Source organism: Empedobacter brevis NBRC 14943 = ATCC 43319 (genome assembly GCF_000382425.1).
GTDB classification, from domain to species: Bacteria; Bacteroidota; Bacteroidia; order Flavobacteriales; family Weeksellaceae; genus Empedobacter; species Empedobacter brevis.
Genome location: NZ_KB908307.1, coordinates 1 through 57,671, shown reverse-complemented (window position 1 = coordinate 57,671; position 57,671 = coordinate 1). Strand labels below are relative to the sequence as shown.

The window sequence follows — 57,671 nt, the reverse complement described above, 5'->3', positions numbered from 1 at the left end:
ATACTCCTCCTCTTATTATTCGTCATTCTTTCAATGAATTTTTTTCCTATAAAAGGGTTGGAAATAGTATACAAATATAGAATTGTATTGATTGTACTTTATATTGTATTAAGAATTACAAAACATTTTGTATTTAATAAAAAACAATCGGCAGATGAATGATTTAATGAATGGAATTATCAAACAGTTTCAATATTATAAACAATTAGGTGAAAAAACATTTTCGCAATTATCTGAACAAGATTTATTTTGGCAGTACAATGAAAATTCAAATAGTATTGCAATTATTGTGAATCACCTTTCAGGTAATATGTTGTCTCGTTGGACAGATTTTTTGACAACAGACGGTGAAAAAGAATGGCGGAATCGTGACGAAGAATTTGAAGCTCAGATTCAATCAAAAGATGAGCTTCTTGAGAAATGGCAAAGAGGCTGGAATTGTATGTTTGATGCTTTAAAGCGTATCAAAAAAGAGGAAGATTTAGAGCAGGTTATTTACATTAGAAATGAAGGTCACACGGTAATAGAAGCAATAAACAGACAATTGGCTCATTATCCTTATCATGTAGGACAAATCGTTTTTATTGGAAAATTGTTAAAAGATGCTGAATGGAATTCCCTTTCGATTCCGAAAAATAAATCGTCAGATTATAACCAGAACAAATTTTCTTCAGATAGAAAAAAACAATATTTTACAGATGAATTTTTAGATAAAGAGAAATGAACAAATCGTTGAAATTAAATAATTTATTTTTCAATAGCACCGGTTGAAGACCTGTAGGCTAAATTTGAATCCAAGACAATCGTTTTATTTTCGATTGTCGGATTTTCTATTTTTTCCAGTGTCAGTAGAGCAGCTTTTTCTCCCATTTCTTCTAGAGGAGATTCTACAGTCGTCAACTGAGGATGAAGCATAGATGATAAAATTGTACCCGAAAAACTGGCAATAGCAATATCTTCAGGAATTTTATAACCTTTTTCTAATAAAAAATTCATCGCTCCAATGGCCAAAATATCTGAAAAAGCAAAAATGGCATCAAATGGTATCTTTTTATGAATAAGTTCTTCTATGGCCTTTTTTCCATCGAATGTACTTAGTTGTTTAACTCTCACTTTTAATTGTTCATCGTGTAGCTGATGTTTTTTCAGTATTCTATCGTAGCCCATTTCTCTTTCTTTGGCATTCCGAATTGTATTTGGTCCTAAAATGTGTACAATTCTTTTTTTTCCGGTACTTATTAAATGTTCAACCATTAATGAGGAATAAATAGCATCTTTAACAATTACTTTTGGTGCTTTTAATTCGATATTAGGAATGCGGTCGTAGAAAATAACCGGAGTGCCGTTCATTATTAACTTTTGGTACAGATCAATATTTTCAGCTTCATTACATGTACAAACAATTAAAGCATCTACCTTTAGGTTTTCAAAGAATAGAATATTCTGCCTCTCTTTGTTCTTGTCTTCATCTGAAACTTTTATGATAAGCTGATAATCTTTCGGATATACGATATTTTCTATTCCCCGAATAACAGATATGGCATAAGGTGTTACCATTTCCGGAACAATTACCCCAATATTCTTAGTTTGTCCTGATTTCAAATTTAAAGCCAACCGATTAGGTTTATAATCAAACTTTTTAGCAGCTTCTAATATCCTTTTTTTAGTATCAGGATTAATATTTTGATTTTCTAAAAATGCGCGTGATATGGTAGATGTAGATAACGAGAGGTATTTTGATAAATCTTTTATCGTAATCTTTTTATTCTCTTTCATTCGGTTAGGTTTAATTGGGTATAGCAGAAATAAAGGAGAGAATAGAAATCAAACTAATAAGGTGTTAAAATTGATGATTAGCATTCTGTCTTTATATTTAAAATTTTTCCAACAAGGTTACGAGTAATTTTACAGTTAAAAGTTCACATTTGGTAATTTCGTTGTCCTTTCGGTTTTTTAACAAATTCTGTTTCATAACCTTGAGGCAAAAAAATGAAGAATCCTTTGAATGAGGATTAACATAAGACAAATGAACTTTTCTGAAAAATTGGTTTTATTGTTCATCAACCCATAAACCTCTTTGTTGAATAAATTTTATAAATCTTGATGATTACATTTGCCTGTATGGCAGTTTTTTAATTCGATTGTGAGCTGAGTTATTTTACTTTTTTGCCTTTTGATCATCTTTTCCTGATAATCAACTTTAGCATTCAATTCATCAAGTTTTTTATTTTGGCAACTGAGAAAAAATAAAAACAAAAAAAGTAAACCAAAATAGAGAGATTGTTTCATTTAATTTACTTTTTTATTTAGGGTTACTTAATTATTTTAGAAGTCACATTTTGATTCGAGATGATAAATGATTTACCACACGTTTTATCATTTATGACCTGAACTTGAATTAACGCAGGAAAGGAACGATAATCCTCTTGATTGAACGGCGCTTCATCACCATCTCTTCCTCCTCCTTTTATATCATATCTTAAATAGGCAATTCCTTCAAATTTTGCAACAGGCGTAAATTTTAATTCTCCTGTATTCCTATCATAGATCCAAGTTCCTTCGTCTGAAGTATACGTATAATTTGGATTATTTGGAATAACTTCACCTTCTTTTGTTAAAAACCGAAACGATTTATAATCGATATACTCATTCCCTTTTACGATTTCTCCATCAATTACTATTCTTCCATAAGGGAGAACAGAATATGCAATATCATTGTTTAGTGGAGTAGTCGTAATAGATTTATTTCTACAAGTAGAATACAGATCATCCGTTGCTTCTGCAGCATATGCTTTCGATACACCTAAATTTTTAAGTAAATGGATATTTGTTGCCTGACCAGTAGAAGCAGCAAAACCTATTCTTAAGGTTTTAGGAGGAGAAGTATCTAATTTTCGGAAAACGGAAGGTTTTACACCGTTGTCCTCATAAGTTAGTTGAATCGGATAATGATAATTATCAATTACGGTATGTAACTTATTTCCTGCTTTTATTTTTACAGTAATATTGTAGCCCCCTAGCTTTGAGGGTTCTAGTATTAAAAAAGCTTTTCTAAAATTAGAATCTTCTTCATTTTGAGGTATTTTGCTTCCATCAATATCAACCGAAAAACTATCAAAAGTGTCATTTTTTTCATATTTAAATTTACCTGTATTAACATCTAAAGAAGCAGCTCTGTTTGATGAGTTTTTAAGTGCTTTTGTTGAAACTGTGTATAAAACAGGATAACCTCTGTATTTTGTATCCCGCTTACCTCTTAATGTGATATGATTGTTATATTCTCCTTTTGGATAGTTTAAAATTCCATTTCGATGTTCCTCACCTTGATAAAATTGTTTTTTAAAATTACCGAATTCATCAAACCCAATTCCCAAAAAGGCACCCCTTAAACCTTCTGTGTTGTATCTTTTGTCATTTGTGTCATTGTAACTGTAACCAAGTCCGGCACCATTTGCTCCAATATTTAATTGTTCTTTCGGAATGTCTCCATCTATTAAAAAGATAGAAAAACCATCGCCACGAGAACCATCAAATTTAGTCCCGCCGTAAGATATATATTCAAATTCGAATTTTATCCCTTCATCATTTTTGAAAATTTGATCAGAAAGCAAAATGGCTCCGAATGAATTTTTTACGGCATCGGTTAGCCTTAAACCATCTTTAGTAAATGTCGCACTATTAACTGCGCCGGGAACAACAGGTTTATAAGCTTCTTTGGGTTGTGTTCCTTTTGTGAAATCTACAAAATAAGGGAATCCTGTTCCGTTTTCATTTTGAGCAGACAAGAAAGAAGAGCTTCCAAATAAGAAAGCTAAAACGGAATACATGTAAAATTTTCTCATACACCTGTTACTTTACAACAAATAAAATATTGATAAAGGTATAATCTGTTGCGTTTGCAACTACATCATATGTCATGATACCATTGTCATCAATCTTTATATTTTTAAAGACCTTAGTATCCGCATCTAAAATATAATAAAATAAATCTTGTTTGCTCAAATAATATGGGACAGCTGATGGAGAACTTGGACTTTTTGCTAAGGGTGTTGCAAATTGTTTTACATACAAACTATACAAATCTTTCTGTTGAGCTGTTTTTGAAGAACTCGTTTCAAATGGAATACTTGGCATATAAAAGGATTTATTTGTATTTGCATTCAGGCAGAACCATTCAGGCAAATCTTTTGTACCAATATTTTGACTTAAACATTTTTTAGTTAAATCATAGACCATTAAAGCGTTTGCAGGCTGTATAATATTTTTGATTTCATTAGAAGTAAGACGGGGAATCAAAATTCCTGTAGTAGAACTTTTTATATCGAGTGATGAGCTTGGGTCTGGATTTTCTGTATTAATTCCTACCTGTGCGAATCCGATAGAGGTAATAAATAGTAAAAATAAATTTTTCATTATAATAAATTGATTTTATAGGATTGATTATTTTGGTGAAAGTTAGTTAGGTTTTTTTTGTGATATGATTACAATTAAATATTTTTATTTGGTGAAATTACTTGATTACAATTACTTGAATATAATTTATTGAGCAAAGAATAATTGGGAACGTTCCCTTTTTTAAGGGAACGTTCCCAATTGCTAAAAATAATTTTGAAAAGAAGCATGAAATAATCAACTAAATAATTAGTCTTAAAGAAAGTAGTAGTTTAAGAATGGAGAATGTAAACTTTCATTATAAGTAGAAAAAGTAAGCATAGATGCTGATAAGATTTATCAGTTGAATAGATAAGACAATAAACAATTATGAATTTTAAGATATGACTGATTAATAGCAATGATTAAAATGAAAAAATCCAGTTCAAATTGAACTGGACTTTTTCATTTGTTATGCTAAATTTTCTTCTTTCTGCAGAAGAAGTTTATAAATTAATCCACCTACAATTGCTCCTGCGATTGGTGCTGCCCAAAATAACCACAGCTGAGGAATATAGTCGCCTCCTACAAAAATAGCCTGAGATGTAGATCGGGCAGGATTTACAGATGTATTTGTGATCGGAATCGAAATTAAATGAATTAATGTTAAAGCTAATCCAATTGCGATTCCTGCAAATTTTCCGTTTGCAAATTTATCTGTAGCTCCTAAAATTACAATTAAAAAGAAAGCTGTTAAAACAAATTCAATCAAGAAAGCAGCAGTCACATTATAGCCGTGCGGGGATAAAGCACTATAACCATTTGCAGCAAAGGCGCCTGCTTTAGTATTATCTATAATCAAGCCGGCATCATTGTTAGAAGCAATCAAATACAAAACTCCCGCAGCAGCAATTGCACCTAAGACTTGCGAAACAATATAAGGGATTAATTGTTTTCCGTCAAATCGACCTCCGGCGAATAATCCAAAGGACACAGCAGGGTTAAAATGACCACCGGAAATATGACCAACTGCATAAGCCATTGTCAATACAGTAAGACCAAATGCTAATGCGACACCAGCATAACCAATTCCCAGCTCTGGAATTCCTGCTGCAAAGATTGCACTACCACAACCTCCGAAGACTAACCAAAAAGTGCCAAAAAACTCGGCAGCATAATTTTTCATAAGTATTTTTTTAATATTAAAAAGTTTAGTTGAAAAACAATTTAAGAAAAAATTAAGAAATACAAGTGATTTTTTTAATAAAATTAATTTAAACAAAAAAATCGCTCTGAGTAATCAGAGCGATTTACATATTTGAAAAAAGATTCTAATCTCTAATTTTATTAGTCCATATATGCTTCAATAGGTGCACATGTACAGATTAAGTTACGGTCTCCGTAAGCATCATCAATACGAGAAACAGATGCAAAGAATTTACGTTCACGAACCCATTCAGCAGGATAAGCAGCTTTAGAACGAGTATAAGGATAATCCCATTCGTCAGCTGTAATCAAATGAATTGGGTGTGGTGCATTATGTAATACATTGTTGTCAACTGGATAATCACCATTTACAACCTCATCAATTTCTTGACGAATAGAAATTAATGCTTCGCAGAAACGGTCCAATTCCGCTTTATTTTCAGATTCTGTAGGTTCTACCATTAATGTTCCGGCAACAGGAAATGACACTGTTGGCGCGTGGAAACCATAATCAATTAAACGTTTTGCGATATCGGTAACTTCAATACCTGCTTTTTTGAATGGGCGGCAATCTAAAATGAATTCGTGTGCAACGACATTGTTTGCATTTGTATATAAAATATCAAAATGCTTCTCTAAACGAGTTTTCATGTAATTGGCATTTAAGATTGCACCTTGTGTAGCTTTCAATAAACCTTCTGCTCCTAACATTAAAATGTAAGAATAAGAAATTGGTAAAATGAATGCAGAACCATAAGGAGCTGCAGCAAATGTATTCTTAGCTTCTTTTCCACCTGTTTCGATGATTGGAGACGATCCTAAGAAAGGAGCTAAGTGCGCTTTCACACAAATTGGTCCTACACCAGGTCCTCCGCCTCCGTGAGGAATAGCGAATGTTTTGTGTAAATTCAAGTGACAAACGTCTGCACCAATATTTCCGGGAGAAGTTAATCCAACTTGTGCATTCATGTTTGCGCCATCCATATAAACTTGCCCTCCGTAAGCGTGAATCATTTCAGTAACTTCTTCGATATTGCTATCAAATGCGCCATAAGTTGATGGATAAGTAATCATCAATGCAGCTAAGTTATCTTTATGTTTTTCACATTTATCTTTCAAATCAACTAAGTCTGTTTCCCCGGACTCTAAGTTTTTTACAACAACAACTTGCATTCCAGCCATTGCAGCAGAAGCAGGGTTAGTTCCGTGAGCAGATTGTGGAATTAAAGCAACATTTCTGTGCCCTTCTCCTCTTGCTTCAAAGTAAGAACGAATGACCATCAACCCGGCATATTCTCCTTGTGCACCAGAATTTGGTTGTAAAGAAGTCGCATCAAACCCTGTGATAACAGCTAAATACTCTTCTAAGTTTTTGATTAATGTTTGGTAACCTTCAACCTGTTCTTTTGGTGTGAAAGGGTGTACATTTCCCATTCTTTCCCAAGACATGTGCAATAATTCAGTTGCAGCATTCAATTTCATTGTACAAGAACCCAATGCGATCATCGATTGATTAAGCGCTAAGTCTTTACGCTCTAAACGTTTGATGTAACGCATTAATTCTGTTTCTGTATGATATAAATTGAAATTCTCGTGTGTTAAGAAATCAGAAGTTCTGATTAAATCTTGTGGTAAATATGAATCGTCAACTTCAAATTCGAAATCATCTTCTGTCTTTTTGATTGTCGCAAAAACACTTAAGATCTCGAAGATGTCTTCTTCTGTTGTCATTTCATCAACAGTGATTGAAATCTTCCCATTTTCGAAACCGTTCACATTCATTTCTTCTTCAGCAAAAATTTTCACGATTTCGTCTGTGTTTTCTACTTCGATTTGAACAGTATCAAAGAATTCGGTATTAACTGTTTTGAATCCTAAATGTTGAACACCGGCCTGTAATATTCCGGCTTTTGTATGAATTTGATTTGCGATAAATTGTAAACCATCTTTTCCGTGATAAACAGCATAGAAAGACGCCATAACAGCTAATAAGACTTGTGCAGTACAAATATTAGAAGTTGCTTTTTCACGTTTGATATGTTGCTCACGTGTTTGTAAAGCCATACGCAAAGCATAGTTTCCTAAACGGTCTTGAGACACTCCAATGATACGTCCCGGAATTACACGTTTATACTCTTCAGTACAAGATAAAAAAGCAGCGTGTGGACCACCGTATCCCATTGGAACACCAAAACGTTGAGATGTACCGATTGCAATATCAGCTCCCCATTCACCCGGAGGTGTTAACAGAGTTAACGCCAATAAATCTGTAGCAACTGCAACTTTTGCATTAACGGCATTTGCTTTTACGACAAATGATTTATAATTATTAATTTGTCCTCCTTTACCAATGTATTGAACAATTGCTCCGAAGAATTCTTCTGTTAATTCAGTTGTTTCAAAATTTCCGATGACTAATTCAATTCCTAATCCATGTGCTTTCGTCTCTAAAACAGCTATAGATTGAGGAAATAAATTATCAGCTACGAAAAATTTGTTTACATTATTTTTCTTTTGGTCTCTGGAACGAGATTCAAATAACATATGCATTGCTTCACCACATGCTGTACCTTCGTCTAATAAAGAAGCATTTGCAATAGGTAAACCTGTTAAATCAGAGATAACAGTTTGGAAATTTAATAAAGCCTCTAAACGTCCTTGCGCAATTTCTGCCTGATATGGTGTATAAGCTGTGTACCAACCAGCATTTTCTAATACATTACGTTGAATAGGAGCGGGTAAAATGGTACCGTAATAGCCATATCCAAGGTAATTTTTTACTTTCTTATTTTTTGAAGCAATTTCAGCTAAATGATTGATCGCTTCAAATTCTGATAACGCTTCTGGTAAATCCAAAGCATTTTTCAATCGAATGTTTTGAGGAACTGTTGCCTCAATTAAAGAATCAATAGAATCTTTCCCAATTACAGTAAGCATTTCAGCTGCTTGCTGCGCATTGTTTCCAATATGTCTAATGGAAAAATCGTTTGTGTTCATTGTGTTTGCGCTATGTTTATTTTCGCGTAAAAATACATTATTTTCTCTTAAAATAAAAGTGAATAGACATGTTAAAAATCAAATGAATGAATGAATTAGAAAATCAGTTTTTTATAAATAAATAGCCATAAAAACTTTATTTTTTTCAAAAAAATAGTCATATTGGCAGTAAAATTGGAACAAATAATTCACGAGAATTTTATAAATTTATCCTACAGTTAAAAAATCTATGCAAACAAACGATTTTATGGAACTTAACGAGAATACTTCTGAAGTCAAAAAAGAGAAAAAATTTCCTTTTCTAAAGAAATTGGAGATGATGATGGAAGAATCAAAATTAGAAGATGCGAAAAAATCTAAAATGAAACGAGTTCATAAAAAAGGTAATTCGCAAATTGCTAAAAAAATGGGAGAAGAAGCAGTGGAAATGGTAATTGCTTCTGAACAAGACAATGATGAGAACTTTTTGGAAGAATCGGCAGATGTGTTCTTTTATTACTTAATGGCTTTACATGCTCGCGGTTTTGAATTGAAAGATGTGTTGGAAATTCTGAAAAAAAGGCATAAAAAATAATTAACACCTCACATTCATATGCAAAAAGGCGGTACGTCGATAAAACTAATCATTGCTGCAGCAATTGTTATTTTTTCAGTTATTAAATATTTTTCATCCTCTGAAGTCAACGAAATTACAGGCGAAAAACAGTATATTTCTTTAACGAAAGAAGATGAGATTGCAATGGGAGTGAATTCGGCTCCGCAAATGGCAAGAGAATTTGGTGGGTTATCGCAAAATGTACAATATCAAGAACTCGTGAAACAAGTTGGGACGAAGATTGTCAACAACAGTGACGCACGCAAAACGAATTATCCTTTCCAGTTTTATGTTTTGGCTGATAATCGGACTGTAAATGCTTTTGCGCTGCCTGGAGGGCCTATCTTTATTACCGAAGCTTTATTAACACGCTTGCAAAATGAGGATCAATTGGCTGGTGTTTTAGGACATGAAGTCGGTCATGTCATTGCACGTCATAGTGCAGAACAACTATCAAAACAAGAACTTTCACAAGGAATTGCAGGAGCAGCAGGTGTTGCAGCGGGTGATGCTAATTCGGCATATTATGCACAAGTTGTAGCGAATATGGTGAATATGAAATATGGTCGTGATGATGAATTAGAATCGGATGATTTAGGGGTTCGGTTTATGATTCAGGCAGGTTATAATCCCGAAGCCTTAATTGGTGTAATGGATATTTTAGAGGAAGCCTCAGGAGGAAGTCAGGTTCCTGAATTTCAAAGCACACATCCATCACCTTCTAATCGTCGCGAAAAAATAAAAGCAGCTATAGAGAAATATAAATCGAATTAAAATTACAACTATTAATTCTATCATTAAAAGATATTATTTATCAACTATTAGAAGTCGAGTAATTGGCTGTGTTTTTATAATGATAGGCTTTTCTCTTGTTTTAATTGATTTTATTTTTGATGATCTTTCCCAATTGACCTTAAGTGATGTACTAAAAAGATTAGTCTTAAATTTTGATGATTTTGCATCAATAATTGGATCAGTTATTTTTTTGTTTCTGAAAGTTATACTCATTTCATATGGAATAAAATTGGTTAAAAACAGTCAAAGAATTATACTTATAGAGATTCATAACTCCCAAATAAAATATAGAAAATCACCGGAATCACGTTATGATGTTTTTCATTTCTATAATAGCTTAGAAAGTTTAGAGTTCAGTAAGATCAAGAACGTTTCTTTAGTGAATGATTTTTTTTACAAGAATATGATCAAAATAATGACTTCTCAAGAAACTTTATTTTTGACAGGAGTACAAGTTTTATCATTGTCAGAAAAAGAAGAAATTGTAAAAATTATTCGTTCCAAAATTATTCCAAAAACTTCGCTTTCAATTCCGGAGTAGGTAACCAACAGCTTTCTTTTTTTCCGAACCAATGGTATCTGTTTTTAGCAATAATGCTATAAACAAAGTCTCGAATAGGTTTTGGAACAATCATAAAAAAACGTAGCCAGGAAACTTTTTGGTCTAAATAGTTTGCTATTCGAAGAGGAGCTGAGGATTTGGTATAAAATTTATCATTCTCAATAAAAACCATTGAATCGAAATCGGTTGCATCCAGCTTCTTTTCTTTCAGAAAATTCTGACCGAAATCGGATTGTAAGGAAGCAAAAAGGAACTGATTTGCTTTGTCGTGCTTTATCACAAACTGAACCGATTGGTTGCATAAATTGCAAATGCCATCAAACAAAATAATTTTCTCCGTTTTCATACAATAAATATACGTCAAAAGTAGCTAAACTCTAAAGGTTATTTTTAAATTAGCCAAAATTAACAATCAATCATGTTTAGTGAATATTTATTTCGAAAAGTTGATAATTCTCCACTTGTGATTTTTCGAATTATCTTCGGACTATTAGTTGTAGCAGAATGTTGGGGTGCCATCTTTACAGGGTGGGTACAAAACAACTTTGTTGAGCCGCAACTTACCTTTTCGTTCATAGGTTTCGAATGGACAAATGTTTTCTTGGGGCAAAATATGATTTACCTCTATGTGTTGATGGGAATACTAGGATGGTTTATTGTTTTTGGTTTTGCGTATCGGTTTTCAATTATCCTTTTTTCTATTTTGTGGTCGTTGACTTATTTCATGCAAAAAACAAGTTATAACAATCATTATTATTTATTTATGCTTGTTTCGTGGATGATGACGGTAATTCCTGCCCATCATTTCTTTTCGATAGATAGTTTGATCTTTCCTAAAATAAAGCGCTTAACCATGCGAAATTGGGTACCGACATTGTTGATTATTCAATTGTTGATTGTTTATACTTTTGCAGCATTTGCTAAATTATATCCCGATTGGTTTAACGGTGTTTTTTTACAAATGAAATTTCACGAATACGGCGATTTGTTAACGACTAAATATAACTTGGTCGGATTAGGAAAAGTTGTGAGCAGTTTAGGATTTGCTCAGGTTTTTGCTTGGGGAGGTTTCTTTTTTGATTTACTTATTATTCCTGCAATGTTAATGAGTAGAACGCGTGGAATAGCTTTTAAATGTGCTGTTTTCTTTCATATCTTCAACTCAGCTATTTTTGGAATAGGAATATTTCCTTTTTTTGCATTGGCGATGATGATTTTCTTTTACGATCCTGTAAAAGTCCAGGAAGTAGTTTTTCCTAAAAAATCGTTTATGATGGATCGATCGGATGATGATAATCTGTTAACGACTCGACGTGTGATGTTTTCTTATTTGATGTGTTTCTATATACTTTGGCAAATCTATTTACCCGTTCGCCATTATTTCATCCCCGGAAATGTATTTTGGACAGAGGAAGGACACCGTTTGTCTTGGCGGATGATGCTGCGAAATAAATCGGGAGAAGTGGAAGTTTATGTTTCAAAACCGGATCCTCAAAAAAAAGGAAAATTTTTGAAAAGAGAGAAAGTAGATTTGACGAAATATTTAACATTTAAGCAAATGTCAAAAATGGCTGTCAGTCCTGACATGATGTGGCAATTTGCACGTTTTGTGAAATATGATTATGCCAAAAATGGTGTACAGGATGTGAAAATTTTTGTGGATGCAAAAGTTTCTGTAAACGGAAGTGAATATTATCAGTTTACAAATCCTAATTATAATTTGGCTTATACAACATGGAGTTATTTTGGGCATCAAAAATGGATACAACCTACACCAAAAGAATTGCATTTATCTTATTTTGAATAAAATTGTGTAACTTTATACAACAACAATCAAAGAATACAATTATGAAATATACTTTTTTAGCAATTGCATTTGCAACCTTATTATCCTCATGTGGAAAGAAAACAGAAGATGCCGGTGTAAATGCTTACAAGGGTTTGGATAAACAAAAACAAGAGCACAAAGATTTGGATAGTATCGGAAAAGAAGCACAACAAACGTTTGATGATTTTAAGTTAGCGCTATCCATGAAAGATACGACGACAACTAATTTTATGATTCAACAAAAATATCAAATCCCAAAATCTGAATTAAAAGAAGGAATTTGGGTAAGTGATATTGTGAATGATAATGATACTTTCAAAGGAATTGTCAATAGTACGCCTCAGTATATAAAAGAGTTAAAAGTTGGAGATACAATAACAATAGATCCTAATAAAATAGGAGATTGGATGTATTACAAAGGAGATAAAATGATTGGAGGATTTACGATAAAATACCTTCGAAGTAAATTAGATGATAAACAACGTGCAGAATTTGACAAACAATATAAAGTAAAGTTTGAAGATTAATCATAAATAAAAAAGCCGCTTATTGCGGCTTTTTTATTTATGATTAATCAATCAAAGATAATTGGATCTTTCGTTTTTCTGTATCAATACCAATGACAGTTACTTCAATTTGTTGGCTCAAATGAACTTTTGAATTGACATCCGAAATAAATTCATTCGAAATCTTGGAAATATGAATCAAGCCATTTTCTTTAATTCCAATATCGACAAAACAACCAAAATTGGTAATATTATTGATAATTCCAGGAACTTTCATTCCAAGTTGTAAATCTTCAAATTTTTTCAATCTTGAATCAAAGCTAAAAACTTTGGCTGTAGAACGAGGATCTAAACCGGGCTTTTCCAATTCCTTTTTGATGTCTTCTAAAGTTGGTAAACCCACTTTTTCCGAAATGTACTGATTCAAATCAAGCTGGTTGATTAATTCTTTATTTTGAATCATATCTTTCAACTCAACATTTAAATCTTTTGCCATTTTTTCAACAATTGCATACGACTCAGGGTGAACGGCAGAATTATCCAACGGATTTTTTGCATTTGGAATTCGCAAAAATGCAGAAGCTTGTAAAAATGCTTTTTCTCCCAAGCGAGGAACTTTTAACAATTCTTTTCTCGAATTAAAAGCCCCATTTTCGGTGCGATAATCGACAATATTTTCTGCTATTTTTTCACCGATTCCGGCCACATAGTTCAACAAATGTTTGCTTGCTGTGTTTAGATTGACACCTACTTTGTTTACACAGAAAGAAACCACATCGTCTAATTCGCTTTTCAACAAAGTTTGATCGACATCGTGTTGATACTGACCAACTCCGATTGATTTTGGTTCGATTTTAACCAATTCTGCTAAAGGATCCTGCAAACGACGACCTATAGAAACGGCTCCACGAACAGTAACATCTTTATCGGGAAATTCATCACGGGCAATTTTAGAGGCAGAGTATATTGAAGCTCCGGCTTCGTTGACCACAAAAACTTTTAATGGCCGATCGAACGCAATGTTTTGAACCAAGTTCTCTGTTTCGCGTGAAGCAGTTCCATTCCCTATAGAGATGGCATCTACTTGATAAGCATTCACAATCGATTTTAATTTTTTGATTGCTTGTCCTTTTTCGTTTTGGGGAGCATGTGGATAAATATTTTCATTGTGTAACAAATCTCCTTGTTCATCCAAAACAACAACTTTACATCCAGATTTGTATCCGGGATCTATTGCCAAAATTCTTTTTTCTCCTAAAGGAGGAGCTAAAAGTAATTGATTTAGATTTTTCGAGAAAACATGAATAGAGGTTTCATCTGCTTTCTGTTTTGCTTCTTTTAAAACTTCATTGGAAATAGAAGGAGCCAAAAGGCGCTTGTATGCATCTTTTATTGCTTCCTCAATCATCCATGAGACTTCAGGTTGAATAGATTTTATCAAGGTATATTCAAGAAACTTGAAAGCTTCCTTTTTGTCAATGGTTACATTTACTTTTAAAAAACCTTCGTTCTCACCACGTAAAATGGCTAAAAGTCGATGAGACGCAATCTTTTTGAGTGGTTCATTGTAGTCAAAATAGTTCGAAAATTTTTGTGCATCTTCTTCTCCGCTTTTTGTTTTTACAATTTTACTTTCAATTAATGCTGATTTTCTGAAAAGATCTCTCAATCTGTGGCGAACATATTCATTTTCATTTATCCATTCAGCAATAATATCTTGTACGCCAGCAAAAGCATCTTCGATACTTGTAACATCTTGATTTAAATATTTCTTTGCTAAATCTTCTAAATCAGTAATATTATTCTGCTTCATAATGATTTTAGCCAAAGGCTCCAGACCTTTTTCTTTAGCAATTGTAGCCCGAGTCTTTTTCTTCTTTTTGTATGGAAGGTATAAATCCTCTAATTGAACCAAATCAAAACTTTTCTGAATACGCTGCTGCAATTCATTTGTCAATTGATCTTGTTCATGCAAAGTTTTTAAAATAAATTCTTTTCGAGAGACAATTTCTTCATACTGAAATTGTAGTTTTTTGATAGCAGAAATTTGAACTTCATCTAAATTTCCAGTTAGCTCTTTTCTATATCTTGCAATAAAGGGTATAGTGTTATCTTCTTTCAGACAATTTACAGTATTGTTGATCGATTTTTCTGAAATAGAATTAAGATGTTGATGAATATATTGGATCAAATTCATGTTAAATGTTTGGAGTTGCAAATTACTATTTTTAGCAGATATAAAAAATAACAAGTTTTATTTATATAGGTCGTATTTATAGTTTGAAATAAATCATGGATTTCTTTAAATTTCTGAAAAAATAATAAGGGTCTTGTTTTAAATAAAAAAAATAAATAAAAATTTTCTAAAATATTTTGGTATTTATTAAATTATTTCTAAATTTGACCTCAGGTAGTAGAGAGTAAGATTGATTTTTTTTAATGTTAAATTTATACTTACTAGTGTAAGTTTTTTTAAAAATCAATTGGGTTTAAGCTGAGGAGCTTAAACCCGTTTTTTTTTCAACAACTTTCATATCTTTGAGTCAAAATAAATACTGCATAATGGCTCGTATAAAATTAAACTTTTGTGGTGAATTTTTATTTTCAACAATAATACCAGTACGCATAAAGGATCTTAATTATGGCAATCATTTAGCGAACGATAAAGTATTGTCTATTTTGCATGAAGCACGTATACAATTTTTCCAGTATTATGGTTATTCTGAACTAGACTTTGCAGGCGTAAGTGTGATAATGGGTGATGTAGCGATAGAGTATAAAAATCAGGCATTTTATGGCGATCATTTATTAATAGAAATTGGAATTCAAGATTTTTCACGTGTCAGTTTTGATATTTTTTATAAAATCTCGACAGAGGATAAATTAATAGCCAAAGCTAAAACAGGTATTGTGACTTTCAATTATCAAAAAAATAAAGTAGTTGAAGTTCCGGAAAAGATCAAAGAAATCTTTCAGTAGATGTAAACTTCAAAAAAAATTATTACGCTAATCATTTAAGTCTTTGTAAATTTGCATCGAGTTATGAAGATTTTACCATATAAAAATTTATTTGTCGGCATTACCGACACATTGCAACAAATTTTCTTCGAAGGAAAATATGCAGATAAAGAAGTTGAGCGAACATTGAAATCGAATAAGCAATGGGGCGCACGTGATCGTGCATTTATTGCCGAAACGGTTTACGATTTGGTTCGTTGGAAACGTTTGGTTGAAGGGGCTATGAGCCGTCCGCTTTCTCCTGAGTCTATTTGGGAATTTGTAGGGACTTGGTTTGCTTTAGATCCTGAACAAACGTTGCCTAAATGGGAAGAATTTCAAAAAATCTATCCGAAGGAAGTTTTAAAAAGACATCACCAATCTTCGAAAAAAGTAGCTGTAGCAGAATCTTATCCGGATTGGATGTTCGAGTTAGGGGAGAAGTCTTTAGGAAACCGTTGGTTAGATGAAGTGCATGCGATGAATTCGCAAGCGCCTACAGTTTTACGTGTAAATACATTAAAAACAGATCGTAAGACATTACAAAAAGCGTTAAAAGAAAGAAGAATAAAAACGAAAGTTTTATCTAAATACCAAGATGCTTTAGAACTTGAAGAGAAAACGAACATTTTTAGAACAGATGAGTTTCAGAATGGTTGGTTCGAAGTTCAGGATGCAGGTTCTCAGTTGATTGCTCCATACTTACGTGTTCAGCCGGGAATGCGTGTAGTTGATGCATGTGCCGGAGCCGGAGGGAAAACGTTGCATTTGGCTTCTTTGATGGAAAACAAAGGCCAAATTATTGCGATGGATTTGTTCGAATGGAAATTGAAAGAATTGAAACGCCGTGCTAAACGTAACAATGTTCAGAATGTACAAACCAAAATAATTGAAGCAAAGACAATCAAACGTATGGAGAACTCTGCAGATCGTTTGTTAATCGATGCACCATGTTCTGGAATGGGCGTTTTAAAACGTAATCCTGATGCGAAATGGAAGCTGCAACCTCAGTTTATAGACGAAATTTTAGCGACCCAAGAGAAAATATTAGCCGATTATTCTAAAATTATAAAAGTTGGCGGATTGATGGTGTATGCGACTTGTTCTATTTTACCGCAAGAAAATGAACAACAAGTAGAAAAATTCTTGGCAAATCATCCCAACTATAAAATGATCTCTGATAAAATGCATTATCCGTCTCAAACAAATTATGACGGGTTTTATATGGCTTTGATTGAAAGAATTGCTTAAAAAATAATTTATATAAAAAAGACCAGGTAAAAACCTGGTCTTTTTTGTGAAATAATTTATCTTATTTTAAATCTCACGCGTCTATTTTCAAAATTTTTCCAATCAATACAATTGGTTGCAGGATTACACTCTTGGTGTTTCAAATCAGAAAAACCCTTCCCAAGAATGATAAATCGATTTTTATCCAATCCTTTTTTAACTAAATAATTTAAAACAGCATTTGCTCGTCGTTCTGATAAATCTAAATTATAATAATCAGTTCCAACGGCATCAGTATGCCCTTCGATTATAAAGTTTAATGTTGGGTTTCGTTCCATAATTGCAATGATTTGATTTAATTTTTGAAAATCAACTGCACGAATTTCATCTTTGTCAAAATCAAATTCGACGGTTTCCATCAAATAATTGGAATAGTCCTGAACATAATTTCCAATCTTTTGGGGTATTAAATTTTCTTCCGGGCAGCCATTTCCAAAACGATTTCCTTTCACATATGGACAGTCATCTTCCAAATCCATTACACCGTCGCCATCGGTATCATAATCATTGTTGAAATTTTCTGAATTTCCTTTCTGAATGAATAAATTATAAGGTGTTGAGAGATTAAATGCTGTTCCTATTTTTTCAATTTCTTTTCTATATCGTCCATCTTTCTTACACATTTCGCCACACCGTTGTTCATCTTTCAGTAGGTAATCTATCTTTTGTTTCGCCCAATAAAATTTGATTGCCTCTAAAAATTCATTATTTTGTTGAGGTTGTTTAATGTCGAAGTGTTGAATGAAATTTTGAGTTGATTGATTTCCTATTATTTCTATTTTTTTTGGATAACGGCGATTACAATCACGTGAAACAAAGCTGACAGAACTTTGTGCTAAATAGGTGTTGAAATTTTTTGGAAACGTTTCGTGGAGATTAATTTGAGAGGATTGAACTTTCAAATGATAAATGGAAGTATTCAATACAGCGTGTTGAAATTGTTTGATTTTTTGATTAAATTCTTTCGAATCATTTACAGTAATGGGAAGTGTTCCGGTTGCTAAGCTGATAAAATTCATTGCCTGATAATCCAGTTCTCGCCCAATTCCTAGTGTTATAAATTGAGCATCTTTCGAATAATTTCGAAAAGCATTGTAGACGGTTTCATTTAAATTCATTTTTCCATCAGAAATAATAGCAATCACTCGTTTATAGTTTTTATCGAAAGGATTTTTCTGAATTTGTTCAATGGCTTCATCCAATAGTTTTTCACCATTCCCAAAATGAGAATTGATTTTTTCTAAAGCAAATGCTATATTTTCTTTGGTTGGAAACTGCGATTCTTTAAACAATAATTCATTTTTTGTGGAATAAATCAAGAGATTAAATTTATCTGTCGAATGCAAATTCGGAAGAAGTTGATTTATTAGCTGCTTAATTGTTTCAATGGGTTGATTCATCATCGAGCCGGAAGCATCTAATACAAACAAGAATTCTCGCGGAGCATTATATGCTGTTGCATTTTTTGATGGTTCTATTGTCCCTAAAATGTAATCACAACCATTTTCTGTAAATGTTTCAATTCCTGTTTGAAGCACATTTTTACTATATGAATAGCGAATCGCAGGGAGTTGATGATCTGAATTTTTTGCTGAATAGTTGGTATTACTCTCCTTTGAAAATTTCAAATCTGATCCAATTTCAGAAATCGGGAAGTTTCCTGAAAGATGAATTTCCGAACTTATTTTTTTAGGAAAACCATTTAATTTCATATTCCAACGATGAATTTGACTGAAAGATTCAGTTCGTTTAATAATGAATTCAGGAAAATAAAGTTGGTAATAGAGGTCATTTTCTTCGATGATTTTCGAAACGCTCAATTGAATTCTAATTATTGCATTTGCGGGTATTTTTCCTAAATCTAATTGTAAAACCTGATTGTTTTTTTGGTTTTTAAAAATCGTAGAAGCATCAATATTTTTTAAATCTTTTCGAATTTCTGCGATTGATTTAGAGTTGATTTCAAAAACCTTCTCATTTACAAAAGCTTTTAATTCGTAGACATTTTGTGAAGCGTGGTAAGGATAAATAAATTTAGCAGACACTTCATCATTTGAACGATTTGTAAAATGAAAAGAACTGTTTAAGTTTCCTAACAGATGATGAAAACGATAGGTATTCTCAAGATAAACGGCTTCTATTTTTTCGAAATCTTCATCATTCTTTAATTCCAGATATGGAAAGATCTGCTGTCCAAAACAAAATACATTGAGTACAATGAAAATGATTGAAAAATATAGACGTTTTGTTTTCAAATTTTTGTTTTCAAATTTATCAATGTAAAGATAATGAAAGAATTATCGAATAGAGTTTAATCATAAAATTTTTATAAAGTCAAAAGAGAAACTTAAAAAAGCGTAGAACATTTAAAATCAAATCAACTAATTGCTGTAAATTAAAAAAGATTGGTTTGATAATTGCTAAATTCAGATTTAACAAAAAAGTTAAGTAAATTTGCACTTTATTTTACATAAAAGATGAATTTTAATTTCACAGAAGTTGAAAGAGTAGAAAGTATTTCTGCAAAAGATTTTCAGAAATATTACGTTAAACCTCAAAAACCAGTTGTAGTAGAGCGGATTACAGAAGATTGGCCTGCTTATGAGAAATGGAATTTTGAGTATATAAAACAAGTAGCAGGAGACAAGGTTGTCCCTTTATATAATAACGATCCCGTAGATTATACCAAAAAGGTAAATGAACCGGTTGCTAAAATGAAAATGTCCGAATATGTAGATTTGCTACAGAGCCAACCAACAGATTTGCGTATATTTTTATACAATTTGATGAGCCAGGTTCCACAGTTGCAGCAAGATTATAAAATGCCTGATTTGGGATTGAATCTTTTCAAATCGATGCCGATGTTATTTTTTGGAGGAGAGGGATCAAATGTTTTTATGCATTATGATATTGATTTAGCCAATATTTTGCATTTTCATTTTGCAGGAGAAAAACGATGCATTATAGTGCCGCCTGAGGATACAAAATACATGTATAAAATACCTCATTCTGTGATTTGTAGAGAAGATATTGATTTTGATCACCCTGATTTTGACAAATGGCCGGCATTGAAAAATATCAATCCAATGGTTGCAGATTTAAAACACGGAGAAATGTTGTATATGCCCGAAGGTTGGTGGCATTATATGAAATATCTGACACCGGGTTTTTCAATGAGTTTACGTTCGTTGGCACATAAACCAAAAAATCTATCCGAAGCAATTTATAATATCTTTTTGATGCGTACGTATGATAATGTGATGCGTAAACTGAAAGGTCAGGATTGGATTGATGAAAAAAATAAGCGAGCAATTACAAAAACGAATAAATTAATTGCACAATAAAAAGAACATTTTTAGAATAATTTTCTAAATCAAGGAATGTCTTATGAAAGATGTTCCTTTTTTTATTCTCTCAACTTAAAAACTTATAAATCAATAAATATTTCATTTTCATGTTATAAAATTTCAAAAGATATTTGCAGAATATTTTTCTGAATTTTTGATAATATGATTGTAAAAAAAGGAAATTTTTGGGCTTTATTGCCCTTGATTATTTTCATTCTTGTCTATTTTTCTGCCTCTACTTATTTGAACGATTTTTATTCCGTTCCGGCATTAGTTGTATTCATGTTGGCATTGGTAATTGCTTTTGTTCAATTCCCTAAAATTTCGTTTAATACGAAAGCAGAAGCATTTTGTAAGAATGCAGGAGAAGAAACAATTGTGTTGATGATTTTAATTTTTCTTCTCGCAGGAGCTTTCGGAAGCTTAGGTTCTACAATTGGAGCTGTAGAATCAACCGTTAATTTATTTTTGAATTATCTTCCAGCTTCCTTCATTGTATCAGGATTCTTTTTGTTGTCATGTTTTATTTCGACAGCTTTAGGAACTTCAGTTGGTACAATTGTCACGGTAGCTCCGATTGCCGTACAAATGGATAAAATGATTCCCGGATCGATGCCCATTTTATTAGGGGCTGTAGTAGGAGGAGCAATGTTTGGGGATAATTTATCGTTTATTTCAGATACGACAATTGCTGCAACCCGCACGCAAGAAGTAAGCATGAAATCTAAATTTAAAACGAATTTTCGAATAGTAGTTCCGGCAGCTATTGTTTCGGCAATTATATATTTTTCACTTTCTCAACATTTTGACACAACCAATTTCCAAGGAAAACAGCTAGACTTTGATTTGATTTTAGTTTTACCTTATTTGTTAGTTTTCGGAATAGCAATGTCTGGTATCAATGTTATTTGGGCTTTAATTGTAGGAATTCTATCGTTTCTTGGAATTGGTTTGTTTTATTCCGGTGCTTCAATGTTAGAGTTGGTTTCTTCCATTAATGAAGGGTTCAAAGGAATGTTTGAGTTAAGTATTATTTGTTTGGTGATAGGAGGAATTGTCGGAATTATCCGCTTGAATGGAGGACTGGATTTTATTATTTATCATCTGACTAAAAATATCAAAACAAAACGTCAGGCTGAAATAAGTATTGCTTCGCTTACGGCCCTAGCAAATGCTTGTTTGGCAAATAATACCATCACAATTTTAATTTGCGGAAAGATAGCAAAAGACATTTCGGATCATCATGATTTGGAAGGAAAACGTGTAGCGAGTATTTTGGATACGGTTTCATGTTTTGTACAAGGTATTTTACCTTATGGTGCACAGGTTTTGGCTGCTGTAGCTGCTGCGAATGCTGTGTCAAGTGTTACAAAAGTGTCTTCCATAGATGTTCTTTCTAATTTATACTACCCGTTTTTGACAGGGATTTGTACCTTAATTTTTATTTTATTTTTTCAACCGAAATCATCTAAAAAAATAGATTGATCTATGGTATTCATTCGTCAAATATTATTTTATAACTTTGTAGACTGAAATTTTTTAAGATGAAAAGAGTTGTCGTAGGACTTTCTGGAGGAGTAGATTCAAGTGTTACAGCCTATTTGCTAAAAGAGCAAGGGTATGATGTGATCGGATTATTTATGCGTAATTGGAACGATGCATCGGTAACTTTGGAGGATGAATGTCCATGGATAGAAGATAGTGCAGACGCTTTGTTGGTTGCTAAAAAATTAGATATTCCTTTTCAGGTAATAGACATGTCTGATTCGTATAAAGAACGTATTGTAGATTATATGTTCAATGAATATGAACAAGGAAGAACACCAAATCCTGATGTATTGTGTAACAGAGAAATCAAGTTCGATTTGTTTTTAAAAACAGCTTTAGAACTTGGGGCAGATTATGTTGCAACGGGACACTATGCACGAAAAACTTCTACAATAGATGAGAATGGAAATGAAATTTTTCAATTGTTAAAAGGAAATGATAACAATAAAGATCAATCTTATTTCTTGTGTCAATTATCACAAGACCAATTAAGCAAAGCATTGTTTCCTATTGGAGATATAGAAAAACCTGAAGTACGCAGAATTGCACAAGAACAAGGGTTGGTTACAGCAAATAAAAAGGACTCGCAAGGGTTATGTTTTATTGGAAAAGTTAGTTTACCTGAATTTTTGCAGCAACAATTAAAGCCTAAAGAAGGTGTGATTGTAGAAATTGAAAAGGAATGGAAAGGTTATAAACGTCAATTACCTACATTTTCAAATAAATATGAAGCATTAGATTTTGAAGCGAAAGGATTTTCTTATAAGCAAGAAGATGGAAATATTGTAGGAAAACACCAGGGAGCTCATTATTTTACACGAGGACAACGTAAAGGTTTAGGTGTCGGAGGAAAAGTAGAGCCGTTGTTTATTATCGATACGGATGTTGAGACAAATGTTATTTATACAGGTCAGGGAACAGAACACCAGGGATTATTGAAGAAAGCGTTGTTTATAAAAGAAGAAGAAGTACATTGGATTCGTGAAGATCTAGCTTTAAAAACAGATGAAACAATGGAGATTATGGCGCGTATTCGTTACCGTCAACCATTACAAAAAGCAACTTTGCATAAAGCAGAAAGCGGAATGTATGTCGAATTTGAAAAACCTCAATCTGCAATTACAGAAGGTCAATTCTGTGCTTGGTATGTGAATGAGGAACTTTTAGGTTCTGGAGTGATCAATAACTAAAATTATAGTTGTCATTATATTTTAAACGCTCAAGGTTTTCTTGAGCGTTTTTTTGTACATTTAAGTTTGATTACAAGCTATGAATAAAATTCAACTAAAACATACAGAGCCAACACATCATCAAGCGTTGATCAACTATACATTACCTGAAGATCAAATGCATTTTACAGCCTTACCTGTTCAGACTTTTGAGCGATTAAAAGAAAGGATAGATGGAGGAGCAAAGCCTGTTACAATCTTATTAAATGAAAAACCAATAGGTTTTTTTGTTTTAGATTATGGAGATGATAGATTAGAGTTAACAAAAAATGAAAACTCATTATTGGTACGTTCATTATCGATTAATCCGGTTTATCAAGGAAATGGCTATGGAAAAGAGGCGATGAGTTTGGTTGATGGTTTTGTAAAAGAAAATTTTCCCACAATCAATGAGCTTGTCTTAGCGGTTAATTTTAAAAATAAATCAGCTTATGACTTGTATTTAAAAGTGGGATATGTAGATGATGGTTCACAACGTGAATGGCATAACGGCATGCAGCACTTGTTGAAGAAAAAATTGTAGGCTTTACAGTTTTTCTTTGTTCCAGGCAAGAACCTGAACACCTTCAGAGTAGTGAATTAAATCAGGATTTGAAGCGATTTGTAGGTCATTAATTTGATAATTAATTTTCAAAAAATCTAATTCAAGTTGATTAATTTTCCATGGTAAATGTTGAATTTCATAACGAAACAACTGATTGTTTTTACCAAAATACAAACAATAACGTTCGGTTAAAAATAAATCCAAATCCGTTTTATGTGTAACTTCCGTCCCAATCTCAAAGTCAGCCAAAAGTGAAAAATTTCGTTTGGGATAAGTTGCCTGATAAGAATTCTCTGTACGTTTGATACGGGATTTTTCGTAAGGTAATCCCGAAAGTGATTTAGCAATTAGAACAGAAAGTAATTTTTCGGCTTCAATCGATAAAAAATATACTCCGGGTTTTTGATCTTTTATCACATACGTTCTCAAATTTATTTCATCAAAATCAGAGATAGGAGGAAATGCTGGTAGAAAATGAGGACGAATTTTTTCCATTGTAAAAGCAACAAGAGAAATCCAGGCAGAACCATTTATTTCATCAATTTCTAAATCTTTTGGGACAAATTTTCGTAAAAGGAAGGAATCAATTTTATAATGAAAAAATAACGCTTTATTCCATTCTTGGTAGTAACGCCATTGTTTAGCCGGATATTCCCAATCCCGATGATTTGTTTCTGCTAAAATTTGTTTGATGCTATATTTCACTTAAAACCTTGTTAAACTTATGGTTGAAGGTACAAAATCTATTGTAAAATAAAGAAAATTGTAGTTAATTCGCATACCAATTTTTATCAGATGAAGAACTTGTTTTATATTGTTTTGATTAGTTTGCTTACATCATGTGCGGCAATTCATAATGTACCAACTTCTCAGAATCCCAATAATTTTATCCAACCGAATACGACAAGTTCATTCGTAGATCAAAACGGAAATTTTTATCCGGACAATTGGTTAAAGTCTTACGGAAAACCTCCTAAAAATGCAAGTCGTAGAGATTATTCTTTAATGAAAATTGCAACAGAAAATAATTTCCAGAATCAATTAATCACTTACGAAGACCTTCGTTTAAAGAATATTGAAAAAAGAGTTAAAAATAAGAAACGTATTATCATTTTTGTGCACGGTATTGACAATGATTACCTGTTTAGCTTGAAAAATTACAACAAAGCACGTAGCTATATAAATATTAATACGTCGAAAGATGAGGTATTGAATTTCTATTGGGATGGTTTAGTAAATGAGAGTCTTTTTGGAGCTGCAAAAGTCTGGGTAAGTGCGACAACGAATAGCCAAATGGCCGGGGTTTTTGGGCTCCGTAGAATTCTGAATGTTATTCATAATAAAGAAATTTATTTGATTTCACATAGTCGTGGTGCTTCAGTGGTATTGAGTGCTTTAGTGAATCCATCGTTTAGAGAAAGTGAGATTAAACGAGCACAAAATGCGCATCATGTCGATTTTACAAATGCTGAAGCTTTGTTAGAAAATAACAACAAAATATACAGTATTATGCTAGCGCCTGCAATAGGAAAATTAGATTTTACAACAGACACGGATCAATTAAAAATATTTACCCCACAATTGCAACGCATGCATATTACCATTAATACGACAGACTATGTGCTAGGTAAAGGAAAGACAGGTTTTTTATCAGGAAGTTTAATCGCAACAGATTTCGGTTACAAAAAAGAATTGTTTGATGAACTTTCAAAAAATTATACATTTCTGGAAGAAACCGATTTTTCGGGACAACCTACACACGAGTTTAGAGATTATATTACAAATCCTAAGTTTATTACAATTCTGAAAAAATTTAAGTTAGCAAAATAACATTTATTTTTTGTTTAAATAATGCTTACCTCCGAGGTATTCCAAATGCATGTAAGTGACAGTTTCTTCAAAGGGTAAGAAGAAATTCTCGCCCAAATGATTTCCAATAGAAGAAGTGATGACGCGTACTTTTTTACCCATTAGTTTTCTGCCAATTGGTTCTTGAGAACCAATTAAATCTGTTAAGCGGTCAAAAAATATCTTCATCAAACTACTCATCGAATACCAGTAAACAGGAGTAGCAAAAATTATTTCGTCATATGCTAAAATCTGATTGATAATTTCTAAAAACTGATCTTTATCTGAATATACTTCATCATAATTATAGATTTCGATAGTGAAATCAATTAATTTTAAAGAAGTAATTTCCGGATAAATTTCTTTGATTAATTCAGTTGTTTTTCCGGTTCTATGGTGCGAACCATTTATAATGATTTGTTTGTTCATTTGTTATTTTAAGGTCGTTATTGATTTATTTCTTAAACTCAATGACTTCTAAATTTTCAATTTTTCCGTCATTCAATTCAAAGCGTAACATGGTGCGGACTTTCTGAAAGCCATGTTTTCCAACAGCACCGGGATTCATATGAATTAATCCCAGTTGTTTATCAGGCATTACTTTTAGGATGTGTGAATGCCCGCAAATAAATAGTTTTGGCGGATTTTCTGTCATTTCTTTTCGAATTGCAGGATTGTATTTTCCGGGATAACCACCAATATGAGTCATCCAAACATCAATATCTTCTAAAGTAAAACGGTTGTGAAGGGGAAACTCTGCACGAACTTTATTGTCATCAATATTTCCGTAAACGGCACGAAGAGGTCTTATTTCAGCCAATCTATCAGTTACAGAAATATCACCAATGTCTCCTGCATGCCAAATTTCGTCTGCTTTTTGTGCGTACTCCAAAATTCTGTCATCGATATAAGAATGCGTGTCCGAAAGTAAAAGAATTTTCTTCAAAAGGTTGTATTTTTGTTTTTCAAATTTACAACAATTGCGTTATTTTTTAGAATTAGCATACAACGGAAAAAATTATTTTGGTTATCAGATTCAACCCAATCAAATTTCGGTTCAAGAAGTGATTGAAGACAGATTGTCTAAACTATTAAGAAAAAAAATTTCGATTGTAGGAGCCGGAAGAACAGATGCTGGTGTTCATGCAAAAAAAATGTTTGTCCATTTTGATTATGATGAAAAACTGAACAACGATTTAATTAAAAAATTGAATTCTTTTTTACCAAAAGATGTTGCAGTTTATCGTTTATTTTTAATGGATAATGAGGCTCATGCTCGATTTGACGCTACTTCAAGATCATACAATTATTTTATTTCACCTTTCAAAGATCCATTTGCTTTTGACAGTGCTTGGATTTTTAACCGTGAATTGAATGTTGAAAAAATGAATGAAGCAGCAAAATTGTTAATTAAGCAAGGAGATTTCGGAAGTTTTGCTAAATTACACACTGATGTAAAAACAAATATTTGTGATGTAAGAGAAGCGTTTTGGCGAAAAAATGAAAATGGTCAATTGATTTTTCAGATCACAGCCGATCGTTTTTTACGAAATATGGTGCGTGCAATTGTTGGAACATTGGTTGAAGTTGGATTAGGAAAAATTTCTATCCAGGATTTTGAAGAAATTATTGAGCAGAAACAACGTTCTTCTGCAGGAGCTTCGGCGCCAGCGCAAGGATTGTATTTGGTGGATGTTCAGTATCCAAAAGAATTATTTAAAAATGAGTTCAAATAAAGAAAATTCATCGTTTGATTTTACAGGTTTAAAACGTGTTTTACAAATTGGTGCACAGAGCAAATTTTTGTTTTGGTCTGTTGTTTTTGTGGCAGTTTTTAGTGCTTGTTTTTCTGTTTATCGTCCGTATTTGACAGGAAATATCATCGACGATTATATTCAAACGAAAGATCTGCCCGGATTGAAATACCAAATTCTAAAGCTGGCTTTGGTGTTGGTTTTTGAAGGTATTTTATCTTTTTTTATGGTGTATTTAGCGAATGTTGTCGCGCAGCGAGTTATTCGTTTGTTGCGCGTTCGTTTGTATAATCACTTAATCAAATTTAAACTTGGTTACTTCGATAAAACTCCAAATGGGGTTTTGGTGACACGTTCAGTTTCTGATATTGAAACAATTGCGGAGGTTTTTAATGATGGAATCTTAGTGATGTTGGGTGATGTGCTAAAAATTGTTTTTATTGTTTTTGTCATGTATTGGATGAACTGGGTTTTGGCAACTGTTGTCATTATCATTCTTCCGTTAATGATGATTATTACCCGGTTGTTCCAAAAAGCATTGAAAAATGTCTACCAGGAGGAGCGGACAATCGTAGCAAAACTGAATACATTTGTACAGGAACGGTTGACAGGAATGAATATTATTCAGGTTTTTAATCGTCAGAATGCAGAATACAATAAATTCGTTTCGATTAATAATGATTTAAAGAAAAATTATTTAAAAACCGTATTTTATTTTTCACTTTTATTTCCGGTTGTTGATATCATTTCGGCTTTAGCAACAGGAAGCTTAATTTGGTTTGGAGGATTGAGAACTGCTGTTTATGGAGATGTTTCAGTAGGTGATTTAATTGCATTTACACAATATGTTACGTTGTTAACGGCACCGATGCGCGCAATTGCAGAACGATTCAATACGATTCAACGAGGTTTGGTCGGAGCAGACCGTGTATTCAAGATTTTAGATGATGATCAAACATTACCGGATAAAGGAAAAATTAAACTGGACCATGTAAAAGGAAAAATTGATTTTGAAGAGGTTAAATTTTCGTATGTTCCGAATAATTTGGTGTTGAAAGGAATTTCTTTTTCAACAAACCCCGGAGAAAAAGTAGCAATTGTTGGAGCGACAGGAGCAGGAAAATCAACCATTATTAATTTATTAAGCCGTTTTTATGACATTGATTCCGGTGTAATAAAAATTGATGATGTTGATATTCATGAAATGGATTTAACGAATCTTCGTAATCATGTAGCTGTTGTTTTGCAAGATGTTTTCTTATTTAATACAACAATTTATGACAACATTGTTTTGGGAAATAAAGATATTTCTCTGGAAGAAGTTCAGAATGCGGCTAGAATAATAGGAATCGATCATTTTATTATGTCGTTACCAAAAGGGTATTATAGTGAAGTAAGCGAGCGGGGAGCTACCCTTTCTGTTGGGCAACGACAATTGATATCCTTTCTGAGAGCGTATATTTATAATCCACAAATTTTGGTATTAGACGAAGCAACATCATCGATTGATACCGAGTCGGAAGAATTGATTCAGAAAGCAACAGATAAGTTGACACAAGGGCGAACATCTATAATCATTGCGCATCGTTTAGCAACAATTCAGAACGCAGATAAAATTATTGTAATGGATAATGGAATGATTGTTGAGCAAGGAACACACAGTGAATTGTTAGCAAAACATGGTTATTATGCCAATTTGTATGAAGTTCAATTTTCGAAAGAAAATTGAAAAATTAACAAAAATAAATCGTTAGATTTGTTTATATTCAACAATCAATAATATTAACTTTAAAACTCTAATTAAAATGAAAAAATTATTTTTAGCCGCTGCAGTATTAGGTGTGGTTTCTTTATCTTCTTGTAAATCTGAAAAAGAAAAAGTAGATGCAAAAGTAGAAAATACACAAGAAAATGTAGCTGAAACTGTAACTGACCAAGTAGAAGCCGGAAAAGAAACAATGGACAAAGTAGCTGATATCGCAAAAGATTTTCCAACTTTTTCTAGTCCGGAAGCAAATGATTGGGCAAAAAGATATGGAGAATTAGCAGGAGAAATGAAAGTTGCTGCTACAGCCGGTGATCAAGCTAAATTAGCTGACTTAACTAAAAAAGCGGTTGACTTATCTACAGAGTTACAAAAAATAACTCAAAAATTGTCTCCTGAAGATGCAAAGAAATTGCAAGAGTGGTCAGCAGAAATCCAAAAACAATTAACAAAATAAGTAAACTTATTTTTACATGATAAGCTCGAATTTATTCGAGCTTTTTTTATGGGGTTAAATTATGATGAATGATATAGATTGATAGTATATTAATGTATATCTTTATCACAAAAATTTATAGATATCAATTTTATATGACATTAGTACAATTACAATATGTGTTGGCTGTTGCTGAACATAAAAACTTTACAGTTGCTGCTGATAAATCCTTTGTAACTCAGCCGACATTGAGTATGCAAATTCAGAAATTGGAAAAAGAATTAAATATTGATATTTTCGATAGAACATCACATCCAATTAAAATCACACAAATAGGAGAGAAGATTGTTGCTCAGGCGAAAACAATTTTAATGGAAGCCAATCGGATGAAACACTTGGTAAATGAAGAAAAAGGTTTGCTGGAAGGAGATTTTGTGATTGGAGTTATTCCAACAGTTTTGCCGTCGTTGGTGCCGTTGTTTTATAAAACTTTTCAAAAAAATAATCCAAAATCAAATCTTATCATTAAAGAGTTGCAAACGGATAAAATAATAAAAGGAATAAAAGATGGTTCTTTAGATTTTGGTATTGTTGTTTCTCCCCTTTTTGAAGATCAAATTATTGAAAAACCTTTATACTATGAGCCTTTAGTAGGTTATGTTCCAAACGGACATCGTTTAGTAGATAAAGTAAAAATTAATGAAGATGATTTAGACACGTCTGATTTATTGATTTTACAAGAAGGGCATTGTTTCAGAAACAATGTTCTGGCATTGTGTGACACCTCTAATTTAAAGAATCGCCCAATCAAATTAGACTCAGGTAGTTTTGAAGCTTTAGTTAAATTAGCGAATGATGGGTATGGAATGACGTTATTACCGGCTTTAGTTGCGGATGATTTGCCAGAAGAATTGAAACGATTTGTAAAGAATTTTGAATCACCGGTTCCGACAAGAGAAGTATCGTTGATTTTCCATCAATCTCAATTGAGAGATTCTTTTGAGAAGGAATTAATCAATACAATTCAAAGTATTTTGAGAGGGAAAATTTTCCTGGAAAAAGATCAAAAAATAGATGCAAACATGGTTTCTTTACCAAGGAAATAAATTGATAACATAAAAAAACGACTCGAAATTTCGAGTCGTTTTTTTTATACTTTTTAAACTATTTTAAGGAACAATAGTGGTGAATAAATAAGTGGCGAAAAGCGTTAACAATACAATTCCTTGTTGAATATTGGTGCGCCCCGAACTAAGGGATAAATAAACTGTAAATAGCGAAAGGACTAACAGGACAGACGACTTCATGTCGAGACCTAAAGTAACTTCTAATCCTGTAAAATAACATACAATTGCTACAGCAGGAATTGTTAATCCGATTGAAGCCAAAGCAGACCCTAAAGCTAAGTTAAGACTTGTTTGTAAACGGTCTTTTTTAGCTGCTTTGTATGCAGCTAAGCCTTCTGGCAATAAAATGACAGTTGCAATTATAATTCCCACAAATGATTTTGGAGCCCCCAAGTCCATTACAATGGATTCTATTGTAGGAGATAATTTTTTAGACAATAAAACAACAGCAACTAAAGCGATGATTAATAAAACTAAACTCGAAATAGTTGTAAGTAGATTGGGTTTCTCAACATGTAGTTCAGATGCCATGTTATCCGAATTATTTTGCGGAAGAAAGTAATCTCTGTGTCGGATTGTTTGGACAGAAATAAATCCTCCATATAAAATTAATGAAATGATTGCAACAAAAATTAGTTGGCTTGTTGAAAATTCTCCACCCTTTTCTGAGGTTAAAAGATTAGGCAAGACCAGTGTTAAGATACAGATCGCAACTAATGTAATAAGTGCGGTAGAAACCCCTTGTTTGATAAAATTTTGTTCTCTATAACGTACACCTCCGGCTAATAAACACATTCCTATGATCCCGGTCAAAATAATCATGACAGCAGCAAAAACAGTATCTCTAGCGAGCATAGATGGTGTTCCTGTAGGTTCTGACATCATTAATGAGACAATAAGTGAAACTTCAATGACGGTAATGGCCAATGCTAAAATAATTGTTCCAAAAGGCTCTCCAACTTTGTGTGCAACAACTTCTGCGTGATGTACAGCAGCTAATACAGCAAAAATTAATATGGCTCCTAAAACACTTGAAAGCCATATTTGTTCTTTAAAATTATCGGCAAGTCCTAATGAAATTATGGCAAGAATTGGGCAAATAATTGTCCAATATGGTAATGCTAAATTGAATTTTTTTGAAATAAAATTGTCTACGTGCATTCAATATATGGTTTTAGATTAAGTACAAAAATAATAAGTATTATTGATAATTAATATGTTTAATTATCATAATTATTAATAATCACGGTGTTTTTTATGTTAAAATAAAACATTTAGCTAATGGTTGTCATAAGTTCACTGTCAATAAAAAATTAAATTTGCAGTATGTTAAATATATCTGACGAAAAGTTTAAAAAATGGTTTAGCATAGCTTGTATATGGGAAACTGTAAGTTGTGTACTCTTGTTTTTAGTAGCAATGCCTATGAAATATCAGTTTGGCTATGTGCTACCCATGCCATTTGCCGGTTGTTTTCATGGTTTTTGGTTCACGGTTTATTTATTATTGCTTTTCAAGGTTAGAAAGATATACAAATGGGATGATGAAGATTTTATTTTCTATATTATGTATGCATTTATTCCATTCGCCACTTTAGCACTGCATAAAAAGATAAAAGAGGAAAAAAACGAATAAATAAAAAAGGCTTCATTTTGAAGCCTTTTTTATTTAAAAACCATGAATTTTTCTCCATCTGGAAACAGTGTTTCGACTAATTTTGAATTTTTCTGCAATAAGTGTGTTCGTATAATTATTGTTTTTTTGAATAGTCAGAATTTTCAAGATGGAATCTACATCATACGATTTGTGTTTTTGATTTTCAGAAGTTTCTTTTCCATTCAATATTTCAGATATCTTAATGACATCCAAAGTATCCATTTCCTTTTTTAATAGTTTTTTAGTTTGTTTTGCTTTTTCTGAAAACTTTCGTTGAATAATTTCTTGGTAAATTTTTTGGTAGTTTGGTTTTTCCATGAGTAGTAAGATTTAATTTTGAGGGAGGTATTTTTTTACCCAATTATGAATTGTATTTTTAGGGATATTGTATTCGTCCGAAATCTCTTGAATTTTCTTTTTTTCATTTGTATATAGATCCAAAACAAAATCAATAATTTCTTTTGTATATACATTTTTACGATAATTGGGTAAAACAAGGCTCTTATTCGAATCTGATTTTGAAGGGTTTTTTCCTACAGGAGAATACAAAATAATATGCTGTGTGTAGATTCTAAAAAAATCATATTCTAATAATTTTGACCATTTCAATAAATCATCAACTTGTATCGATTTACTCTTGTATTGTTTTTTTATTTCACTTTCAGAGTAAGACTTAAAGAAAGCTATAATTCTAGCTATATCAATATTTAGTTCGTTAACTCTTTTTTGTATTAAAGAGCCTATATGGATATTTTTCATTTAGGTAGTAGGTTTTTTAGTAGATAATGTAAATATAATGAAATGAATCTAATATTCCTAAAAGATTGCTCTAAATTCAGTTTGTCAAGGTTCAAAAAGAGAACGTTTCGTTATATTGAATTTATTTTATAATTTTATGCAACTAAATTAAGTATAATGATTATTCAACCAAGAACAAGAGGTTTTATTTGCATTACCACTCATCCTGAGGGAACTGCTAAAAATGTTCACAATCAAATTGAGTACATAAAATCAAAAAATATTTCCGCTGAAGGACCAAAAAAAGTATTGGTAATTGGAGCTTCGACAGGTTTTGGACTGTCTTCTCGTATTACAGCTGCTTTTGGTTACAATGCTGCAACAATAGGAGTTTTCTTTGAAAAACCTGCTGCACCAAGAAAACCTGGAACTGCAGGTTGGTATAACACTGCTGCTTTTGAAAAAGAGGCAAGTGAAGCTGGTTTGTATGCAAAAAGTATTAATGGAGATGCTTTTTCTGATGAGATTAAACAACAGACAATCGATTTAATTAAAAAAGATTTAGGTCAAGTCGATTTAGTGGTATACAGTTTAGCTTCTCCGCGTCGTACACATCCTAAAACAGGAATTGCATATTCTTCAGTTTTAAAACCAATTGGTGAACCATTTACAAATAAAACTGTAGATTTTCATACTGCTAGTGTAACGGATATTACAATCGAACCAATCGAATCTCAGGAAGATATTGATAATACAATTGCTGTAATGGGAGGAGAGGATTGGAAATTTTGGATGGAAGATTTGAAAGCAGCAGGAGTTTTAGCTGAGGGTGTAAAAACAGTTGCTTATTCATATATAGGACCAGAGTTAACACATAGAATCTACAAGGATGGAACAATTGGTATGGCGAAAAACGATTTAGAAAAAACGGTACCTGCTATCAATGAGCTGTTGGCTGATTTGAATGGAGTTTCTTATGTTTCGGTTAACAAAGCTTTGGTAACGCAGTCTAGTTCTGCTATTCCTGTTGTACCGTTGTATGTTTCGTTATTGTATAAAGTAATGAAAGACAAAGGTATTCACGAAGGGACAATTGAACAAATGCAGCGTCTTTTCGAAGAGCGTTTATATACTGCTGACGGGCAAGTTCCGTTAGATGAAAACGGACGTATTCGTATTGACGATTTAGAAATGCGTGAAGATGTACAGAAAGAAGTAGATGATTTATGGAAAGTTGTAACTTCTGAGAACATCAACGAAATTTCAGATATAGAAGGGTACCGCAATGAATTCTTCCAATTATTTGGATTTAATTATGATGAAATCGATTATGAAGCAGAAGCTGATGAATTGGTTTCTGTACCAAGTATTTCTAACTAAGGAATAGAATCCTAAAAAATATTAAAAACCACCTAAATTAATTTAGGTGGTTTTTTTTTGTCTTAATAAAATAAGTATAACTATAGTTTATTTATAATTATTTCGTTTTTATTGTTTTACTCTTTTAATAAAACAATATTATTTATATGAATAATTTAAAAATTGTCTTTGAAAAGCCATGTAATTTATATTATTGTTAAAATAAAACGTCTATTTTAATAATATGTCTAAAAATGATGGATTTTTGTTTTTGAATAGTTAAAAAAACATGTGAAATGCTTTAGATTTCGCCAAGTTTTAACACATGTATTTTTATGTCAATATGGAAAATTAAGCCGTTAGCGAAATTAATAGAAGATTCACAGGAGACGGAAGGAGGTTTAAAAAGATCTCTATCTTCAGGAGCTTTAGTCGCTTTGGGTATTGGCGCCATTATAGGTGCAGGATTATTTAGCTTAACAGGAATCGCAGCAGCAGATCATGCCGGGCCAGCCGTTACTTTATCATTTGTACTGGCTGCTGTAGGTTGTGCTTTTGCAGGGTTGTGTTATGCAGAATTTGCATCAATGATTCCTGTAGCAGGAAGTGCGTATACGTATTCTTATGCTACAATGGGCGAATTTATTGCATGGATCATCGGTTGGGATTTAGTGTTGGAATATGCATTGGCAGCAGCCACTGTAAGTGTGAGTTGGTCTGCGTATGTAGATAAATTTTTACAACAATTGAATATACATTTACCTCATGAATTGCTGCACGCTCCAGCAGACGGAGGAATGATAAATTTACCGGCAATCTTTATTGTTTGTGTACTATCATTGGTTCTGATCCGAGGAACGAAGGAATCTGCAATTATTAATAATATTCTTGTCATCTTAAAAGTAAGTGTAGTAATCGTATTTATTGTTTTAGGATGGAGTCATATTAATCCGGAAAATCATATTCCATTTATCCCTAAAAATATTCCAGGAACTCAATTTGGAGGAATGCCTGGTATTGCAGCGGGAGCAGCAGTCGTTTTCTTTGCTTTTGTTGGTTTTGATGCAGTTTCTACTGCTGCACAGGAAGCAAGAAATCCGCAAAAAGGAATGCCTATCGGAATTTTAGGATCACTAGTGATTTGTACTATTTTGTATGTGTTATTTTCATGGGTAATGACAGGATTAGTTCCTTATACAATTTTTAAAGGAGATGCTTCTCCTGCAGCGACAGCTTTTGCAGCCACTGGGTATACATTTTTACAAAGTGTATTAATATTAGCAATTATAGCGGGATATACATCTGTAATTTTAGTGATGTTATTAGGGCAAAGCCGCGTATTTTATAGTATGAGTAATGATGGTCTATTGCCTTCTTTCTTTTCTGATGTTCATAAAAAGTTTCATACTCCTTGGAAAACAAACTTATTCTTCTTGGTATTCGTAAGCATTTTTGCAGGGTTTGTACCGATCAAAGACTTAGGACATATGGTAAGTATAGGAACTTTGTTTGCGTTTACGTTGGTTTGTATAGGAATTATTGTGATGCGCAAGAAAATGCCTGATGCTGAACGTAAGTTTAAAGTTCCATTGGTTCCATTGGTTCCGATTTTAGGAGTAATCGTATGTGTTTATTTGATGACGTCGCTAACAATGGAGAGCTGGTGGAGACTTTTAATTTGGCTGATAATAGGAATTTGTATTTATTTTTTCTACGGAAAACAACATAGTAAAGTTGATGATTAGAAAATTATCATTTTGAGTTTTTTGAAACCCTTTGTCTTTTCTAGATGAAGGGTTTTTAATTGAAATATGACTTAAAAAGTATCGAAAAAACAAAACCCCAATAGATTTCTCTATTGAGGTTTCTTAGCGGGCTGAAAGGTACTTCTGTCGAACATTTGATGTTATTTTTGACGTTTTTAAATAAACTTTGATTTCAACTTTTTTTTTAAAAAGTAATTTACATTCTTTTATTTTAAAAATTTAGAAATTGACACTTTCTAACTTCTTAAGTCAATAAGAAGATGTTTTAGAAAGAGCTTGATCTATTCCTAGAGAACCAAGATTATAGTATTTATTATTAATAATACCATCAACCAAACTACTTCTAGTTAATTTGCCATTTATAGTATCTTTAAATACAATCTCAAAAGCATCAGTAGTTGTTTCTTTTTTAGCATGTATAGTAAATCCTTCTAAGAAAACAGTTCCATTTTCTGAATAAGAGCCATTACCATCATGTACCATCCAACTTACATAGCCTGTATTTGAATTATATCCTATACCAATTATAGCGCCTCGGCTGTTAAAACTTCCCCAAAAATTACTAATAGGTCCGCTACCAAAATCACCAACACATCTGATACACTACCCTACCTGATAAAACAACACATTTGAAACATTACCCACTACTATATCGTTTAATTATAATTCACTAACCAATTCATATTATCTAATTCTTTTTCCGTGAATTTTAATATTTTATTATTTTCAATTTGTTTTTTCATTATAGAATCTGTATTGTTCCAAAATTCTTCTCTTTTATTACAAGGAAGAAAATAAATATACAGAATTCCATTATATTTTTTATTATGAATTTTACTTCGGATAGAAGTCTTAACAATAGGAGATTTTATCTGTTTTGGAGCTAGTTTATCACTAGCTGGACCTAAATAATACATACTGTCTTTTATATTAAAGATTACGGTCTCATAACATAAAGAAGAATTCGAATTGTTAAGAATCTTTAACTCATCATTTTGATAATGACATGAAGTTAAAACGATTATTGATAAATAAATTATTTTTATTAATAAACTATTTTTTGTCATAAGTCTGGATCTTTTTCTCCTGTTAGTATATACCAGAAAATTGAAGCTGATTTTTCCCAAGGCATATCCATAGCATTATCTAGATGAGCCGTTAATAAACTAGGAATTGCTATTTCTGTATAGTATCTAGAAGGTCCCATTAATAGAAACTGAATAGCATGTCCTGGTTCATGATTAGCATAACGTGGATCTTTTGAAGATCCTGTCCCATAAATAATAAAAAAAGCAGGAGTAATTGCCCCTTTTCCTTCCATTAATCTACTTTCAAATTCAGGAATTATTCCTTTTCGCATTCCTACAAATTTAAGAAGAGGGCTTTTTTCTTCTTCCTCAAACGTAATCTTAAAAGCATCAGTAGTTGTTTCTTTTTTAGCATGTATAGTAAATCCTTCTAAGAAAACAGTTCCATTTTCCGAATAAGATCCATTACCATCATGTACCATCCAACTTACGTAACCTGTATTTGAATTATATCCTATACCCATTATAGCGCCTCCACTATCAAAACCACCCCAAAAATTACTAAGAGGACCACTACCAAAATCACCACCATTAGACTCGTATGATGATAATTGTTGAGAAAGATTTCTCACATTTCCTCCTCCAGTTATAAAAGCGATTAATACATCTAAATCGGCTCCTGAAAAACTGTATCCGTCTCCTGTTGGGGTAATCTTTCTACCATCAGGATCTGTAAAAGAAATAGGATTATTGGCTACATAAGCATAAGGATTGATATTGTGGTAAGATTCAGCCAATTGATCTATTCCATTCCAACGTCCGATATCAGGCATATATTGCCTCCATCCGTAATCATAAAAACCACTTTCTATTTGTAGTTCTTTACTATTGTATTTGTAATGATAGTTGTCTTTTCCTGAATATTTTGAACTAACATCTCCAAAATCCCCTCCTGGATTTATGGTTACTCCTCCAATTTCTCCTATAGGTGATGGTGTATAATTAAGTCCTGAATATCCTCTGTGTTTTCCTCCAAATGGATAAAAATGATTGTCTTCTAAGATTTTTAGTTTGCTCTCTTTGTCATCCCATGCATAACTAACCCGTACATTCCCTAAATGATCTTTATAGTTATAAACATAATTATAGATTCTTTGTTGGTTTACTATATTTCCCATTACATTTACATATCCCTCTGCTGTAGGTATAAACTGTAATTTAGTATTTTGATATTGGAAACCATCCAAATATTCTACTGTCGTTGTTTTACTGCCATCTACGCTAACCTTTTTTAGTTTTACACCTGCTGCATTGTAACTGTAGGTAATCTTTTTTGTACTATTCCAAATAACTTCTGTAGGCAAATTTAGATAATTGTATTTAATCTCTGTTATACCTTGATTCAAATCTTGGGTCATGTTTCCATTTTCATCATAGAAATAATCGTTTTCTTTTCCCGAAGAAATTCCTGTCGTTGTATTGAGATTAGTGAAGCCTATCTGTGGTCGGCTATCATCTACGTTATTCAGTTTATTACTATTCTGTTGGTAATAGTATGTAAGCTCATCAAGTAATAAACCATTGTTACGTTCGGACTGACCATTTCGTGTAAGCGTCGTAATATTTCCTCTATTGTCGTAACTAATACGTTCGTCATAAGCAAACTTTATAGCAGTACCACGAGAATAGTTGGCAGCTGTAAGTCGATTCAGTTCATCGTATATGTAGTCATATGATCTTACTTCTTTAGAATTTGCTGTTTTCCAAAATACTTGACTAATATTTCCGTTATATCTTGCTTTTGCAGTATTAGCTGCTGTAGGTGTAGTTTGATTATAGTTAATTTTCAAAGCAAATAAATCATCACCTAAATTATCTGGATTATTAATGGAAGTTAGCCACCCTTTTACATTGTAGGTATAATCTACAGATTGCAAATTATTCCCCACTTTTTTATTAACAATTCGTCCTAAATCATCATAACTTGTTTCATTAAGCAGAACTTCTGCCTGATTGTCTACTTTATGGTAATGTTTTACTAATAAATTTTGAGTAGAATATACATAACGTTGCTTTATAACCAATTCATTATCATTTTGCAAACGCTTGTGATAGACTTTAGATTCTGTGATATTACCAGGGAAATCGAGTTTCATCTCAGTTTTACTGTATCCCGCTTGATGAGTGGTTTTATGATTTCCAATTAGTCGTTCTTTGGTATCATACCAAAAATAATTTTTTTCCCATTCAGCTGCCTCTACATTTTTCACATATGTAGCAGTAAGTAGTGATTTTGTACTATGATTTTGAATTACATCCGAAGATAATGTGGGTTGACTATAAATATTCGCAGGTTTTGCAATAGGCATTCCTTGTGGGTAGGCATCATAATAATTAATGGAAAAAATATCGGTAATAGCAATAGGATAGGCATTTTTTGTATAATACACATCCATTGAAGAATTTTGAAATCCTATAGCAGATGTTTTTAACTCATATAGTACAGAAGAATTATCTGCATTTTGTTGTTCTGTTTTTCTATTTGCTCCTGTACACATACCTGTATAGGCAATACGTCCAAAACGATCATATTTTATAAATGTCCATTTTCCTTGAGCTAATAAACGAGAATCAGTTGACATAACAACTCTATTTTCTCGATCATAAACATAATATTCAGTTCCTCTTCCTGGAACTTTCTTTTCTGTAAGTCGTCCTATTGCATCATAATTATAATGATACAAAATTTCATTTTTTGCACTCTCAGATAATGGATTTTCTCCTGCATTTAAAGGAGGTATGATGTGTGTTAATTGTTCTACTTGATTGTACACATAATATGTATCAATATTTTCTGCTCCTTTTTTTATGCGAGAAAGAATAGTTTTTCCAGAACCATTTTTATATAATTCGGCTATATTACCATCTTCATCTTTCGTTGTTACTTTATATAAAGTATTCGCATCATAAAAACCATAATCGTACAAAGTATTTACAAGGGTTCTACCATTTAGTAATGCAACATATTTTTTGACACTCCCCGCTTGATTAAAGCTATATTTAATACTACTAGTATGATTTCCATTCATTCCCCAACCATCCCCTACTGAGGCTTGTTCTGTAATACGGTTAAAAGGAGAGCCGTCATATTTCACTTCTGAAAAAGCATTACTAGTATTATAGTAGGCATTTATTTCTCCTTCTGATATATTATGTAATAAACCATCTTGGCTTCCTTTAGCAATGGGTAAATATTGCTTAGCAACTTCACCATTTATTCCATAGAAATAACTCGTGACAATATCTTGTCCTGGTTTTATTGCATTGATAGCAATATCTTGTTTTATTCTCCCTAATCCATCTTTGTATTGAACAGTTTGTATTGATTGGGCATTCTGATTAGGTATTGTAGATTTAACTGAATCTAGATAAACTTTTGTATACGTATAACTTTCTCCAGAAGTAAAATTTTGAGAAAAAGCCTGTTCATTTATACATAAAATGCACAGCAAATAAAAAAGTACTTTTTTCATAAAATGTAGATTAAGGTTGGAGATTGTACTTGTATTTAAATTCTTTAATAATATTATGATTAATATCTTCTATCCTTATTAACTGATGTGCATTGTCATAAAAATAATATTCTTTATTTCCACTAGGCGTTGTCATACTTCTCATTCCTATAAACGGATCATAAGTATAAGTTGTAATGAGATATTCTTTGAGTTGAGAATTTAAACGGAATTGATCTAAACTTTGTTGTAATGCTACTTCTTTCGATTCATCTATGTCTTGGTTAGATTTTATATAGATATCAAGATTTTTATATGCATTTTTATCTGTTCCTAGACCCAATGCTTGCATAACTTGCGTGTAATTAGCGCCTTCTATTGTTGCAATTAATAAAGAACTGTTATACCCATAGATGTATGTAGTTGGAATACCTGTTTTAGATGTCTTTTGTAAAATATTTCCAAAATCATCATATAAATCATTTTTTTCTTCCGTATTGATTACATTATTTAATCCATATTTTCGAATAGAGGAAGGATAAAAATTATCTTGATGATCAAATTTCATTTCTATTTTTCCTATCTCTACATTGTTAGTCTTGTGTAAAACTTCTAATGGTATAGAGTGCATATTAGCATTCAATAATTTTGTATGATTCTTGTCTTTAGCATATTGATAGATAGCTTCTGTAACTGTTCCATCTGCTGTTATTCTCTTCTCTGTTTTTAGGTTATTCGTTTCTGGATCAAATGTTTTTTCTGAAATGATCTCTAATCCGTTCATTGCATCATCGTATGAAGTTTCCTTTGTTACAATTTTTTCTGGATATTGTTCAGTAGTAAAAAAATAATCTTTATAATCTTCATAAACATAAGAACCTAAATGAGGGGGTTCTATACCATTGTATATACCAAAATAGTAGCTTTGGTAAACTTTTGATGGACTATACTCAGGAAAAATGTAATCTGTTTCTATTACTTGTTTTTTATTATTACTATCGTCATACACTTCTTGTTTTTTTAGTAATCCTGATTTTATAGAATTATAATATGGTTTTACTATTTCATTAGGAATAGTTGGATGATCAAAAGTTGGATAATCAAAAGGTGTCTTATAGTAATATTTAGTATATCCCTTTTTATCACTTTCTGTTACTTTTACATTTTGATAAATAATAGATTGCTGTTCAGAATTTGGAATACCTAAACCACTTGATACATTTGGTTTATTAAAATAATCATAATTATACTCAATGAATTTACTAGGATTGGAAGCTCCTAAATCTTTATTATTTTTATAATAATTGATTTTCTTTATTCTTGCACCTGCAAAAGGAGATGATACTTCATTAGCATAAGGAGGTTGCTTATATAGTTTTTCTAATATATATATATAGCCATTACCACCTCCTGTTATTTCTATATATGCACTACCATCATTTGGTACCACATAATATTTCCCTGATAAATACTCATCAGTGGGTTCGTTATACCAATTAGTCCAATTATTAGGTATTGCATTTCTAACAACATATTTTACATAAGGCTCAGGACCAGGAACACCTTTCATTTCAATAGGTCCATTTCCATTATCAGATGGATAAATTTCACTTTTTTGAAATTGAATATATACTCTTACATATGGATCTGTACTTTTGAGATTATTGATATAATATTTTCTAGAAACTTTTGTATCGAAAGTGATATATTCTTCACCTTCACCTTCATAAAATTTACTATCTATGTACTCTATTTCTGGATCAGTAAATTGAAATGGATCTTTTATTTTATTAATGTATTCTTGTGAATTTTTATCAATGTATGATTCTAATTTATTTGGCTCAAATTCATAGTTTATAACACTTCCAGAAGGTAAAGTAATACGCTCTAATATACCACTAATTGTTTTTTTAGGATTATCATATTTTAAAATTTTATATAACCTATCCGTAGGTTCTCCCCAGTATGGAGAGGTTTCATGGTTTATATTTAAAGGTTTTATTAGATAATTAAAAGAAGTTTTTTCGAGGATATTAGAAAATTTATCAACTTTAATAAGACTACTAAACATTCTCATAAATATTTTTTTAATTTGATAATCACCGTATATACTATATAAATCATAAAATTCATCTGCCATTATATGAGAGGATAAGTTATATTTAGAAATGAAATTTCCTTTTTTATCTGTTAAAGTGATTGATTTTAAACTTGTTTTGTCTAATTCTTCTAAATCTAATTCTTCACTATATTCGAGTTGAATTTTACCATGATTTGTTTCAATAGTACTAAGTTTGTTATCAATGTAATCAATAATTGCAGCATTAAAATATTTAGTTGTAGTTTTATAGGTATAATCAACAATTTTATTACCTAAAGAATTTTGTATTTGACTTATAAAAAAAGTTGATCGGTAATTTCCTCCAGCGTTATAATCTCTTTTTCTATAATCAAAATTAGAAAATGTATATTTATATCCTTTAGAGTCGGTGATTTTAAATATTTTCACAAAAGGTTCAGAGTATAAATATTCTATTTCAAATTCAATATTACTACTTCCAGGATTTAACTTCATAATTTCAAAAGAAGCAGACGAAGTTGTAGAACTCGGGATTTTTATTAATTTGAAATATCCACTCTCTCCATTAATACTATAACTATATAAATTATAATCAGTTGTAGGGCTGTATTCTTCAGTATTTATCATAGAAATAGAAAAATTTCCTCCTATTAAATTCCAATTTCTTCCTATTACTCCATTATATCTTCCCATACGATAAGAATTAGGATGGTAAGAAAGTCCCAGATTAATATTAAAATCTTTTGCAGCTTGTAATTCAAACAAAGAAAAAGAAATATCTGGTACCCCTGTTTGATAAGAAGAGGGATTACTAATCAAAGTTGTATTATTCTGGGCTTTTAGTAAATAGCAATTAAAAAATGTAAATAATATAAAATAGTATAAAAATTTCATGTCTATTTTTTTATAATTTTAATATCTTGTTGTTGTTGATCGATGTGCAATTTTATAATGTATACTCCACTTGGATAGTTATTTATATTTAGAGGAGTCGTTCTATATTTTATATCAAATTCTTGTAATAGTTGTCCTGTTAGATTATAAATAGCACCATTTGCTTGTTTAAACTCTTGATTAATTAAAATGTTTACGTAATCTGAAGTAGGATTAGGATAAGCTTCGATATATTTTCTATCCTGGTTATTTAAAGTTTCTTTATTACCTAATTTAACAATCCAAAAATCTTGTTGTCCTTGACCTTCTGATTTTTTATTATGCGATGTTTTGGAATCTGAGTTTCCAATCAACATAATAGAGCCATCTCTTGTTTGAAGAGCAATTTGTAAATAATCAAATCCACTATTTTTTAACTCTTTACTCCATATATTTTCTCCCGATAGACTTAAAGTCATTGTTTGATATGAACTAATTTGTTGTTGAATATTATTATTTATAGAATACTCTAATTTGCTCCCTGCTAATAAATATTCTTTTTCTTTAGTTAAAATCAAGCTATTGATTGTTTGGTTTTGATTTAATTCTCTACTAATCTCTGATTGGAAGTTTAAATTATCATCCAAACGAATAATAGTTAACTCTGTTTTATCTCCTTTATTAAAAATTCCTGATAAATGGAATTCTTGTTTCTCTGTATCAAAATAAACTGAGCTAAATAAATCTTCATTATTTTCACCAAAACGTAGTTTTTTAGCTACTTCCCCATTCTTATTTAGTTGAATAGCTTCAATATCAAAATCTTTAAATTGATTATTTTCATTAATTGAGTTTGTTTGTCCTAAAAGGATGTAACTTTCTTTTGTTTCGATAATAGATTTTAATTCATCGGTATTTTCACCTCCTAAAGTTCTATCCCATTCAATATTTCCTTTTGAATTTAATTTTACGATCCAATAATCTTTACCCCCGATATTTTTTTCTGTCTTTATATTTGATTTTGGGGAATCAGAATTTCCTCCTAATAGATATCCTCCATCTTGAGTTTGTATGATAGTAACTAATTCATCATAACCTAGCCCGCCAATAGTTTTCTGCCATTGAATAGAACCAATAGCATCTAGTTTTAAAATCCAATAATCGGTAAGACCAATATTATCATCAGTTTTGTCTCCTGATTTTGAAGAATCCGTATACCCTCCTAGAATATAACCACCATCTTTGGTTAAATCACCCGAAGTAAGAAAATCATTTCCGTTACCTCCGAACGATTGTTGCCATTCTTGTTTACCGTCTTCGTTGATTTTCCAAATAAAAAAATCTAATCCACCTCTATTTTGTAACTGTTTATCTCCTGTAGCATCGGAAAGAGAACTGCCTAATAGTAAAAAACCATAATCAGGTGTAGAAATTGTATTATATAGATACTCTGAATGTTTTCCTCCTATTGACTTTTCCCACAAAACATCTTGTTGAGCATAGATTGTAAGCGCATAAAATAAGGAGAAAGCAGAAAGTAAAGTTTTTCTCATATATGTTAGTGTTAATTAGTTGTAAATATAAATAAAATGTTAACATAAACTAAAAGAAAACATAAATTTAATATCCCTCGTAGTGCATTATCAAACAAGATTAATTTTTATCTTATTAATATTTTCTATTAAACAGAAATTTATTTAGATATTAATAGTAGTTAAAGTTGTAATTTTCGCTAAAATCCTGGTTTTAAAACCTTCGAAAGTTTTGGCATAATTTACTCATTAGTTTATCTTTTTTATTTGGAATTCTTGATGTGCTTTGCAATTCGTCTAATCATAAACTGATCACAGAACTGAGAAAATAAGGTTTCGATTCGTTTTCTATATTTTTTGAAGGCATAAAATTATGGTTTATATTCTTTTTCATTAGCTCTTTTAGTGTTTCTAATTTTAAATTAACTTCTGTAAATAAGTCAATTTAATGGTTTGAAACAAAAAACTTTTATCAACAAGTAACACACAATCAGAAATTTGAAAATTCAAATCTTGTAAATAATGGATATCATGAACGGATGCAGAGATAAATTGAAACTTTGAAAACATCATTTCTAGAGCAAACTGCATGTAATTTATAGCCGTAAAAGTGAAGATTTTGAGAAGTGTAAAAAACCCTTATTTGGCATGGCATAATCGACCTATTTACATATTTTACTTCGATTGAACGTGAGATTTTACAGACTTCCAAAGGCATACTATCGACTACAAAAAAGTTCTCAAACTCGGTCAATTTATTCACCATTTTTAATCTTATTTCTTCCAAGAATGGAAATAATTTCCTTTTTCTTCGATTATAAACACTACGTTCAATTTTAGATTCAATCGCAAAACCTTTAATATCTCTAAAAAGCTGATGTTCAGAATCTATTAACTTAAATTTAGCTAAAATAATCAAGCTAATCAACTCTAAATCTGATAGTTTTGGCTTAATCGGTTTAAAATATTAATTATCATTCTTTGATAATTTACATAATTCGTTGAAAATTAAATTGTAACTTGCTTCTAAGTTGCTCATATTTATATCTGACCGGTAAATAATATAAATTAATCATTTTCAGTTAGTTGAAAAACTTTTTTTTTTAATAATACAATACGGATTGATATAATATTCAATCATCCTATTCCTTCATTTAAGTTTCCTTTTCTTTTTTATAAAGAGAGGAATTTGATGATCTACATTTTCTTGAATTGATGGATCAGATTGCGAGAAAATATTAAAAATATTGGTTGTAAAATTATTGTTTATATCTACAAATTCTTCATATTTTATATCTCGATTTTTGTAAAGTTCGTTTACTGTATTAAGGATTATTTCTTGATTTGTATTATTAGATTTAGCTTCAAAATCTTCTAAAAAATTAAGTACTTTTTTCTGTTCAGTATTTCCATTTTTCATAATCAATTTATAATGAATCGAATCTTCTAATGATCGATTAAATTCAAACATATTATCAAAAATTTGTTCACCAGATTCTTTAAAAGCTACTCGATCAAACTGTCCCAATTTTGCAGAATGACTTTGATTTTTACCTCGTGAGGTATTCATTGGACTAAGCTTGATTTTATTTGTACGATCCTTTCGACTAACAATAATCTGAATATGCATTTGTTCACCAGTTTTAGTTTCTCCTACTTTTAAAAGTCCTTGTTTTACTTCTTCATCCGTATGGTGGTAATAGCGATGATGTTCTAATTTTCCATACCACAGTAAATCTTTACCATTTTCAATTCCATTGCGTTTGAAGTTTTGAGCGTAAGCATCCATCACATTACTAGCATATTCTTTTAATTTTTCTTCTGTACCTTTATTTCCAAAACGCTCTTTTAAATGCATAATTTCTTGCTCACTTGGGCTAATATTAATTAGAAAAAACTTTGCGTCATTACGACTTAATTTGGCAATATTATGGTCAATATTTACACGAACTTCTTGAGGTGAAATGGTTTTATTTTGATGATTAAACCAATATTCAAGTTCTTTCTTTTGTTCTGACGATTTATTTTCTTTTTCTAAATATTTAACCAATTGACCGCAACTTCCTTTATTATTACCCGTTTCAGAATGTGTAATACGAATAAACATCATTATAGGTTTTTAAGAGATTGTTTAATACGATTGACAAGTTCTTCTTTTTTTAATCCTGAAGTTGTCCAACCCATTTCTTCACGCTTGTAGATATAATCATCCAATAATTGAGCAAATTGCTTCTTCAAAACTTCTTTTTCTTTCTGTTTGGATAGTAAATATTTTAATGCATTTGTGATCTGTAGATTTTGTTTCGTAAGTATTGAAGTTTGCTTATTTTCTTCTATTAAATACTGTTCTATTTTTTCTAACAACTCTTTTTGATTATGTGAAGTATTTTTTAGAATAGCAATATCAGAAAACAAAGGCAATAAGAAATCTTTTTCTTGCTGTCGAATAAAAGCTATAATACGACTGATTCCTGAAGAAAGTTCTTTCTTCAAGATTTCATCTCCAGCATCTGAAGGATCTTTTTTACATCGGTAAAAATAATCCACCATCTGACAAAACAATTCTTTTTTGCTTCGTCTTAAATTTTCAGCTAGCTTCTCAAATTTTTCATCTGTTTCTTTTGGATAACGAATGCTGTTGGTATTATTCTGCTTCATCTTCTTAATTTTCTAAATCCAATTCATCTTTTCTTTATGTATACCTGGTGATATACCATTTTTATGATTATATAGAGCTTATATGGTCAAATGTATACCTCTGGTATACGAAAATCCTCTATAACGCAGTAAAGAGGCAAGCAAGTAGGGCTCTGCCCAACTCCCGCTTGCTTTTTCCAAAACATTTATATGTTTCCAAATAATTGCATTTTATTATGACCATTCGTTCTAAAATAAATTTTTAGATACTGCATTAAGCTTTTTATGATTATTTTACAAAGTAAGGTATCTATAAGCAATTGGTTATAAGACAAATTATGTCACTAAATTCCAAATGCTACCATTTAGAAATGAAGATTGCAAATCTGTTAGAAAATCAGAATATATAGTATAAAAGAAATACAACACTATTGAATTATGTTTATAGATAGCTAAATACGCTTTTAAAAGTAGCAAGTGGATATATGTTTACTTAAATATGTAAGTAAATATTTACATCAATACATAATTACAATTGTACGCTTTTATGTAAAAGCATTTTACTATATGTATATACAAGAAATTGAAAATAACTAAATCTTTATTTAGATTTAGTTTTCAAAAGAAAAAGGAGAAAAAGAAAGCAGTAAATCGGAAAGGACAGTGCAGAGACAAAAGGAAACGGATTAAGTCCCAAAGGGTGAAACAGAAAAAATAACTTTATTTTTGTTTTTCTGTTTCATTATGCCGTAAGCTTTTGGCTGGCTATAGCGCAGGAGTCCTTTCAAACTTAGCTGCCTTTTTATTTCTTTTGATTGAGCATCTATCCTTTTTAATCAAATTACTTATAAAAGTGAATAATCAATAATATTTAGTAAAGTTGGCTGTCACAGCCATTGAAAGGATAACAGATGTTATGCTTTCACCTATTCGATAAAACTCTTTAATAAGCTGAGATATAGCGGATGAAAATTAAAGTGTTTTGAGGATTGAATTTCTATTAATTTTTTTATTTTAAGTTGAATATAGATAGATGAAAAATGTTTTCCCACAAATTCACTTTGTTGTAAACGAACTCCAATTCCGAAATACGAATTTCAGACAAATATACGTTCTCATTATCTTGCTTTTAACATCAAAGAGTATCCGCTATTAATTATTGATGAAAGTAAGTGAACCCACGCGTTGTATATGTAATTTACATTTAGTGAGTGTTTATTATCAACCTCACCTTATGGGTGTACAATCACCCTCAAAATTATAGTATTTTAAGATTTGAATTTCTATTATTTACCCAATCAAGGTTAAACATAGACAAACAAAATTTTTATAATGTTCAAAATTCATTTATTTAAATTCATTTCCAAAGCTGACTTAAGAGTTGTATCTGAGTTTGTTTTTTTAATCTTCAAATTGTTTTTTGTATAAAACATTTGAAATACATACTTTCTAATCCATTGCGATTTCTTGCCATTATTTGTTAATGAAAGAACGATAAGTGAGCTGTTGTATATGTTTTTTTTACATTTAGTGAGTGTTCGTAATCAACCTCACCTTACGGGTGTACAATCGCCCTCAAAAATTATAATTTATGCTATAATAAGCTCAATTCCTGCTTTGTCAGCTTTATATTTTATTTTAGTCATCAGTTCGTAATAACTCCAATTCCTCAGTACAAATTCTTCTTCTTTGGCTAGCTTCATCTTTTCTTCTTGATCCAATAATATAAGTGTTCCTGCTTTATTATCGATACAAAAATCGATTAACCTTCTACTGTAAACATGTAATCGATTATGTACGTAATTACGTTCTAATTCACTCATTTTTTCTAGCGCTTTTAGTTTTCTCGTTCTTCCTTTGCCCGATTTCGCATAGGTTACTCCTGCTTGTGTTCGTTTACGGGAAGCTTGTATCGCTAATCTTCTATACAAAAATTCTTCTTTGGTTCCGATAGAAAGTCGAGATTTACCTACTTTTACAACCAATGGATATTCCAATGATAAGGAAGCTTCTGCTATCATTTCGGGTTGTAATTGATGGTTTTCTTTTTCAATTTCAACAACAGCTAACCAAAATATTTTACCTTTTTCTATTTTTATTTGCGACGTACAAAGTTTAACTTCACCACTTACTACTTGTTCCAATAATTTTTTGTTACCTGTAAAATCTTTTCCTAAATAGGTTTTGAATGGAAGTTGAAATAATCGAAAACAAAAACTTTTTTTCTCGGGATGATAAGATAATTTACTAATACCTTCCAATCCAAAAGGAAATGCCATATCTCTTTTAAAGTTTTTTAAAGAAGCTTCTCCTCTCCAATATTCTTGGTAATCTTTGTTAAACGTACTTTGGAGTCTACTATTTAAACACGATAAGATATTCATCGGAATTTCACCCTTAAAACGATCTGATATCACACGATAAGTGGTATTTATTCGCGAACGTTGTAAGATTCCTGCTTCATCTTTCTTTTCATCAACCAACTTGTGTATAACCCCTTCTGAAAGATACAAGAACTCTTTCACCATCGCTTGTATATACAAATGTGAAACGATCAAATTAGCGGCTCTATAACACCTATTTCTCCATTTATAAAGTATTTCCAAAACCTCTTGACGTTCTTCTTGGGTAGGTAAATCAACAATTAACTGTATTTTTCGAGTGAGTATTAAAGTAGATTTTTCCATCATCAATAGTTTAGGGATTGAACTTTATTTTGTTGGGTAAATTTATAGGCGACTATAAACTCATTGTGTACTTCTTTCTGTGACAATTGTAATTCTTCTGCGATGTTTGCAAAAGATTGTTTATGCTCGCATCGAAGTTTTAAAATCAACGATTGTGTTTTGGTCATCTTTTCTAACTTCTCTTCTGTACAGACTGTTTTGGTTTTAATAATTAACTTATCTTGATGACTTAAAATCTTCTTAAGATCTTCAATAGCACTTTTAATTTCGTTACTTGTTTCAGTTATTCCTCTTCCCATTGCATTGGCAATCGCTTTGTACTGAAATCTATGTTTTAAACAGAGTTCTATCAAATGTTTTCTTTCAGCACTTAATAAGGGCAATACTTTTATAATTTCATTAAAATAGTGCTGTTGTGTTTCTTGTTCGTTCAGGTTTTCCAATACATCAGCGGGATCATATCCAGCCAAATAACTTTGGTAATTCTCATAATCCTCTAACGAATTCACAGTTCTAAAAAACTTATTCTTCGGTTTAGCATAATGCGAATAACAACTGTATTTCATTACAAACCTCAAAAAGAAAAAGATATGATCAGGGGATTCCATCTTCTCTCGATATTCCCAAAGTTTCAGAAACACATCTTGAACCAAACATTCTACTACAAATTCATCTTTAATTATTCGTTTTCCAAACCAAAAGATTCGTTTATGATATCTGACATAAATACGTTCCAAAGCAGTAGAATCACCTTTTTTTAATAATTCAAATTCTTTTTCTAGCATAATAATGGATTTTACTATAATAGTTTTGATTTATTGCAAGTTTTTAGGTTTTCATAACTTAAAATGAATTTTAGTCATTTCAACTATACTCATTGCTTACAACTTAAAGTAGGTAGTAGCCCCAATAAATTTGGAAAATGACATGAAACGTTTTACTTTTAATGTCCGAATAAAAAAGGTAAAACAAATGTTGTCAAAGTCTCAATACTGAGGCTCTGATAGAGAGCGAGTAAAGAAAGGATAGCCCTTTGCTTTACGTTCCGTGTTTAAAAAATGTTATAAATACGGAGTATTTTTCTTTAAAAGAATGGTTAAAAACAAACAGACTTTATCTGGTGGTTTTTTTCGGATGAATGGAAATTGTTTCGTTCTCATTTTGTGTTTGGTTTTATGGAACGATGTTTCTCGTATATGAAGAAATACTTGCAAAAAAAGCAAGGCGGCTTCACACTTTAGTACCGAGGGCGACCAAACCCTACTTAAATAAATTTAAGCTTCTACCTAAAGCATATGTGAAAACCGCCCATGCCGTATGCTAAAGTACAAAACTTTTGAGACATGGAGCGATTTCACGATACTCTCGATAGAAAATTGGTCGTTTCGGTTCGAGATTACATCGTTTTAATTATGACGATTAAAAGTCTAATTATCAATTCGCTTATACAAATATAACAATATTTTTCAATTATAGGGATATATCCCTAAAGAAATTTTTAATAATAATCTCAATTTGCTTTGAAATACTTTAGAAATGGATATAACAGATGAATTTTTAATTCAAATAGGAAAGCAAATTTCATATCTTAGAGAAAAAAACAATCAAACTTTAGATGATTTAGAATTCTTAAGTGGAATTGATTCAAGCGATATTAATAAGTATGAAAAAGGAAAAACGAACTTAACTATACGTAATTTAATTCGAATAGCTAAAGCTTTAAATGTTCATCCAAAAATTCTTTTAGATTTCGATTTTGATGTTAATAAATATAATAATGAATAAAGGCTCTAATAAGGAGCTTTTTTTAATTAAAAAAACACTTGCACAACAATGGTTATGAATTAGTTTTGTTTGTATATTTGTTATTTAGGCTAATTACTGATATTTTTTTATGAAACATATATTGTATTAGCTGCGTGAAAACAATGTTATACGTCACTTTAGAATAAACTAAATGATTAGAAAGAAACAAAGAGTTCTTCAACATGTAATGGAGGATGAATCATATGAAATTATAAAATGTCAAATTCCAAAGCACTGGGTAATTAGAGAATTTAATCGTCCAGATTATGGAATTGATTTGGTTATCGAACTTTTTGAATTAATAGATGAGGATGTTGCTGAGACTTTAGGTGAATTCATTTATGTCCAAGTAAAATCGGTAAAAGAATTACAATTAAAGCAAGAAATTATTTATGAAGTTGGAAATGTTGCTAAAGGAATATGGAATGAAAATAGAAAATCTTATACTAAACTTGACGTAATAAAATATCCTTTTGACACAACTTCAATTTTCACCTTTCAATCTTTAGGTGGTAGTGTTCCTGTCTTATTATTTGTTGTAGATATAAAAAATAGAGAGACATATTTTGTTTGTGTAAACGATTACATTGATAAAATAATTTTACCACAAAACCCTAAATATACAGAACAAGGTTCAGTGACATTTAATATACCATCGTTAAATAAATTATCCAACCCTGATATAGCGAACAACGCTCTCAAATTTTATGGCAAAAGAGCTAAACTTCTTGCGGCTTTTTCTAAATTTTCGTTTCAAAAAAACGAAATCAAACATATTTTTGGCTACAAAGATTATCCAGTTTGGACATACCGAGATGAAATAGAAAAAGATAAAGTCTATCAACCATATGAAATTAAAACTCAAATATTATACTTTATTTCTCAAATAGAAGATTTGGATATATGGCAACACAATGAGTGGCAAGTATTACCACAAGCAAAATTTGACCTAATTCAAGTAAAAACTATTTTAGAAAATGATGAAATAGATTGGAGAATTGCGAAAGATAAAATTATTGTTTTATGGCATCAACTAACTAACTTGGGGACCATGTATGAAGACATTTGTCGTGAATGGTTTCTACCCAAAATGATTAGTTTAATGACATCTTATCCAACAATGCCTGAAATAATTGATGAAAAATAAAAGCGAACGCATAACATGGGTAACTGTTGCACAACTCCAATTTTAGGTACAAAAACACAAAATAGTATAAATAATAACATGTTTAGAAGCTTTTTTTAAGGAGGTTTTTGTTTTTACGTGAAAACGTATTTTTTTATTAAATGGTTGTTGTATGTTTGAGAACATACCATCTATTATACTCAATAAAACTCAAAAAATAATGGCAAAAACAAAAAAGATTGAAGAAGTTTCTTTAGTTTCAGATAACCCAGAAGTTGCAAAACCAAAACTTACAAAATTAATTATCAAAAACTACAGATGTATTGGAAGTACACCTGTCGAAATAGATTTAAATGATATAGTAGTTTTAGTTGGAGCAAACAATGTAGGAAAAAGTTCTATTCTTAAAGCTTATGAATTAGCTATGTCTCAAGGCTCAAATAAAGCAAACTTGAGTTTAGAAGATTTCCCGCATAACAAAATCGACCCAGAAAATTTACCTGAAATAGAAATACATACAAGAGTCTACGATAATGCTCCAGGAGAAAAATGGATAGAAATTCAAGAAAATGGAGATTTTATAGTTAAGGAAAAATTCATTTGGGAAAGTGAAGGAAAACCTAAAAGACAAGGATTTGACGTTGAAGTAAAAGATTGGAGCGATAATGTTCCTTGGGGAGCGCCAAATGTCGCAAATTCAAGAAGACCTGAACCTCATAAAGTAGATGCTTTTGATTCGCCAGAAAAGCAAGCAGATGAAATTAAGAAATTAATTATGCAAGCCTTGACTGAAAGAGTTAAAAATTACAAAAATCTAAACCAAGAAGGAGAAGAAGAAAACGAATATCAAAAGCTTTTAAGACAAGTTAAAGAGTTACAGAAAAAAATTCTTGATGAGGCTAAAGATCAAATTGATGAAGTAAATCAAGAATTAACAACACTTATAAGTAAAGTTTTTCCAAAATATAAAATCGATTTTGACGCCAAAGCCGAAGATAATTTAGATAATGCAATTAATCTTTTTAAAGCAGATACACAGTTATTAATGGGACCCGAAGATGGATATTTAAGTACAATCGATAGACAAGGAAGTGGTGCACGTAGAACTTTATTATGGACAGCCCTAAAATTCATATCGGAAAACAATCAAAAAGCAAAACCTGAAGGGGCTTTAAACAGACCTCATTTATTACTAATTGATGAACCTGAATTATGTTTACATCCAAATGCTATAAGAGAGGCTTGTAACTTACTTTACGAATTACCTGAAACTGGTAATTGGCAAGTTATGGTTACAACTCATTCACCAATTTTTATAGATTTTTCAAAAGACAATACAACAATTATTAAAGTTGAAAAACAAGAGAATGGTGATATTATTGGAACTACTGTTTTTAGACCTGATAAGGTTAACTTAGATGATGAAGATAAAAGAAATTTAAAATTACTTAATTTATGTGACCCTTATGTTGCTGAATTCTTTTTTGGTGGAAAAGTTATAGTTGTCGAAGGGGATACAGAATATACAGCTTTCAATTATATCAAAAGACAAAAACCTGAATTATATAATAATATAAATATTATTAGAGCTCGTGGAAAAGCTACTATAGTCTCGCTTATCAAGATTCTTAATCATTTTGGTTCAGATTATTCTGTTCTTCACGATTGTGACTTGCCGAGAATTACAACCAAAAAAGGAAAAGAAATGGCTAATCCTGCTTGGGGAAATAATCCTAATATTTTGGAGGCTATAAATTCAAAACCAGCAGGTACTTCTACTAGACTCTTAGCTTCTCTTCCAAATTTTGAAGAAGCCTATTTTGAAGAAATAGCAAATGAAGAAAAACCATATAATGCATTAAAAAAACTTGAAGAAAATCATATTTATTTTAATAAAGTTGAAACTCTTCTGAAAGCATTAATCAACTTCGAAAGCGAAACACCTATTAATTGTACAGAATGGTCTTCAATTGAGGAATTAGAAACTAAGCTTTTGGAAATTGGATCCTAACAATATTACTGCCTATAATAACTAAGATTTCGTCTTGCCCAGAGGGCATGAGATGTATTGGAAATTATTTAAGATAAAAAACAATGAATATACAACCTCACTAAATATTTTAAGCGAGGTTTTCTTTTTTACACAATAAGATATACTTGTTATCTTATCGTCTATTTTTTTTGAAGGACAAAATAGTCTATTTCTTCGAGGTTTGTTCGAGTGTCCTTCGACAATGGTTCGAGAAAAAGTACGTTTTGTTGAACATCAGTCGAACAACGGTCGAAGGATTGTCGAAGAAGATACATCAAAAAATACATTTTAGCTAGTATACTATTTTTTGCGTTAGAGATCACCAAACAACAAAACTAACCTCTTGATTAATTCCTTAATTAATCAAAACCAATACCTGACATATACTTCCAATAAATGCCTATTTATAGCTTCTTCATCATTTAGAACTACTTTTTATTAAACGATTCAAATGTTTAAAAACTTTATGAATAATAAAGAATAAGATGATGAAGAAAGGTGATGAATATTTAAAAATATCTGATAATCAAAAAGATAATGTCGATATAAATCAAAAAAGACAAGCTAAGAAGGAAGAAAAAGTTGTAAATTTGATTATAGAGATCATTTTATCTACCACTTTAAAGGAATACTATGAAAAGAGCAATAAGATACCTTAGGTTTAGTCAGCTCGGACAGAGTAATGGTTCAATAGAACGGCAAGAACTTTATACTGATCAATGGTTAGAATTTAATGAAGTTAAATTAATCGACACTTTTATTGATCGTGGTAAAAGTGCTCGCACATTTGATCGTCCTGATTTTATTAAACTCAAAGACTTTATTAAGAAACATTATAAAACTGTTGATTATCTTCTTGTCGACCAATTGGATCGTTTTAGTCGCGATGCAGGTGAAGCGATGAGTATGGTGAAATTACTTCAGAAAAAATACAACATTCAAGTTGTAAGCGTTACAGAGGGAATAATCTTCGATTACGACACGCCTGGTAGTTTTTTCAGAGCAGGTTTACAATTACTTCTAGCTGAAGAAGACAACATTAATCGAAGTATAAAGGTGAAAGGCGGTATTTATACTGCTAAAGTAAAAGAAGGACGATTTGTTTTTAAAAATGCTCCTTTTGGCTACAGGAAAATTGGAGAACGAAAAGAACGAAAACTAATTGTAGAAGAAACAGAAGCTAAAATTGTCCGCCATATTTATGACGCTTTTCTTAAAAACACGCCCCTTTATTTGATAAAAGAAGAAGCTAGAAATCTTGGATTTACTACCAAGGGAAATATGGCGATTGAACGTGTTCTAAAAAATCCTGTCTATGCAGGATTATTAAAAGTAGAAGCGTATAAAAATTATCCTGGGGGATTATTTGATGCGATCCATGAACCAATCATCGATAAGGCTTCATGGGTGATGGTTCAAGAAAAATTTAAAAATCCAACTAAACAGCGTGTAGTCATAGATGATGAACTTCCTCTACGAGGGATATTAAAATGCCATTGTGGAACACCATTATCAGGAGCCCCATCGAGAGGGAAATCAGGAAAATATTTTTACTATTATAAATGCCGACATTCACGACACAATAACATTAGTGCTATAAAAGCTCATCATCAACTTCTTCAAATTTGTGAATTAATGAGCTTATCATCTGTTCAACTCAATAAAATTAAATCTGAAACGAATAAATCACTTGAAATTGAGCTATCAAACAATAGAAAAAAGGTTGTTGAAAAACAAAATCAATTATTAGCAGTTCAAGAGAAGTTATTTTCGGTAGAAGAAAAATGGATTAAAAACGAAGTAAGTAAGGATACGTATCAACGTTGGTTTTCTAGTTACAATGATGAAATTATAACTCTTAAAGGGTCAATAGAGCGATATAGTACTGATCAACAAGTTGCTTTTAAAATCTTAGAAAAGAATCTGAATCAATTAACGGATATGAAGTTTGTTTATTCTAAAGCTAATACTTTACAGAAAAGAGAATTTGTAAACATAGTGTTCGACAGCAATTTATACTATGAAAATGGGATTTATCGAACACCTACAATGATGGATTTATTTTCGATTAATCATTTGAAAATGAAGGAAGAA

47 protein-coding genes and 1 pseudogene are annotated in these 57,671 nt (G+C 31.3%); 24 read left to right on the top strand and 24 right to left on the bottom strand.

The genetic code is table 11. The annotated features are described in order from the left end of the window. Positions 1-154: 154 nt before the first annotated feature. Positions 155-724, top strand: a complete 570-nt coding sequence (locus H277_RS0117770) for a DUF1572 family protein (RefSeq protein ID WP_019976979.1) — start codon at positions 155-157, stop codon at positions 722-724. 23 nt (positions 725-747) lie between these two features. Here the strand turns inward: H277_RS0117770 and H277_RS0117765 are convergent, their stop codons facing one another. The 5 genes from H277_RS0117765 to gcvP all read right to left on the bottom strand — a co-directional run bounded on the left by H277_RS0117765 (position 748) and on the right by gcvP (position 8,574). Next, positions 748-1,776: a LacI family DNA-binding transcriptional regulator gene (locus tag H277_RS0117765; protein ID WP_019976978.1), complete on the bottom strand. Its 1,029-nt coding sequence runs from the start codon at positions 1,774-1,776 to the stop codon at positions 748-750. 536 nt (positions 1,777-2,312) lie between these two features. Then, complete coding sequence (locus H277_RS0117755) at positions 2,313-3,842, bottom strand: L-type lectin family protein (protein WP_244874910.1); 1,530 nt, start codon at positions 3,840-3,842, stop codon at positions 2,313-2,315. A gap of 7 nt (positions 3,843-3,849) precedes the next feature. Next, entirely contained in the window at positions 3,850-4,413 is a 564-nt protein-coding gene (locus tag H277_RS0117750) for a hypothetical protein (protein WP_019976975.1), read from the bottom strand. 430 nt (positions 4,414-4,843) lie between these two features. Continuing rightward, positions 4,844-5,557 carry an aquaporin Z gene (aqpZ, locus tag H277_RS0117745; RefSeq protein ID WP_019976974.1) on the bottom strand — a complete coding sequence of 238 codons (714 nt, stop codon included), beginning with the start codon at positions 5,555-5,557 and terminating at the stop codon, positions 4,844-4,846. 161 nt (positions 5,558-5,718) lie between these two features. Further along, complete coding sequence (gene gcvP / locus H277_RS0117740; protein WP_019976973.1) at positions 5,719-8,574, bottom strand: aminomethyl-transferring glycine dehydrogenase; 2,856 nt, start codon at positions 8,572-8,574, stop codon at positions 5,719-5,721. A gap of 229 nt (positions 8,575-8,803) precedes the next feature. Between gcvP and hisE the strand changes: the two genes are divergently transcribed. After that, entirely contained in the window at positions 8,804-9,148 is a 345-nt protein-coding gene (hisE, locus tag H277_RS0117735; protein WP_019976972.1) for a phosphoribosyl-ATP diphosphatase, read from the top strand. A gap of 18 nt (positions 9,149-9,166) precedes the next feature. Further along, positions 9,167-9,943 carry a M48 family metalloprotease gene (locus tag H277_RS0117730; protein WP_019976971.1) on the top strand — a complete coding sequence of 259 codons (777 nt, stop codon included), beginning with the start codon at positions 9,167-9,169 and terminating at the stop codon, positions 9,941-9,943. Positions 9,944-10,470: 527 nt separating this feature from the next. Here the strand turns inward: H277_RS0117730 and H277_RS0117720 are convergent. Next, positions 10,471-10,872 (bottom strand): thiol-disulfide oxidoreductase DCC family protein, encoded by a 402-nt coding sequence (locus H277_RS0117720; RefSeq protein WP_019976969.1) that lies wholly within the window; start codon positions 10,870-10,872, stop codon positions 10,471-10,473. Between the two features lie 72 nt (positions 10,873-10,944). Here H277_RS0117720 and H277_RS0117715 point away from each other — a divergent pair, with 72 nt between their 5' ends. Together H277_RS0117715 and H277_RS0117710 are read left to right on the top strand one after the other, a co-directional pair. Then, positions 10,945-12,333 (top strand): HTTM domain-containing protein, encoded by a 1,389-nt coding sequence (locus H277_RS0117715; protein WP_019976968.1) that lies wholly within the window; start codon positions 10,945-10,947, stop codon positions 12,331-12,333. Positions 12,334-12,374: 41 nt separating this feature from the next. Next, on the top strand, positions 12,375-12,881 hold the full coding sequence (locus H277_RS0117710) for a DUF2314 domain-containing protein (protein WP_019976967.1): 507 nt from the start codon (positions 12,375-12,377) through the stop codon (positions 12,879-12,881). Positions 12,882-12,924: 43 nt separating this feature from the next. On the opposite strand, the gene H277_RS0117705 is transcribed toward H277_RS0117710, so the two are convergent. Further along, positions 12,925-15,057 carry a Tex family protein gene (locus H277_RS0117705; RefSeq protein WP_019976966.1) on the bottom strand — a complete coding sequence of 711 codons (2,133 nt, stop codon included), beginning with the start codon at positions 15,055-15,057 and terminating at the stop codon, positions 12,925-12,927. Positions 15,058-15,422: 365 nt separating this feature from the next. Between H277_RS0117705 and H277_RS0117700 the strand changes: the two genes are divergently transcribed. Together H277_RS0117700 and H277_RS0117695 are read left to right on the top strand one after the other, a co-directional pair. After that, positions 15,423-15,839 carry an acyl-CoA thioesterase gene (locus H277_RS0117700; RefSeq protein ID WP_019976965.1) on the top strand — a complete coding sequence of 139 codons (417 nt, stop codon included), beginning with the start codon at positions 15,423-15,425 and terminating at the stop codon, positions 15,837-15,839. A gap of 63 nt (positions 15,840-15,902) precedes the next feature. Beyond that, positions 15,903-17,108, top strand: coding sequence for an RsmB/NOP family class I SAM-dependent RNA methyltransferase (locus H277_RS0117695; RefSeq protein WP_019976964.1), 1,206 nt, complete (start codon positions 15,903-15,905; stop codon positions 17,106-17,108). Between the two features lie 56 nt (positions 17,109-17,164). Here the strand turns inward: H277_RS0117695 and H277_RS0117690 are convergent, their stop codons facing one another. After that, positions 17,165-19,402, bottom strand: coding sequence for an OmpA family protein (locus H277_RS0117690; RefSeq protein ID WP_019976963.1), 2,238 nt, complete (start codon positions 19,400-19,402; stop codon positions 17,165-17,167). A gap of 222 nt (positions 19,403-19,624) precedes the next feature. Here H277_RS0117690 and H277_RS0117685 point away from each other — a divergent pair, with 222 nt between their 5' ends. From H277_RS0117685 to H277_RS0117670, 4 genes are all read left to right on the top strand, one after another. Further along, complete coding sequence (locus H277_RS0117685; protein ID WP_019976962.1) at positions 19,625-20,491, top strand: cupin-like domain-containing protein; 867 nt, start codon at positions 19,625-19,627, stop codon at positions 20,489-20,491. A 165-nt stretch (positions 20,492-20,656) separates the two neighbouring features. Beyond that, positions 20,657-21,979 carry a Na+/H+ antiporter NhaC family protein gene (locus H277_RS0117680; protein ID WP_019976961.1) on the top strand — a complete coding sequence of 441 codons (1,323 nt, stop codon included), beginning with the start codon at positions 20,657-20,659 and terminating at the stop codon, positions 21,977-21,979. A 59-nt stretch (positions 21,980-22,038) separates the two neighbouring features. Continuing rightward, on the top strand, positions 22,039-23,232 hold the full coding sequence (gene mnmA / locus H277_RS0117675) for a tRNA 2-thiouridine(34) synthase MnmA (RefSeq protein ID WP_019976960.1): 1,194 nt from the start codon (positions 22,039-22,041) through the stop codon (positions 23,230-23,232). Between the two features lie 79 nt (positions 23,233-23,311). Further along, positions 23,312-23,794, top strand: coding sequence for a GNAT family N-acetyltransferase (locus H277_RS0117670; RefSeq protein ID WP_019976959.1), 483 nt, complete (start codon positions 23,312-23,314; stop codon positions 23,792-23,794). A 3-nt stretch (positions 23,795-23,797) separates the two neighbouring features. Here the strand turns inward: H277_RS0117670 and H277_RS0117665 are convergent, their stop codons facing one another. Further along, a complete protein-coding gene (locus H277_RS0117665; protein WP_019976958.1) occupies positions 23,798-24,520 on the bottom strand; it encodes a YqjF family protein in 723 nt (240 codons plus the stop codon). Between the two features lie 90 nt (positions 24,521-24,610). Here H277_RS0117665 and H277_RS0117660 point away from each other — a divergent pair, with 90 nt between their 5' ends. Continuing rightward, positions 24,611-25,645 carry an alpha/beta hydrolase gene (locus H277_RS0117660; RefSeq protein ID WP_019976957.1) on the top strand — a complete coding sequence of 345 codons (1,035 nt, stop codon included), beginning with the start codon at positions 24,611-24,613 and terminating at the stop codon, positions 25,643-25,645. A gap of 3 nt (positions 25,646-25,648) precedes the next feature. On the opposite strand, the gene H277_RS0117655 is transcribed toward H277_RS0117660, so the two are convergent. Both H277_RS0117655 and H277_RS0117650 read right to left on the bottom strand, forming a co-directional pair. Next, positions 25,649-26,092, bottom strand: a complete 444-nt coding sequence (locus H277_RS0117655; RefSeq protein WP_019976956.1) for a flavodoxin family protein — start codon at positions 26,090-26,092, stop codon at positions 25,649-25,651. Positions 26,093-26,117: 25 nt separating this feature from the next. Then, a complete protein-coding gene (locus H277_RS0117650; RefSeq protein WP_019976955.1) occupies positions 26,118-26,609 on the bottom strand; it encodes a metallophosphoesterase family protein in 492 nt (163 codons plus the stop codon). A 34-nt stretch (positions 26,610-26,643) separates the two neighbouring features. On the opposite strand from H277_RS0117650, the gene truA reads away from it, so the two are divergent. The 4 genes from truA (at position 26,644) to H277_RS0117630 (ending at position 30,724) form a co-directional block, all read left to right on the top strand. Then, the gene (gene truA, locus H277_RS0117645; RefSeq protein ID WP_019976954.1) at positions 26,644-27,399 is read left to right on the top strand and encodes a tRNA pseudouridine(38-40) synthase TruA; all 756 of its coding nucleotides are present in this window, start codon (positions 26,644-26,646) and stop codon (positions 27,397-27,399) included. Continuing rightward, entirely contained in the window at positions 27,386-29,146 is a 1,761-nt protein-coding gene (locus H277_RS0117640; RefSeq protein ID WP_026357714.1) for an ABC transporter ATP-binding protein, read from the top strand. Before truA ends, H277_RS0117640 begins: the two co-directional genes overlap by 14 nt. Before the next feature lie 76 nt (positions 29,147-29,222). Beyond that, the gene (locus tag H277_RS0117635) at positions 29,223-29,639 is read left to right on the top strand and encodes a hypothetical protein (RefSeq protein ID WP_019976952.1); all 417 of its coding nucleotides are present in this window, start codon (positions 29,223-29,225) and stop codon (positions 29,637-29,639) included. 134 nt (positions 29,640-29,773) lie between these two features. Further along, positions 29,774-30,724: a LysR substrate-binding domain-containing protein gene (locus tag H277_RS0117630; protein WP_019976951.1), complete on the top strand. Its 951-nt coding sequence runs from the start codon at positions 29,774-29,776 to the stop codon at positions 30,722-30,724. Between the two features lie 63 nt (positions 30,725-30,787). Here H277_RS0117630 and H277_RS0117625 read toward each other — a convergent pair whose 3' ends face one another. Further along, positions 30,788-31,906, bottom strand: a complete 1,119-nt coding sequence (locus tag H277_RS0117625; RefSeq protein ID WP_019976950.1) for a calcium:cation antiporter — start codon at positions 31,904-31,906, stop codon at positions 30,788-30,790. Between the two features lie 165 nt (positions 31,907-32,071). Between H277_RS0117625 and H277_RS0117620 the strand changes: the two genes are divergently transcribed. Continuing rightward, positions 32,072-32,380: a DUF3817 domain-containing protein gene (locus H277_RS0117620; RefSeq protein WP_019976949.1), complete on the top strand. Its 309-nt coding sequence runs from the start codon at positions 32,072-32,074 to the stop codon at positions 32,378-32,380. A 33-nt stretch (positions 32,381-32,413) separates the two neighbouring features. On the opposite strand, the gene H277_RS0117615 is transcribed toward H277_RS0117620, so the two are convergent. Continuing rightward, a complete protein-coding gene (locus tag H277_RS0117615) occupies positions 32,414-32,719 on the bottom strand; it encodes a hypothetical protein (protein ID WP_019976948.1) in 306 nt (101 codons plus the stop codon). Between the two features lie 12 nt (positions 32,720-32,731). Beyond that, positions 32,732-33,160, bottom strand: a complete 429-nt coding sequence (locus H277_RS0117610; protein WP_019976947.1) for a hypothetical protein — start codon at positions 33,158-33,160, stop codon at positions 32,732-32,734. A 156-nt stretch (positions 33,161-33,316) separates the two neighbouring features. Between H277_RS0117610 and fabV the strand changes: the two genes are divergently transcribed. Continuing rightward, positions 33,317-34,519 carry an enoyl-ACP reductase FabV gene (fabV, locus tag H277_RS0117605; RefSeq protein WP_019976946.1) on the top strand — a complete coding sequence of 401 codons (1,203 nt, stop codon included), beginning with the start codon at positions 33,317-33,319 and terminating at the stop codon, positions 34,517-34,519. A 314-nt stretch (positions 34,520-34,833) separates the two neighbouring features. Further along, on the top strand, positions 34,834-36,243 hold the full coding sequence (locus H277_RS0117600) for an amino acid permease (RefSeq protein WP_019976945.1): 1,410 nt from the start codon (positions 34,834-34,836) through the stop codon (positions 36,241-36,243). Between the two features lie 270 nt (positions 36,244-36,513). Here the strand turns inward: H277_RS0117600 and H277_RS0117595 are convergent, their stop codons facing one another. The 10 genes and pseudogenes from H277_RS0117595 to H277_RS0117550 form a co-directional block, all read right to left on the bottom strand. Next, a complete protein-coding gene (locus tag H277_RS0117595) occupies positions 36,514-36,747 on the bottom strand; it encodes a hypothetical protein (RefSeq protein WP_019976944.1) in 234 nt (77 codons plus the stop codon). 173 nt (positions 36,748-36,920) lie between these two features. Next, the gene (locus H277_RS0117590) at positions 36,921-37,331 is read right to left on the bottom strand and encodes a hypothetical protein (RefSeq protein ID WP_019976943.1); all 411 of its coding nucleotides are present in this window, start codon (positions 37,329-37,331) and stop codon (positions 36,921-36,923) included. Further along, on the bottom strand, positions 37,328-40,825 hold the full coding sequence (locus H277_RS19400; protein WP_019976942.1) for an RHS repeat domain-containing protein: 3,498 nt from the start codon (positions 40,823-40,825) through the stop codon (positions 37,328-37,330). Before H277_RS19400 ends, H277_RS0117590 begins: the two co-directional genes overlap by 4 nt. A 10-nt stretch (positions 40,826-40,835) precedes the next feature. Then, the gene (locus tag H277_RS0117580) at positions 40,836-43,778 is read right to left on the bottom strand and encodes a hypothetical protein (protein WP_033422796.1); all 2,943 of its coding nucleotides are present in this window, start codon (positions 43,776-43,778) and stop codon (positions 40,836-40,838) included. A 2-nt stretch (positions 43,779-43,780) separates the two neighbouring features. Then, positions 43,781-45,310, bottom strand: coding sequence for a T9SS type A sorting domain-containing protein (locus H277_RS0117575; protein ID WP_019976940.1), 1,530 nt, complete (start codon positions 45,308-45,310; stop codon positions 43,781-43,783). Between the two features lie 90 nt (positions 45,311-45,400). Further along, positions 45,401-46,328 (bottom strand): annotated as a pseudogene (locus H277_RS20640) (IS982 family transposase). A gap of 111 nt (positions 46,329-46,439) precedes the next feature. Beyond that, positions 46,440-47,399 (bottom strand): DUF5712 family protein, encoded by a 960-nt coding sequence (locus H277_RS0117565; protein ID WP_019976938.1) that lies wholly within the window; start codon positions 47,397-47,399, stop codon positions 46,440-46,442. After that, complete coding sequence (locus H277_RS0117560) at positions 47,399-47,947, bottom strand: BfmA/BtgA family mobilization protein (protein WP_019976937.1); 549 nt, start codon at positions 47,945-47,947, stop codon at positions 47,399-47,401. Before H277_RS0117560 ends, H277_RS0117565 begins: the two co-directional genes overlap by 1 nt. Before the next feature lie 1,568 nt (positions 47,948-49,515). Further along, the gene (locus H277_RS0117555; protein ID WP_026357712.1) at positions 49,516-50,613 is read right to left on the bottom strand and encodes a hypothetical protein; all 1,098 of its coding nucleotides are present in this window, start codon (positions 50,611-50,613) and stop codon (positions 49,516-49,518) included. Positions 50,614-50,615: 2 nt separating this feature from the next. Continuing rightward, positions 50,616-51,398 (bottom strand): RNA polymerase sigma factor, encoded by a 783-nt coding sequence (locus H277_RS0117550; RefSeq protein WP_019976935.1) that lies wholly within the window; start codon positions 51,396-51,398, stop codon positions 50,616-50,618. A gap of 751 nt (positions 51,399-52,149) precedes the next feature. Between H277_RS0117550 and H277_RS0117540 the strand changes: the two genes are divergently transcribed. The 5 genes from H277_RS0117540 to H277_RS0117515 form a co-directional block, all read left to right on the top strand. Continuing rightward, positions 52,150-52,398: a helix-turn-helix domain-containing protein gene (locus H277_RS0117540; protein ID WP_019976933.1), complete on the top strand. Its 249-nt coding sequence runs from the start codon at positions 52,150-52,152 to the stop codon at positions 52,396-52,398. 172 nt (positions 52,399-52,570) lie between these two features. Further along, positions 52,571-53,566 carry a DUF4365 domain-containing protein gene (locus tag H277_RS0117535; protein WP_019976932.1) on the top strand — a complete coding sequence of 332 codons (996 nt, stop codon included), beginning with the start codon at positions 52,571-52,573 and terminating at the stop codon, positions 53,564-53,566. A 199-nt stretch (positions 53,567-53,765) separates the two neighbouring features. Beyond that, complete coding sequence (locus H277_RS0117530) at positions 53,766-55,556, top strand: ATP-dependent nuclease (RefSeq protein ID WP_033422798.1); 1,791 nt, start codon at positions 53,766-53,768, stop codon at positions 55,554-55,556. A gap of 509 nt (positions 55,557-56,065) precedes the next feature. Next, positions 56,066-56,236 (top strand): hypothetical protein, encoded by a 171-nt coding sequence (locus H277_RS20320; protein ID WP_169337527.1) that lies wholly within the window; start codon positions 56,066-56,068, stop codon positions 56,234-56,236. Next, positions 56,211-57,671 (top strand): recombinase family protein (locus tag H277_RS0117515; protein ID WP_019976928.1); only part of this gene is annotated, 1,461 nt, incomplete at its 3' end. The genes H277_RS20320 and H277_RS0117515, both read left to right, overlap by 26 nt.

Coding starts and splice junctions, on each gene's coding strand:
- H277_RS0117770 (WP_019976979.1), top strand. CDS start 155: ATGAATGATTTAATGAATGGAATTATCAAACAGTTTCAATATTATAAA.
- H277_RS0117765 (WP_019976978.1), bottom strand. CDS start 1,776: ATGAAAGAGAATAAAAAGATTACGATAAAAGATTTATCAAAATACCTC.
- H277_RS0117755 (WP_244874910.1), bottom strand. CDS start 3,842: ATGAGAAAATTTTACATGTATTCCGTTTTAGCTTTCTTATTTGGAAGC.
- H277_RS0117750 (WP_019976975.1), bottom strand. CDS start 4,413: ATGAAAAATTTATTTTTACTATTTATTACCTCTATCGGATTCGCACAG.
- aqpZ (WP_019976974.1), bottom strand. CDS start 5,557: ATGAAAAATTATGCTGCCGAGTTTTTTGGCACTTTTTGGTTAGTCTTC.
- gcvP (WP_019976973.1), bottom strand. CDS start 8,574: ATGAACACAAACGATTTTTCCATTAGACATATTGGAAACAATGCGCAG.
- hisE (WP_019976972.1), top strand. CDS start 8,804: ATGCAAACAAACGATTTTATGGAACTTAACGAGAATACTTCTGAAGTC.
- H277_RS0117730 (WP_019976971.1), top strand. CDS start 9,167: ATGCAAAAAGGCGGTACGTCGATAAAACTAATCATTGCTGCAGCAATT.
- H277_RS0117720 (WP_019976969.1), bottom strand. CDS start 10,872: ATGAAAACGGAGAAAATTATTTTGTTTGATGGCATTTGCAATTTATGC.
- H277_RS0117715 (WP_019976968.1), top strand. CDS start 10,945: ATGTTTAGTGAATATTTATTTCGAAAAGTTGATAATTCTCCACTTGTG.
- H277_RS0117710 (WP_019976967.1), top strand. CDS start 12,375: ATGAAATATACTTTTTTAGCAATTGCATTTGCAACCTTATTATCCTCA.
- H277_RS0117705 (WP_019976966.1), bottom strand. CDS start 15,057: ATGAATTTGATCCAATATATTCATCAACATCTTAATTCTATTTCAGAA.
- H277_RS0117700 (WP_019976965.1), top strand. CDS start 15,423: ATGGCTCGTATAAAATTAAACTTTTGTGGTGAATTTTTATTTTCAACA.
- H277_RS0117695 (WP_019976964.1), top strand. CDS start 15,903: ATGAAGATTTTACCATATAAAAATTTATTTGTCGGCATTACCGACACA.
- H277_RS0117685 (WP_019976962.1), top strand. CDS start 19,625: ATGAATTTTAATTTCACAGAAGTTGAAAGAGTAGAAAGTATTTCTGCA.
- H277_RS0117680 (WP_019976961.1), top strand. CDS start 20,657: ATGATTGTAAAAAAAGGAAATTTTTGGGCTTTATTGCCCTTGATTATT.
- mnmA (WP_019976960.1), top strand. CDS start 22,039: ATGAAAAGAGTTGTCGTAGGACTTTCTGGAGGAGTAGATTCAAGTGTT.
- H277_RS0117670 (WP_019976959.1), top strand. CDS start 23,312: ATGAATAAAATTCAACTAAAACATACAGAGCCAACACATCATCAAGCG.
- H277_RS0117660 (WP_019976957.1), top strand. CDS start 24,611: ATGAAGAACTTGTTTTATATTGTTTTGATTAGTTTGCTTACATCATGT.
- H277_RS0117655 (WP_019976956.1), bottom strand. CDS start 26,092: ATGAACAAACAAATCATTATAAATGGTTCGCACCATAGAACCGGAAAA.
- H277_RS0117640 (WP_026357714.1), top strand. CDS start 27,386: ATGAGTTCAAATAAAGAAAATTCATCGTTTGATTTTACAGGTTTAAAA.
- H277_RS0117635 (WP_019976952.1), top strand. CDS start 29,223: ATGAAAAAATTATTTTTAGCCGCTGCAGTATTAGGTGTGGTTTCTTTA.
- H277_RS0117630 (WP_019976951.1), top strand. CDS start 29,774: ATGACATTAGTACAATTACAATATGTGTTGGCTGTTGCTGAACATAAA.
- H277_RS0117625 (WP_019976950.1), bottom strand. CDS start 31,906: ATGCACGTAGACAATTTTATTTCAAAAAAATTCAATTTAGCATTACCA.
- H277_RS0117620 (WP_019976949.1), top strand. CDS start 32,072: ATGTTAAATATATCTGACGAAAAGTTTAAAAAATGGTTTAGCATAGCT.
- H277_RS0117615 (WP_019976948.1), bottom strand. CDS start 32,719: ATGGAAAAACCAAACTACCAAAAAATTTACCAAGAAATTATTCAACGA.
- H277_RS0117610 (WP_019976947.1), bottom strand. CDS start 33,160: ATGAAAAATATCCATATAGGCTCTTTAATACAAAAAAGAGTTAACGAA.
- fabV (WP_019976946.1), top strand. CDS start 33,317: ATGATTATTCAACCAAGAACAAGAGGTTTTATTTGCATTACCACTCAT.
- H277_RS0117600 (WP_019976945.1), top strand. CDS start 34,834: ATGTCAATATGGAAAATTAAGCCGTTAGCGAAATTAATAGAAGATTCA.
- H277_RS0117595 (WP_019976944.1), bottom strand. CDS start 36,747: ATGGTACATGATGGTAATGGCTCTTATTCAGAAAATGGAACTGTTTTC.
- H277_RS0117590 (WP_019976943.1), bottom strand. CDS start 37,331: ATGACAAAAAATAGTTTATTAATAAAAATAATTTATTTATCAATAATC.
- H277_RS19400 (WP_019976942.1), bottom strand. CDS start 40,825: ATGAAAAAAGTACTTTTTTATTTGCTGTGCATTTTATGTATAAATGAA.
- H277_RS0117580 (WP_033422796.1), bottom strand. CDS start 43,778: ATGAAATTTTTATACTATTTTATATTATTTACATTTTTTAATTGCTAT.
- H277_RS0117575 (WP_019976940.1), bottom strand. CDS start 45,310: ATGAGAAAAACTTTACTTTCTGCTTTCTCCTTATTTTATGCGCTTACA.
- H277_RS0117565 (WP_019976938.1), bottom strand. CDS start 47,399: ATGATGTTTATTCGTATTACACATTCTGAAACGGGTAATAATAAAGGA.
- H277_RS0117560 (WP_019976937.1), bottom strand. CDS start 47,947: ATGAAGCAGAATAATACCAACAGCATTCGTTATCCAAAAGAAACAGAT.
- H277_RS0117555 (WP_026357712.1), bottom strand. CDS start 50,613: ATGGAAAAATCTACTTTAATACTCACTCGAAAAATACAGTTAATTGTT.
- H277_RS0117550 (WP_019976935.1), bottom strand. CDS start 51,398: ATGCTAGAAAAAGAATTTGAATTATTAAAAAAAGGTGATTCTACTGCT.
- H277_RS0117540 (WP_019976933.1), top strand. CDS start 52,150: ATGGATATAACAGATGAATTTTTAATTCAAATAGGAAAGCAAATTTCA.
- H277_RS0117535 (WP_019976932.1), top strand. CDS start 52,571: ATGATTAGAAAGAAACAAAGAGTTCTTCAACATGTAATGGAGGATGAA.
- H277_RS0117530 (WP_033422798.1), top strand. CDS start 53,766: ATGGCAAAAACAAAAAAGATTGAAGAAGTTTCTTTAGTTTCAGATAAC.
- H277_RS20320 (WP_169337527.1), top strand. CDS start 56,066: ATGAAGAAAGGTGATGAATATTTAAAAATATCTGATAATCAAAAAGAT.